Annotated in this window: 45 protein-coding genes and 1 tRNA gene (2 of these 46 only partly in view); 39 read left to right on the top strand and 7 right to left on the bottom strand. The window is 50.2% G+C overall.

Going from position 1 to position 57671, the window contains the following annotated elements:
- From scpB to typA, 8 genes are all read left to right on the top strand, one after another.
- Positions 1 to 814 carry the 3' portion of an SMC-Scp complex subunit ScpB gene (gene scpB, locus H8K26_RS15980; RefSeq protein ID WP_190480825.1) on the top strand. It extends 8 nt beyond the left edge of the window, so the window shows 814 of its 822 coding nt (coding positions 9-822); its start codon lies beyond the left edge, outside the window; it ends in the stop codon at positions 812 to 814.
- Positions 795 to 2375, top strand: coding sequence for a pseudouridine synthase (locus tag H8K26_RS15975; RefSeq protein WP_190480824.1), 1581 nt, complete (start codon positions 795 to 797; stop codon positions 2373 to 2375). Before scpB ends, H8K26_RS15975 begins: the two co-directional genes overlap by 20 nt.
- 215 nt (positions 2376 to 2590) lie before the next feature.
- Positions 2591 to 3076, top strand: a complete 486-nt coding sequence (gene rimP / locus H8K26_RS15970) for a ribosome maturation factor RimP (protein ID WP_186885702.1) — start codon at positions 2591 to 2593, stop codon at positions 3074 to 3076.
- Positions 3073 to 4632: a transcription termination factor NusA gene (gene nusA, locus H8K26_RS15965; protein ID WP_190480823.1), complete on the top strand. Its 1560-nt coding sequence runs from the start codon at positions 3073 to 3075 to the stop codon at positions 4630 to 4632. The genes rimP and nusA overlap by 4 nt, the downstream gene beginning before the upstream one ends.
- Before the next feature lie 47 nt (positions 4633 to 4679).
- Positions 4680 to 7529, top strand: coding sequence for a translation initiation factor IF-2 (gene infB, locus H8K26_RS15960; RefSeq protein ID WP_190480822.1), 2850 nt, complete (start codon positions 4680 to 4682; stop codon positions 7527 to 7529).
- A gap of 58 nt (positions 7530 to 7587) precedes the next feature.
- Positions 7588 to 7977 carry a 30S ribosome-binding factor RbfA gene (gene rbfA, locus H8K26_RS15955; protein ID WP_186885705.1) on the top strand — a complete coding sequence of 130 codons (390 nt, stop codon included), beginning with the start codon at positions 7588 to 7590 and terminating at the stop codon, positions 7975 to 7977.
- 35 nt (positions 7978 to 8012) lie between these two features.
- Positions 8013 to 8945, top strand: a complete 933-nt coding sequence (gene truB / locus H8K26_RS15950) for a tRNA pseudouridine(55) synthase TruB (RefSeq protein ID WP_190480821.1) — start codon at positions 8013 to 8015, stop codon at positions 8943 to 8945.
- Between the two features lie 188 nt (positions 8946 to 9133).
- Positions 9134 to 10969: a translational GTPase TypA gene (typA, locus tag H8K26_RS15945; RefSeq protein WP_186885707.1), complete on the top strand. Its 1836-nt coding sequence runs from the start codon at positions 9134 to 9136 to the stop codon at positions 10967 to 10969.
- Between the two features lie 336 nt (positions 10970 to 11305).
- Here typA and H8K26_RS15940 read toward each other — a convergent pair whose 3' ends face one another.
- Positions 11306 to 13399, bottom strand: coding sequence for an acyltransferase family protein (locus H8K26_RS15940; protein WP_190480820.1), 2094 nt, complete (start codon positions 13397 to 13399; stop codon positions 11306 to 11308).
- A 490-nt stretch (positions 13400 to 13889) separates the two neighbouring features.
- Here H8K26_RS15940 and H8K26_RS15935 point away from each other — a divergent pair, with 490 nt between their 5' ends.
- From H8K26_RS15935 to hemN, 29 genes are all read left to right on the top strand, one after another.
- A complete protein-coding gene (locus H8K26_RS15935) occupies positions 13890 to 14774 on the top strand; it encodes a DMT family transporter (protein WP_223827063.1) in 885 nt (294 codons plus the stop codon).
- Between the two features lie 81 nt (positions 14775 to 14855).
- Positions 14856 to 16217, top strand: a complete 1362-nt coding sequence (trhP, locus tag H8K26_RS15930; RefSeq protein WP_190480819.1) for a prephenate-dependent tRNA uridine(34) hydroxylase TrhP — start codon at positions 14856 to 14858, stop codon at positions 16215 to 16217.
- Between the two features lie 183 nt (positions 16218 to 16400).
- A complete protein-coding gene (locus H8K26_RS15925) occupies positions 16401 to 16706 on the top strand; it encodes a DUF1294 domain-containing protein (RefSeq protein WP_190480818.1) in 306 nt (101 codons plus the stop codon).
- 74 nt (positions 16707 to 16780) lie between these two features.
- The gene (locus H8K26_RS15920) at positions 16781 to 20911 is read left to right on the top strand and encodes a DEAD/DEAH box helicase (RefSeq protein WP_223827062.1); all 4131 of its coding nucleotides are present in this window, start codon (positions 16781 to 16783) and stop codon (positions 20909 to 20911) included.
- A 105-nt stretch (positions 20912 to 21016) separates the two neighbouring features.
- Positions 21017 to 22054, top strand: a complete 1038-nt coding sequence (gene dusA, locus H8K26_RS15915) for a tRNA dihydrouridine(20/20a) synthase DusA (protein ID WP_190480817.1) — start codon at positions 21017 to 21019, stop codon at positions 22052 to 22054.
- A 12-nt stretch (positions 22055 to 22066) separates the two neighbouring features.
- Positions 22067 to 22519: a copper chaperone PCu(A)C gene (locus H8K26_RS15910; protein WP_190480816.1), complete on the top strand. Its 453-nt coding sequence runs from the start codon at positions 22067 to 22069 to the stop codon at positions 22517 to 22519.
- Positions 22520 to 22759: 240 nt separating this feature from the next.
- A complete protein-coding gene (locus tag H8K26_RS15905) occupies positions 22760 to 23275 on the top strand; it encodes a hypothetical protein (protein ID WP_190480815.1) in 516 nt (171 codons plus the stop codon).
- 84 nt (positions 23276 to 23359) lie between these two features.
- Positions 23360 to 23435 (top strand) — tRNA-His (locus tag H8K26_RS15900).
- A gap of 340 nt (positions 23436 to 23775) precedes the next feature.
- The gene (locus H8K26_RS15895; protein ID WP_186898211.1) at positions 23776 to 25020 is read left to right on the top strand and encodes an MFS transporter; all 1245 of its coding nucleotides are present in this window, start codon (positions 23776 to 23778) and stop codon (positions 25018 to 25020) included.
- Positions 25021 to 25079: 59 nt separating this feature from the next.
- Entirely contained in the window at positions 25080 to 26462 is a 1383-nt protein-coding gene (locus H8K26_RS15890; protein ID WP_190480814.1) for a NarK family nitrate/nitrite MFS transporter, read from the top strand.
- Positions 26463 to 26743: 281 nt separating this feature from the next.
- Positions 26744 to 30472, top strand: a complete 3729-nt coding sequence (locus H8K26_RS15885) for a nitrate reductase subunit alpha (RefSeq protein ID WP_190480813.1) — start codon at positions 26744 to 26746, stop codon at positions 30470 to 30472.
- A complete protein-coding gene (gene narH / locus H8K26_RS15880; RefSeq protein WP_186898208.1) occupies positions 30469 to 32022 on the top strand; it encodes a nitrate reductase subunit beta in 1554 nt (517 codons plus the stop codon). Before H8K26_RS15885 ends, narH begins: the two co-directional genes overlap by 4 nt.
- 49 nt (positions 32023 to 32071) lie before the next feature.
- On the top strand, positions 32072 to 32734 hold the full coding sequence (gene narJ / locus H8K26_RS15875) for a nitrate reductase molybdenum cofactor assembly chaperone (RefSeq protein ID WP_190480812.1): 663 nt from the start codon (positions 32072 to 32074) through the stop codon (positions 32732 to 32734).
- Positions 32735 to 32746: 12 nt separating this feature from the next.
- On the top strand, positions 32747 to 33430 hold the full coding sequence (narI, locus tag H8K26_RS15870; protein ID WP_190480811.1) for a respiratory nitrate reductase subunit gamma: 684 nt from the start codon (positions 32747 to 32749) through the stop codon (positions 33428 to 33430).
- Positions 33431 to 33443: 13 nt separating this feature from the next.
- Positions 33444 to 34190 carry a peptidylprolyl isomerase gene (locus H8K26_RS15865; protein ID WP_190480810.1) on the top strand — a complete coding sequence of 249 codons (747 nt, stop codon included), beginning with the start codon at positions 33444 to 33446 and terminating at the stop codon, positions 34188 to 34190.
- Between the two features lie 86 nt (positions 34191 to 34276).
- Positions 34277 to 34729, top strand: coding sequence for a hemerythrin domain-containing protein (locus H8K26_RS15860; RefSeq protein WP_186898205.1), 453 nt, complete (start codon positions 34277 to 34279; stop codon positions 34727 to 34729).
- Positions 34730 to 34796: 67 nt separating this feature from the next.
- Positions 34797 to 36134 carry a hypothetical protein gene (locus H8K26_RS15855; RefSeq protein WP_190480809.1) on the top strand — a complete coding sequence of 446 codons (1338 nt, stop codon included), beginning with the start codon at positions 34797 to 34799 and terminating at the stop codon, positions 36132 to 36134.
- A 57-nt stretch (positions 36135 to 36191) separates the two neighbouring features.
- Positions 36192 to 37208, top strand: coding sequence for a GTP 3',8-cyclase MoaA (moaA, locus tag H8K26_RS15850; protein WP_190480808.1), 1017 nt, complete (start codon positions 36192 to 36194; stop codon positions 37206 to 37208).
- Between the two features lie 17 nt (positions 37209 to 37225).
- Positions 37226 to 37912 (top strand): carbonic anhydrase, encoded by a 687-nt coding sequence (locus tag H8K26_RS15845; protein ID WP_186885726.1) that lies wholly within the window; start codon positions 37226 to 37228, stop codon positions 37910 to 37912.
- A gap of 60 nt (positions 37913 to 37972) precedes the next feature.
- Positions 37973 to 39913, top strand: coding sequence for a type IV pili methyl-accepting chemotaxis transducer N-terminal domain-containing protein (locus H8K26_RS15840; protein ID WP_190480807.1), 1941 nt, complete (start codon positions 37973 to 37975; stop codon positions 39911 to 39913).
- 38 nt (positions 39914 to 39951) lie between these two features.
- Entirely contained in the window at positions 39952 to 40599 is a 648-nt protein-coding gene (locus H8K26_RS15835) for a response regulator (protein ID WP_186898203.1), read from the top strand.
- A gap of 297 nt (positions 40600 to 40896) precedes the next feature.
- Positions 40897 to 41589, top strand: coding sequence for a Crp/Fnr family transcriptional regulator (locus H8K26_RS15830; protein ID WP_186885729.1), 693 nt, complete (start codon positions 40897 to 40899; stop codon positions 41587 to 41589).
- A 114-nt stretch (positions 41590 to 41703) separates the two neighbouring features.
- On the top strand, positions 41704 to 42708 hold the full coding sequence (gene ubiU, locus H8K26_RS15825; protein WP_186885730.1) for a ubiquinone anaerobic biosynthesis protein UbiU: 1005 nt from the start codon (positions 41704 to 41706) through the stop codon (positions 42706 to 42708).
- Between the two features lie 13 nt (positions 42709 to 42721).
- A complete protein-coding gene (gene ubiV / locus H8K26_RS15820) occupies positions 42722 to 43624 on the top strand; it encodes a ubiquinone anaerobic biosynthesis protein UbiV (RefSeq protein WP_190480806.1) in 903 nt (300 codons plus the stop codon).
- A gap of 29 nt (positions 43625 to 43653) precedes the next feature.
- Entirely contained in the window at positions 43654 to 44118 is a 465-nt protein-coding gene (gene ubiT, locus H8K26_RS15815) for a ubiquinone anaerobic biosynthesis accessory factor UbiT (protein ID WP_223827061.1), read from the top strand.
- Positions 44118 to 44513, top strand: coding sequence for a putative zinc-binding protein (locus H8K26_RS15810; protein WP_186885732.1), 396 nt, complete (start codon positions 44118 to 44120; stop codon positions 44511 to 44513). Before ubiT ends, H8K26_RS15810 begins: the two co-directional genes overlap by 1 nt.
- Before the next feature lie 287 nt (positions 44514 to 44800).
- Positions 44801 to 45943 carry an NnrS family protein gene (locus H8K26_RS15805; protein ID WP_190480805.1) on the top strand — a complete coding sequence of 381 codons (1143 nt, stop codon included), beginning with the start codon at positions 44801 to 44803 and terminating at the stop codon, positions 45941 to 45943.
- A 231-nt stretch (positions 45944 to 46174) separates the two neighbouring features.
- Complete coding sequence (locus H8K26_RS15800; protein WP_190480804.1) at positions 46175 to 48502, top strand: TonB-dependent hemoglobin/transferrin/lactoferrin family receptor; 2328 nt, start codon at positions 46175 to 46177, stop codon at positions 48500 to 48502.
- 108 nt (positions 48503 to 48610) lie between these two features.
- Positions 48611 to 50002: an oxygen-independent coproporphyrinogen III oxidase gene (gene hemN, locus H8K26_RS15795; RefSeq protein ID WP_186885735.1), complete on the top strand. Its 1392-nt coding sequence runs from the start codon at positions 48611 to 48613 to the stop codon at positions 50000 to 50002.
- An 82-nt stretch (positions 50003 to 50084) separates the two neighbouring features.
- Here hemN and H8K26_RS15790 read toward each other — a convergent pair whose 3' ends face one another.
- From H8K26_RS15790 to H8K26_RS15775, 4 genes are all read right to left on the bottom strand, one after another.
- On the bottom strand, positions 50085 to 50432 hold the full coding sequence (locus tag H8K26_RS15790; protein WP_190480803.1) for a cupin domain-containing protein: 348 nt from the start codon (positions 50430 to 50432) through the stop codon (positions 50085 to 50087).
- 47 nt (positions 50433 to 50479) lie between these two features.
- Positions 50480 to 50860 carry a SirB2 family protein gene (locus H8K26_RS15785; RefSeq protein WP_190480802.1) on the bottom strand — a complete coding sequence of 127 codons (381 nt, stop codon included), beginning with the start codon at positions 50858 to 50860 and terminating at the stop codon, positions 50480 to 50482.
- 10 nt (positions 50861 to 50870) lie between these two features.
- Positions 50871 to 51134 carry a DUF2249 domain-containing protein gene (locus H8K26_RS15780; RefSeq protein ID WP_186885738.1) on the bottom strand — a complete coding sequence of 88 codons (264 nt, stop codon included), beginning with the start codon at positions 51132 to 51134 and terminating at the stop codon, positions 50871 to 50873.
- A gap of 98 nt (positions 51135 to 51232) precedes the next feature.
- Positions 51233 to 53521 carry a nitric-oxide reductase large subunit gene (locus H8K26_RS15775; RefSeq protein ID WP_190480801.1) on the bottom strand — a complete coding sequence of 763 codons (2289 nt, stop codon included), beginning with the start codon at positions 53519 to 53521 and terminating at the stop codon, positions 51233 to 51235.
- 280 nt (positions 53522 to 53801) lie between these two features.
- On the opposite strand from H8K26_RS15775, the gene H8K26_RS15770 reads away from it, so the two are divergent.
- Complete coding sequence (locus tag H8K26_RS15770) at positions 53802 to 54254, top strand: RrF2 family transcriptional regulator (protein WP_190480800.1); 453 nt, start codon at positions 53802 to 53804, stop codon at positions 54252 to 54254.
- Positions 54255 to 54321: 67 nt separating this feature from the next.
- Here the strand turns inward: H8K26_RS15770 and H8K26_RS15765 are convergent, their stop codons facing one another.
- Entirely contained in the window at positions 54322 to 54657 is a 336-nt protein-coding gene (locus tag H8K26_RS15765; protein WP_186885741.1) for a c-type cytochrome, read from the bottom strand.
- A 10-nt stretch (positions 54658 to 54667) separates the two neighbouring features.
- Positions 54668 to 56398 (bottom strand): cytochrome D1 domain-containing protein, encoded by a 1731-nt coding sequence (locus H8K26_RS15760; protein ID WP_186885742.1) that lies wholly within the window; start codon positions 56396 to 56398, stop codon positions 54668 to 54670.
- A gap of 284 nt (positions 56399 to 56682) precedes the next feature.
- Here H8K26_RS15760 and H8K26_RS15755 point away from each other — a divergent pair, with 284 nt between their 5' ends.
- Positions 56683 to 57671, top strand: the 5' portion of a protein-coding gene (locus H8K26_RS15755; RefSeq protein WP_190480799.1) for an MFS transporter. The gene runs 217 nt beyond the window's last position; 989 of the gene's 1206 nt are visible here — the first part of the coding sequence; it begins with the start codon at positions 56683 to 56685; its stop codon lies beyond the right edge, outside the window.

The following is a 57671-nucleotide window of genomic DNA, read 5'->3' as shown; positions in this document are numbered from 1 at the left end:
TGCTGAGGCAAAGCGAGTCCTCGAAACAGCCTTGTTATGCGCGCTTGAGCCGCTGACGGTGAATTCTATGAAGAAGCTGTTTCAGGAAACTGACGATCAAGGTGATGTGGTTGGTGCTGATACCATCAAGTCGATGCTGGAAGATTTGCGTCTCGATTGGTCGGATAAAGGTATAGAGCTGGTCGGTCTGTCGAATGGCTGGCGTTTTCAGAGTCGTCCTGAAATGCGCGCCTATATTGATCGGCTGAATCCTGAGAAGCCGCCCAAATACTCAAGAGCAACGATGGAAACCCTGGCCATTATCGCTTATCGCCAACCTGTGACGAGGGGTGATATCGAGGAAATTCGCGGCGTGACTGTTGCTTCGCAAATGATCAAGGCACTGGAAGATCGTTGTTGGATTGAGGTGATTGGTCATCGCGACGTTCCGGGTCGACCAGCATTGTTCGCAACGACCAAGCAGTTTCTAAGTGATCTTGGTCTGGCCTCGCTGGATCAGTTGCCACCTTTGCAGCAAATTACCAAGGATGCGTCAGAGGACTCTGTTGAGTTATCCGTGGCTGAGCCTGTATTGAGTGGTCTTGCGGATCAGTTGAGCGCGGGTGCGCAAGAGAGTTTAAGTTTGATGCAATCCTCTTCTGATGAGATTGCGTCTGAGCGGGAAGTTGATGGCGACGTCGTTGATGTTGAGCTTTCTGCTGTTGGAAAATTAAGTGATCAGGCTGCCGAAGAGTCGGTGCCAGATATGGAGCCGGGTGCTGATCAGCTTCAGCAGCCTCAAATAGAATTAAAGAATGAATCAAATGAATCCTGAAGATGTGAAAGCCGATCAGACGCAAAGCGATGCTGATAATGGGAAGCAAGTGAAGCGCGGCGTGCGCGGTCCTCGTAATATGCGCAGAACGCGTGCCAAGTCTGATCTTGCTGCGCCGGTCGATGCAACTGGGTCTGGAGGTGCTGAGTTTGGCGCTGCTACGCCTGATGCTGGTGAACGTCCGGCTCGTACGCCAAACCAGAATCGTCAGCGCAAGCCGCGCGCCGATCGTCCTGATAGTGGGCAGTCGTCTTCGCGCGCTGAACGTCCTCCGCGTGAAGCTGGTGCAGGTGTGCGCGGTAATGGGCGTCGTCCACAGCAGGCGAAAGCTGGTCGTCGTGATGCTGCGACTCCAGATGATGTATTTTCATTCGTCACTTCTGAAGCGTTTGACGCGGATGTCACTGAGGATGATAAAACGAAGGGCCGGGGGCGCAACGCTAAGCCTGTGCGTCGCGACTTGACTGCTGATGATGATGCGCCGAAGTTGCACAAGGTGTTGGCGGAGGCGGGTCTTGGTTCGCGTCGCGATATGGAGGATTTGATTGTTGCTGGGCGTGTTTCAGTTAATGGCGAGCCCGCGCATATCGGTCAGCGAATTTTGCCAACAGATCAGGTGCGTATCAATGGTAAGCCGATTATGCGCAAAGTGAGTAAAAAGCCGCCGCGCGTCCTGATTTACCATAAGCCTGCTGGTGAAATTGTCAGTACGAACGACCCAGAAGGGCGCAATTCGGTATTTGAAAGTCTGCCGACGATGAAGGTTGGTAAGTGGTTGGCGGTCGGTCGACTGGATTACAACACGGAAGGGTTGTTGTTATTTACAACCTCTGGTGATCTGGCGAACCGTCTGATGCATCCTCGTTATGGCATCGAGCGCGAATACGCCGTGCGTACCCTGGGTGAGTTGGAAGAGGGTATGCGTCAGCGTTTGCTGGCAGGTGTTGAGCTGGAAGATGGCTTGGCGCAGTTCTCCAAAATTACCGATGGCGGCGGTGAGGGTGTGAATAAATGGTATCGGGTGATTATTGGTGAGGGGCGTAATCGTGAGGTGCGCCGCATGTTTGAGGCGGTTGGTCTGACTGTTTCACGTCTGATTCGTACTCGTTATGGTGCGATGACATTGCCTGCTAATCTGAAGCGTGGTCGCTGGGAGGAGTTGGGGGAGGATGCGGTGCGTAGTCTGCTGAAATTAAGTGGGCTCGAAAAAACGGCTTCTGATAAGCCTGCGGCAAAAAGTGGCAAAACCTATGGCAGTAAAGTGCCGTTTGGTGTGACTCCTTTTACGCAAAAGCAACCGTCTTTCCCTATGTCTGGCGGGCGCGGTGAATATAGTGCAGGTCGTGGCGGCAACGCAAATGGCAATAAGTCTGGTGGTGCTGGCAACTACGGAAATGGTGCCGGAGGTACTGGTAATAAACGCAGCAGACAACCTGATCCACTGCAAACAGCGCTGGGATTCCCTGATGCTGGTCAGCAACGACGCGGGCCGACAGCCAGAGGAAGTGGGCAGGCGATAGGACAAGGGATTGCGGCGCGCAGACGTTCACGTGGTGCTTGATTTTGTGGTATGAATTGTCGTGGTTTTGCCCTGTTTTCCATTGCGATGGGGTAAATAATCGTTTATAATCTGGCAGTTAGTAGATTATGCCTGATATGTTGTTTGACTCGGGTGCTACGAAAAAAGATGGGCAGTTGCCCATTTTTTTTTGGTCTTATCGTTTGATATGCCTGAGTTTTCGTATGTGTACAGGTTTGTGACTTTCGGAGAATAGTTTGGTTTTGTTGGATTTAATAGAGAAGACTGTCAACGGCACTGGATATGATCTGGTGGATTTTGAACAGGCTGAACGTGGCTTGTTCAGAGTGTACATCGATTTTTTACCGGACGACATTGAGAAGGGCAATATCACAGTCGAAGATTGTGAGAAAGTCAGTCATCAATTGTCGCATGTGTTGACGGTTGAAAATGTTAATTACAATCGTCTGGAAGTGTCTTCGCCGGGCCTAGACAGGCCGCTGAAGAAACTTGCGGATTATGTGCGTTTTGCGGGTGAAAAAGCGACAGTAAAATTACGCATGCCTTTGCCCGGTACGCCAAACCGTAAAACTTTCGAAGGCATATTACATGAGCCTGAAGGTGATAATCTGAAGCTGGAATTTGAAGTAAAAGATGGGTCGGCTCTGCTGGAGTTTTCGCTCGCCGATGTGGATAAGGCACACCTGGTGCCACAAGTGGATTTTAGGAGTCGCAAAGCATGAGTCGTGATTTGTTGTTATTGGTTGATGTGCTGGCACGCGAAAAAAATGTCGATGAAGAAGTTGTTTTCGGCGCGCTCGAGCATGCTTTGGCGCAAGCGACAAAAAAGCGTTTTCCAGGTGAAGTAGATATTCGCGTTGAAATTGATCGCGACACTGGTGAGTTTCGCTCATTCCGCCGCTGGCATGTGGTTCCTGATGAGGCTGGCTTGCAGCTGCCAGATCAGGAAATTCTGCATTTCGAAGCGGTCGAAGATGACGCCGAAATTCAGATTGGTGACTATATCGAAGAAGAAATCGAGTCTGTTGATTTCGGGCGCCGTTTTGCACAAGATACCAAGCAAGTGGTATTGCAGCGCATTCGTGATGCTGAGCGTGAACAAATTCTGGCGGACTTCCTTGAGCGCGGCGATTCTCTTGTTACCGGTACGATTAAACGTATGGAGCGTGGTGACGCGGTGGTTGAGTCTGGTAAAATTGAGGCTCGCCTGCCACGCGATCAGATGATTCCTAAGGAAAATCTGCGTGTTGGTGATCGTGTCCGTGCATATATTTTGCGTATTGATCGCAATGCTCGCGGACCACAGGTGATCTTATCCCGTACAGCACCCGAATTCATCATGAAATTGTTTGAGCTGGAAGTGCCCGAAATTGAACAGGGTTCTCTGGTAATCAAGTCTGCAGCTCGCGACCCAGGTGTTCGCGCGAAAATCGCTGTTTATACTGCCGATAAACGTATTGATCCTATTGGTACCTGCGTTGGTATGCGTGGTTCCCGCGTTCAGGCTGTGACTGGTGAGCTCGGCGGCGAGCGCGTTGATATCGTGTTGTGGTCCGAAGATCCAGCTCAATTTGTCATTGGCGCATTGGCACCGGCGAATGTGTCGTCCATCATGGTGGACGAAGATAAGCATGGTATGGATGTGGTGGTTGACGAAGAAAATCTTGCGATTGCCATAGGCCGTAGCGGTCAGAATGTACGTCTCGCAGCTGAATTGACTGGCTGGCAAATTAATATCATGACAGCAGAAGAATCTGCCAACAAAGCAGAGCAGGAAACTGCCGGTATCCGTGCTTTGTTCATGGAAAAACTGGATGTTGATCAGGAAGTTGCTGAAATTCTGGTGGAAGAAGGATTCTCCAGTCTGGAAGAGATCGCTTATGTGCCTATCACTGAAATGCTGGAAATTGAGGCATTTGACGAAGATACGGTTACTGAATTGCGTAACCGTGCACGTGATGCGCTTTTGACGGAAGCGATCGCTTCTGAAGAAGGCCTGGAAGGCATGGATGATGAACTGATCAACCTCGAAGGTATGACACGTGTGACCGCTGGCAAGTTGGGACTGGCTGGCATCAAGACACTGGCAGCTTTTGCTGGTTTGGCATACGACGAATTTGGCGCGATTTTGGCATTGTCTGCCGACCGTTCACGCCATTTAATTAAAGAAGCATTTGAAGATGTGACCGATGATGAGATGAAACTCATCGACGCTAAATATGATGATCAGGCCAAGGTTTTGTTAGCCAATGCCTGGAAACTCGTAGAAGCAAAGTAATTCACGGGTTTCATATTCATAACGCGCACATAGAAAAAGAGGACTGAATGGCGAGTAACAACGTTGCCCAATTTGCCACCGAGCTGAAAATGTCAGCGGATTTGTTGCTCACGCAATTGCGTGGGGCAGGTGTCGAAAAAAATTCGACGTCAGATTCATTGACAAAGGAAGATAAAGACCGATTGCTGGAACATTTGCGTCGTTCGCATGGATCTTCGGTTGACATTGAAAAGAAAAAAATCACTGTGACTCGTAAAGAGACAACGGAGATTAAGCAGGCGGATGCTACAGGCAAATCTCGCACCATTCAGGTTGAAGTTCGTAAGAAGCGTACGTTCGTCAAACGCGATGAAGTGGTCGCGGATGACGCGGCGGCGCGGACTGTAGCAGCAGAGCCTGAAGAGCCAGCGGTCAGCGAGGAAGATGCGCGCCGCGAGGCTGAGTTGATTGCACGACAAGAAGCTGAGCTGCGTGAAAAGCAGGAGCGACTTGCTAAGCTGGAAGCCGAAAAAGAAGCGCAGGCAAAAGCAATGCGTGAAGCGGCTGAAGCTGAAGCGGCAAAAGCGGCAGCAGATCAATTGAAGGCAGAGCAAGCGGCGGCAGCAGCTGCAGCAGCAAAAACTGTGGAAGTGAAGCCTTCCCAGTCAGATGAAGAGAAAAAACGTTTGGACGCAGAAGAAGCAAAGAAAAAAACTGCCTTAGAAGCAAAAGAGGCGGCTGATCGTGCAGCAGCAACAGAAAAAGCAAGAAAAGCAGTGGCTGACGAAGTTGCGCAGATCAAAGAAATGATGAATGCAGCGCGTCGGCCTGTGAAGGCTGCACCACCTGCGCCTGCAGTTGCCCCTAAGGCTGAAGGTACTTTGCATAAGCCTGCCGATAAAAAAGCCGGCGATAAAAAGCCAGTTGCGGCAAGTGCAGACAAGAAAGACGAGAAAAAACCGGCTGTTGGTGATAAGAAAGCGATTAAATCCGCGAATGTATCTTCAACCTGGCAGGAAGATTCTAAAAAACGTAGCGGTGGCCTGAAAACTCGCGGTGATACTTCCGGTGGTCGCGACGGCTGGAAAGGCGGTCCTAAAGGACGCCGCAACAGTCATCATGAAGAGCGTGAATCGAACTTCCAGGTACCTGTCGAAGCGATTGTGAAAGATGTGTTTGTACCTGAAACACTGACAGTGGCGGAGTTAGCGCACAAGATGTCCGTGAAGGCATCTGAAGTCATCAAACATTTGATGAAATTAGGTCAGATGTGCACGATTAATCAGGTGCTCGATCAGGAAACAGCAATGATTCTGGTTGAGGAAATGGGGCATAAAGCATTCGCTGCAAAACTCGATGATCCGGAAGCACTGCTGACGGATGTTGCTGAACACGCTGAGTACGAGTCCTTCCCGCGCGCGCCGGTAGTGACGGTGATGGGGCACGTTGATCACGGTAAAACATCGTTGCTGGATTATATTCGTCGCGCCAAAGTGGCATCTGGCGAAGCTGGTGGTATTACACAGCACATTGGTGCCTACCACGTTGAAACACCGCGTGGCATGATCACTTTCCTCGACACGCCGGGACATGAAGCATTTACTGCGATGCGTGCACGTGGTGCACAAGCGACCGATATCGTGATTCTGGTGGTGGCGGCCGATGATGGTGTGATGCCGCAAACAAAAGAAGCGATTGCACATGCAAAAGCGGCTGGCGTGCCACTCGTGGTTGCCATCAATAAAATTGATAAACCGGGTGGCAATGCAGATCGCGTGACTCAAGAACTGATCGCTGAAAGCGTCGTTCCAGAGGAATACGGTGGAGATTCACCGTTCGTCCAGGTGTCTGCAAAAACCGGTCTGGGCATAGACTCACTGCTGGAAAACGTTTTGCTGCAAGCGGAAGTGCTGGAGTTGAAAGCGCCGAAAGATGCGCCAGCCAAAGGTTTGGTTGTTGAAGCACGTCTGGATAAAGGTCGTGGTACGGTTGCAACTATTCTGGTGCAGTCTGGTACTCTGAAACGTGGTGATGTCGTCCTGGCTGGTTCTTCTTACGGCCGCGTTCGTGCGATGCTGGATGAGAATGGCGTCAACATTACCGAGGCTGGTCCATCGATTCCTGTAGAGATTCAGGGTCTGACAGAAGTGCCAGCGGCTGGTGAAGAAGTGATGGTGATGGTTGATGAGCGCAAAGCACGTGAAATTGCTTTGTTCCGTCAAGGTAAATTCCGTGATGTTAAACTGGCTAAGCAGCAGGCCGCTAAACTCGAAAACATGTTTGAAAACATGGGCGAGGGTGAAGTTAAAAATCTGCCTATCATCGTCAAAACCGACGTACAAGGTTCGCAGGAAGCTCTGGTTCAGTCTTTGCAGAAATTGTCTACCAGCGAAGTGCGTGTACAGGTTGTACACGCGGCAGTTGGTGGTATCTCTGAAAATGACGTCAATCTGGCGGTTGCCTCTAAGGCCGTTATTATTGGCTTTAACACCCGCGCTGATGCGTCTGCACGTAAGCTGGCCGAGTCGAATGGTGTGGATATTCGCTACTACAACATCATTTACGATGCAGTCGATGAAGTCAAAGCGGCCTTGTCTGGCATGTTGGCTCCGGAAAAACGTGAGCAGATCATCGGTATGGTTGAAGTTAAACAGGTATTCCTGGTCAGCAAAGTCGGCGCTATCGCAGGCTGTCTGGTCACTGATGGCGTGGTCAAGCGTACATCGTCAGTTCGTCTGTTGCGTAATAATGTGGTGACCTGGACTGGTGAGCTGGATTCCCTGAAGCGTTACAAAGATGACGCTAAAGAAGTTCGCGCTGGTATGGAGTGTGGTTTGTCGCTGAAAGGCTATAACGACATTCAGGTTGGCGATAACCTAGAAATATTTGAAGTACAGGAAATTGCACGTACTCTGTAATTCAAGCCAACCCCGGCCCAGGCCGGGGTTGTAGTTTATAGAGGCAAAAAAATAATTTATGGCAAAACATAGTAAAAATATACCGGGACGTGGTTTGCGCGTTGCAGATCAGATTCAGAAAGATCTGGCTGAAATTATCTGGTCTGAGTTAAAAGACCCGCGCGTCGGCATGATCACGCTGACGGAAGTGCAGCTCACGCCCGATTATGCACACGCAAAAATTTTCTTCACGACCTTGGCGGATGATGCTGTCGCAATCAAAGCAACCAATGACGCGCTGACACGTGCCGCTGGTTTCCTGCGAGCCCAATTGGGTTTGCGTTTGCATATCCACACTCTGCCGCAATTGCACTTCATCCACGACACATCAACAATACGTGGCATGGCCATGTCTAAGCTGATTGATGAAGCGAATGCCACTCGCGCTAAAGACGACGGCGAAAACTGATCTCTGACCGGAGTTCGCTCCGGTTTTCCAGGCTTATGACAACTCAGATTAAAAAACGTCCCCGTGTTCCTGTGCACGGCGTCTTGCTATTGGATAAACCGGTTGGCTTTTCCAGTAATGACGCATTGATAAAAGCAAAGCGCTTTCTGAATGCGATGAAAGCCGGTCACACGGGCACGCTGGATCCATTTGCAACCGGCTTACTGCCTTTGTGTTTTGGTGAAGCGACCAAATTTTCGCAGGATTTGCTGGAAGCGGATAAAACGTATACGACAGTTGTGCATCTTGGCATTACTACCACGACCGGCGATACTGAAGGCGATGTGCTTGAGACGAAAAGCGTTGATGTCACTGAAGAGCAGATACGGCAGGTGTTGACACAATTCACAGGCCCGATTGCGCAGGTTCCTCCTATGTATTCGGCACTGAAGCGTGATGGCAAGCCTTTGTATGAGTATGCGCGGGCGGGCGTCACACTGGAACGCGAAGCGCGCAATGTGGTGATTCATGAGTTGGAATTTCTTGGCTATGATGCTCCGTTGCTCAGCCTCAAAGTGAAGTGCAGCAAAGGGACGTATGTCCGCGTACTGGGTGAGGATATCGGCGCTGCGCTCGGATGCGGTGCGCATCTGAAAGAATTGCGCCGTATTCAGGTCGGCCATCTGGTATTGGAGAAATCGATTACGCTGGACTATCTGGAGTCTCTGCCTGAAGAACAGCGTTTGGCTTTACTTGACCCTGTTGATGCCTTGCTGTCGAGTTTTCCTCCTGTGCATTTGAATGAGGAATTAGCCCGACGTTTTCTGCATGGACAAAGGCTGGCGTTGGGTAAAGAAACTGTCAGCCTGCCACCGGTGACCGGCAGAGTCCGTGTGTATCGCGATACTGACGGGCAATTACTGGGTTCTGCTCAGCTACAGGAATTCGGTATTCTTGCACCGGAGCGCCTGATTAATACGCAGGAATAATATTTATCCGCACAAAGGAATGATCTGATGATGTTGTGCGGCAGGCGTGATGGATGCCTGAAGTGCCTATCATCATTTCCGTTGTCATCGCTTTGTAGCAACTCCTTGAAATAATAGGCGTTTTATGCTTTTGCGTTGCAGCATGTTATAATCGTCGGTTATCCGATTTACCCCAAATGAACGTTACCATGTCCACTACAAAACGCGCTATTCGTAACATCGCCATTATCGCTCACGTCGATCACGGCAAAACCACACTGGTTGACCAATTATTGCGTCAATCCGGTACTTTCCGCGAAAACCAACAGGTCGATTCCCGCGTGATGGATTCGAATGATATCGAAAAAGAACGTGGTATCACGATTCTGTCCAAAAACTGCGCAGTGGAATACAAAGGCACGCACATCAACATCGTTGATACCCCGGGCCATGCTGACTTTGGTGGTGAAGTGGAACGTGTATTGTCTATGGTTGACAGCGTTTTGTTGCTGGTGGATGCGCAAGAAGGCCCAATGCCACAAACACGTTTTGTGACACGTAAAGCACTCGCGCTGGGTCTGAAGCCTATCGTCGTTGTGAACAAGATCGACCGTGAAAATGCTGATCCGCAAAAAGCAGTTAACGCGACTTTCGAATTGTTCGACAAGCTCGGCGCAACGGATGAACAACTGGATTTCCCGATTGTTTATGCATCCGGTTTCAAAGGTTATGCAGGTCTGGAAGACACCGTGCGTGACGGTAACATGGAGCCATTGTTTGATGCGATCCTGAAACACGTTCCTGCGCGTGAAGATGATCCGAATGGTCCGCTGCAATTGCAGATCACCTCGCTGGAATACTCTTCTTACGTTGGTAAGATCGGCGTTGGCCGTATCCTGCGCGGTAAAGTTAAAGCCTTGCAAGATGTTGTTTGGATGAACGGTCCTGACGATAAGCCAACGAAGGCACGTATCAATCAGGTACTGACTTTCAAAGGTCTGGATCGCGTACAAGTGGATGAAGCACTGGCTGGCGATATCGTGCTGATCAATGGTATCGAAGAAATTGGTATTGGCTCGACTATTTGCGCGCCAGATGCGCCAGAAGGCTTGCCTATGCTGAAGATCGATGAGCCTACTTTGACGATGAACTTCATGGTTAACAGCTCGCCGCTGGCTGGCCGCGAAGGTAAATTCGTGACTACCCGTCAGATCCGCGATCGTCTGGAAAAGGAATTGAAATCGAACATGGCGTTGCGCGTTGTGCAGGCTGAAGGTGATGATTCCACATACGAAGTTTCTGGTCGTGGTGAGTTGCATCTGACAATTCTGATCGAAAACATGCGTCGTGAAGGTTTCGAGCTGGCTGTATCCCGTCCACGTGTCGTATTCAAAATGGTCGATGGCGTACGTCATGAGCCATACGAAAATCTGACCGTTGACGTTGAAGAAACGAACCAGGGTGGCGTGATGGAAGAATTGGGTCGTCGTCGTGGCGATCTGCAAAACATGGAACCGGACGGTAAAGGTCGCGTGCGTTTGGAATACCGTATTCCAGCACGTGGTCTGATCGGCTTCCAGGGCGAATTCATGACGTTGACACGTGGTACAGGTTTGATGAGTCACGTGTTTGATGACTACGCACCAGTGGATAACACCAAAGGCGAATTGGCTGGCCGTCGCAATGGCGTGTTGATTTCTCAAGATGACGGCGCTGCTGTTGCTTATGCGATCTGGAAACTGCAAGATCGCGGCCGTATGTTCGTCAGCCATAACGATCCAGTGTACGAAGGCATGATCATCGGTATCCATTCCCGTGACAATGACCTCGTGGTTAACCCGATCAAAGGTAAACAGCTGACCAACGTTCGTTCCTCCGGTACGGATGAGGCGGTGCGCTTGGTGCCACCAATTCAAATGTCTCTGGAATATGCGGTTGAGTTTATTGAAGATGACGAACTGGTGGAAGTAACACCGAAGAGCATCCGTTTGCGCAAGCGTTTCCTGAAAGAACACGAGCGTAAAAAAGCTTCCCGCGAAGCGTAATCCCGACAGGATTTATCCGGGCAATAAAAAACCGCAGCTTAGTCTGCGGTTTTTTGTTTAATAAATCCAGGTTTATAGGCTATGCATTTTTCAGGCAGGTGGTTGGATTTGCCGTCGCACTATTCAGACTCTCCCCCTCCAAAAAAAAATAATTTGGGGTTGCTGCTTCGACGAGTCGAAGTGTTTTTTCTCAATTGCCAGTTTTGGGGTTGTGTGAGTGATGGACAGGCTGGACGGTTTGCCTTTATGTAAAGAGATACGTTCACCACTGTATCTATAGAAATTCATCTTGTGAGTCGTTTGTTTTAGCAAAATATTTTGATCTGGTAAGTTGATTCAGAATGAACGCTCAACTTTTACAATAACGATCATATCTGGCTTCCTGTCAGCCTTGGCGAGGTTGGCAGGCAAATCTTTAAGCTTTTCTGACCAGTGGCCAACATAATAAATTTCCTTGAAAGTCGCGTTAAAGTATTGCTTTAAAGAGCCTGCGAATGAATCACCAACAACCCAAATATATTTGTCTGACAGTGGTTTCTGGTTATAAATAATCTCGGCTGTGCCGAATGCTGATTCATGTTCATTTGGAATTTTATATTTATTCAACTGTGGCTTATTTTTCCAGATCACTTCCCAATTATCTTCTTTGTGCAGTGGAAAATTTTTTAAATTAGAAAGACCGATCAGGTCTCCAGCGTAAGTTGATTTATATTGAAAATTGACACCAGGCGTAGGTAAGTTAAACAATTTTGAGAAACCGGAATACGCCAAAAATGCGCCTTTGTTATTCCAGTGAGACTCCGTCATCCAATAAACAAGTCCTGCAGATTTTTTCGCGTTTAGTAAGTCATTTGTCGGATCATAAATCGTTAAATTGGGAATGGTTTTTAGTTCGTCCAAAAAGAAGCTTATATATCTCTTTTTGGATGGAACTAGTTCATCGGGCAAATATTCCGGATAAATACTGGATTTATCTGGCCCAACAAGTAAAACAGTTTTTATATTGTATTGGGCGCTCACCGTGGCAATACTTGAAAAACTCTCTTTTATGGCTGCAATATCGCTGCCGGTGGGAACAACGGCAAGTTGAAGCTTCTCAACCAACTTACCGTGAGCGTTACCTAAAAATAACCAGTCGCCTTTTCCTCTGAACCATGTTTCGGAGGCACCGAAAGCATGCTCAAAATCTCTTCTTTTGATGGTTGATTTGTCATATCCATGCGATTGCGCGAGAGCGGCTTTACTAACAAATAAGGCAGAAACTCCTGTTGCGATAATGAGGCCGCAAAGGATTGCGAGCGTGACCTTATTTTTATACATCCCAAACCTGAAGGGTTTTTCAATTACTTTTACTGTCAACCATGTGAGCAGGACGGAGAGTGGGATAGCGATAATTCTCGCGTCAAGACTTGGTGGGCCACTTCTTACGATTTTTATAAAAGACAGGATTGGCCAGTGCCACAGGTAAAGAGGGAGGCAGATCAAGCCAAACCAGATCGCCACTTTGTTTGACAAGAGAATACGGTTACTCCATGCCTGAGCTCTCGCAAAAATGATCAGCATTGCACCTGCTACAGGAATTAATTCCCAATTCCCCGGAAATGGCATGTCGCTGTTGATATGCGTAAAACCGTACGCCAAAAACATGAAGCCTGCGAAAGAAAATATATTGTATAAGGTTTTGCCGTCACTCTGACGCTTGCTGCTATAGAAAATAAAGTTAAAAAACTTGTCAAGTCTCTGTGTAAACTTGGAGAAATTTTCGTTTTTGTACACAGAAAGCCAAGCCAGTAAACTTCCGGATAACAGTTCCCAAAAGCGTGTATGCGGCGAGTAGAAGGTTGTCGTGGGATACTGCTCAATTCCCTTAATATTGAAGAAAAAAGAAATACTGGCAAAGAGAACGATGATGATAAAAATATTGAGTTTTCGCTTCCAGGAAAACCAAAGCAGTAGTGGCCAAAAGATATAAAACTGCTCCTCTATGTCCAGACTCCATAAGTGTAGCAATGGTTTGGTATCTGCTGAATTATCAAAATAACCAGCTTCACGCAATAACAGCAGATTTGACATAAAACCTGCGCCAGCAGCGATATGTTTGCTTAGCTGAATTAACTCATCGCCCAGAAGCGCAAGCCAGCCAAAAACAAAGCAAGCCACTAAAACGCATATCAGGGCAGGGAAGATGCGTTTAATACGTCTGGCATAAAACTCCTTAAAACTAAAAGTACCTTTTTCCAGGTTCTCAAGAATGATCGTCGTGATGAGATAGCCTGAGATCACAAAAAAGATATCTACACCTATAAAGCCACCTTTTACCCATTCTGGAAATGCGTGAAAAGCGACGACGGCTATAACAGCAATTGCGCGTAATCCATCAATGTCGGGGCGAAATTTGGGGTGGGAGAGAGGCTGGCTTGGAGATGTCATTAATACTCGATTACAGATGGTTCATTTGCTTCAAGATAACTACAGATAACAGACCGTAACGGCTGATAAAAAAATGTCAGATTATACATGCAACTTGATAATATTATCTACTTAATAATGTTCTTCTTATTTCAACTTGTTGCTATCGTTTATATCAAGTTCGCTAACTGGAACTACGTTGTTTTGCCTCGCCATTCGTAAATTGGTCGCAAAAATTTTGCTGAAATGACGGTGCTAAGTTGTGGTGCTAAGTGGGGTTGCTTGTACGAAAAACTATTTCCTCTTCTGGTCGTTCCATTTGATACATTCAATGGTTCTTTCCTGGTTCTGCGGGTTTTCCTCATTGTCATCTCGGCTTTATTCCGGTTAGAGTGGAAGGTTTATGTTGATACGAGTCCACAATATGCTGCTTACTGGCTTGGTATCGTTCGCTCGACAGAGGCTAAGGTGGGGGAGTTGCTACAAATGAGAATGAAGATATGGGGATGAAATGAGTCAGGGTTGGTCGAGGCGTAAGCAAGCCATATTGCTGATGATTGCCGCTGCCACTTTGTGGAGTACTGCCGGTGTCGCCAGCCGTCATTTGCAAAGCGCGGCAGGGTTTGAAATTGTGTTCTGGCGTAGCCTGTTCGCAGGTATTTTTGTGGCGGGGCTGATGCTGCATCAGTATGGTCGTGGCTTTGTCAGTCGTTTAAAACTGATGGGCAGTACGGGTGCGGTGTCTGGCCTGATGTGGGCGATCATGTACAGTTGTTTCATGACTGCGTTGACGCTGACCACGGTAGCGAATACCTCGGTGATGGAAAGTCTGGCACCGCTGTTCACCGCTTTGCTGTCATGGCTGGTACTGAAAGAACGCATACCGGCCGCGACCTGGATTGCGATCGCACTGGCCGGCTGCGGCATGGGCTGGATGTTTGCCGGGAATTTGTCGGTGACTGACAGTCGCGGCGTGCTGGGTATGCTGGTGGCGCTCGGTATTCCGCTGGCCTCATCGGTGAACATGATTTTACTGAAGCGCCGTGCTCATACGGTGGATCTGATTCCGGCGGTGTTTCTGGGTGGGACATTTTCTGCGCTGGCGATGTTGCCCTTGTCGCTGCCATTTCAGGCTTCAATGCAAGACGTGTTGATCCTCGGCGCACTGGGTTTCTTTCAACTTGGATTGCCGTGTTCGTTGATGGTAAAGGCATCCGCTCACCTGAAGGCACATGAAGTGGCGCTGCTGGCCTTGCTGGAAGTCTTGTTGGCGCCGTTGTGGGCATGGCTGGGGGCGGGGGAAGTGCCTGCAACCGCCACACTGACCGGTGGTGCGCTGGTGCTGGCCGCTTTAGTCGGGAATGAAATCCGTACTTTGCGACAGAAACACGCTTAATCGCAGTAAAATAGCGGGTTATTTACCCAATTTTCCGCTGGCGCCAGTTGCGCTGCGGTCTCGTTACGGAATGTTGTTATCATGAAATCTCCTGAACTCTTACTGCCAGCTGGTTCGCTGGAAAAAATGCATGCTGCGTTCGACTTCGGTGCCGATGCGGTGTATGCCGGTCAGCCACGTTACAGTCTGCGTGCGCGGAATAATGAATTTTCTACGCTGGAAGTCTTGCAGCAAGGCATCAGCGATGCCCATGCGCGTGGCAAATTATTTTTTGTTGCCAGCAATATTTTTCCGCATAACTCCAAGCTCAAAACCTATCTGCGCGACATGGAGCCGGTGATCGCGATGAAACCGGATGCGCTGATTATGGCCGATCCTGGTCTGATCATGATGGTGCGCGAAAAATGGCCGGAAGTGCCAGTGCATCTGTCGGTGCAGGCGAACGCGGTTAACTGGGCCGACGTGAAATTCTGGAAAAAAATGGGACTGACCCGCGTGATTCTGTCACGTGAATTATCGCTCGATGAAGTCGAGGAAATTCGTCAGGAATGCCCGGACATGGAGCTCGAAGTGTTCGTGCATGGCGCGCTGTGTATTGCTTACTCCGGTCGCTGCTTATTGTCTGGTTATTTCAATCACCGCGATCCGAATCAGGGCACTTGTACCAATTCCTGCCGCTGGGATTACAAGGTTGAAAACGCCGCTGAAAACGAAACTGGCGATCTTGCGCGGATTCCGGTGGAAACGATTAAATTTGACTTCAACAAGGCGCTGGAAGATGCGAATCAATCGTTCTCAGCGATGGGCGACATGCCGCGTCACCCGCTGGCAGACCGTCCTTACCTGATCGAAGAATCGACCAAACCAGGTCAGCTCATGCCAATTCTGGAAGATGAGCACGGCACTTACATTATGAATTCGAAAGACTTGCGCGCCGTTGAACACGTTGAGCGTCTGGCGAAAATCGGCGTTGATTCTTTAAAAGTTGAAGGTCGTACCAAGTCGCTGTATTACGTCGCACGTACTGCACAGGTGTATCGTCGTGCGATTGATGATGCGGTGGCTGGCCGTCCGTTTAACCCGCAATTGCTGGGCGAGTTGAATGGTCTGGCGAATCGCGGTTATACCGACGGTTTCTATCAGCGTCATCACACGCAGGATCATCAGAACTATATGGAAGGCGTGTCGCAGGCACATCGTAGCCAGTATGTTGGTCAGGTGTTGAACGTCGCCGATGGCTGGGCGGAAGTGGAAGTGAAAAACCGTTTCGCTGTTGGCGATCAGATCGAAATCATTTCACCGAATGGTAACGAAATCGTGACGCTGTCAGAAATGCGTAACAAAGAAAGTCAATCGCTGAACATCATTGGCGGTGCAGGTCATACTGTGCGCATTCCGCTCGATGCGAAATACGAAAAGGCCTTGCTGGCGAAAATGTTGTAAGCGAAAAATTGCGTCATTATTGACGCAGTATTAAAGCAGTATTGAGGAAAAATTCGGATACTCCCCCCTGTTTTTCGTAAAAATCCCCTTATGTCCTTATAAACAAAGGGGGTTTTTAGATACTCCGGGGGAGTATTTTTTTTAGCCGCTGGATGGCGTGGTTTCTCTTTTCGCACATAGCCTGTGTCCTATCTACTCATACTTGCGCTGACGCTGACTTACTATCTGCTGCTCAGTCTGCTGTGTTTTCTGGTTTATTTTTACGACAAACAAGCGGCGATTCAACGCAGATCACGCGTCCCGGAGAAAAATTTACTGTTGCTGAGCCTGATCGGTGGCTGGCCGGGGGCGCTGCTGGCGCACAAATTTTTACGCCACAAGTCGATGAAGCGACCGTTTCTGCGCTGGTTTTTTCTGATGCTGGTGTTGCATTGGCTGTTGTTGTTTGCATTGCTTGCCGCCAGCGTATTTTTCGCAAACGTACATTAAAAAAGTGGCGGTCGTCACATTGATCTATCTGTGTGATCTTCCATTGGAAACGTGATACAACACAGATGCCGCGCATGTCTGCAAATTTTTCTTACCCTTCATTTCAGCTCATTGACTTCTCTATGGATTTGTTTGACCGCCTCACCGACGACGAATTGCCCATCGTATATGCCACGGCTTTATATACTGCGCCGCTGAGTCAGACCAAAGCGCTGGAGTTAATGCAGCTACGCGGCGCGAAAACTCTGATGGGTAATCCCTACGATGCAAAACTGCTCAAAGATCTGATGCTGGATTTATGCAAGCGTCAGGTTTTGCGGCAGGAAATCGGCTTGGGTTATATCTTGCGTGATGACTGGCGCATGCCGGTATTGCTGCGTTTGCAGCAGACCGGTGGTATGAAATTGTGGATCAGCCAGATTCGTGATTTATTGAAAAAGCACGGCGAATATCAGCATTGGAAATCCTACGATGCTGAATTTTACAGTCGTGAAATGCTGTTTTCCGTGCTGCTCGGCAGAACCGATGAAGCCTTGTTGTGGCGTGAAAAATTTCTCAGTGTTAAAAACGATCATGCGCTTATTCCTGGCGCAGAATTTTTCCAGCATGAGGATGGTATCCGCTTATTTTCGCAACTCCGGCCGATTGATCAGGGCATGGTGCTGACGGATATTTTTGTTAAAGCCAACTGGGAATTACTCGATTGCAGGCTGGCGTATGACTACGCTTGTCAGCAGATGGATCAGGAATCGAATAGCTGGCCGCAATTGATGGGGCTCGTCGCGTGGCAAGCCTTATTGCGCGGCGATTTCGACCGCCTCACGCAGTTACAGCGGCAGTTGCCGCCGCAATTTCAGGGTGAAATTCTGATTGCGATGGCGGTCTTGCAAAACAAAATGACTATCGCAGTAGGACTGGCGCAAACCCATGCGCAGATGCAAAAAGCCAGCAGTGGTAAGCGGAAAATTTTTATTCCCGATTTACTTGGTTTGCTGAGTACGATCGCGATGCTGGCAAAGAATGAGACCAGCAGTTTGCAACTGGCGAAAGCGCAGGTGGATGAGGGCGTGAAACAACGGCATGCGTTCAGCTACTACGTTTTACAGCCGCTGACGAATCACATGGCGCAAGGCGTCGTATTGCCGGTGTCGCATTTTAATGTTCGTACTGCACATGATATCGACGCCTTGTTTGAGGCAATCTGCGCGTACTGGCAAGACGCACCACCGCATCCGCGCTTGCACGCAAAGCTGCTGGAGATGCGTGAGACCATGATCCGCTATGGCTATCAGTGGGTAGCGGCGGAGCTCGATGTATTGCTGGCGCATCAGTTTAAAGAAGTGCCGCAATTCCCCGAATGGCATCATAAAAAAAATATCCAGCCCTTGTTACTCGCTTTACAGCGGGAAGAAGGGTGGAAGAGGGCATTGAATGCGTTGTCGCAACTCAAGCCTGCCGGCACTGCTGCTGTCACAAAAAAAGAAGAAGAAATGCGCCTCGCATGGTTACTGGAATTTCATTTTCAGGAGCTGAAAATCGAGCCGCGTGAGCAAAAACGCAGCGCCAAAGGTGTCTGGAGTAAAGGGCGGCCGGTCGCATTGCGGCGGCTGGTGCAGGAGCTGGATAGTTTGTCGTATCTTTCTGAGCAGGATAAACAGATTGCTGCCTGCATACGCCGCGCATCGGACAGCTATTACGGCGGCAGTGAATTTGAAATCAATATCGATAAAGCGCTGCCGTTTCTGGTTGCGCATCCTGCCGTGTACTGGGCCGACGCGCCGGATGTACGCATTGATGTCGTCAAAGGCGATATCGCGTTGCAATTGAAAGAGAATGGCGACCAGATCAGCTTGCAACTGGAACCATTCATCAGCGCCGATGCGAGCGTGGTGTGGAAAAAAGAAACGCCAACTCGTCTCGCCGTGTACACCTCGAGCCCGGAAATTAAACAAATCACCGGCATCCTCGGTCGCGGACTGACTGTACCTGTGACCGCCAAGGCGCAGTTAGTCGATGTGATTGCCGCGATTGCGCCGCATCTGTCTATTCATTCTGATTTGCCGGAGCTGGCTGCGCATATCGCGACGCTGCCGGCAGACCAGACAATGTTTGCGCATTTGCTGCCCTTGCAAGAGGGTTTGCGCGTGCAGTTGCTGATGCGGCCTCTGGCTGACGGCGGTTGGTTTCAACCGGGCAAAGGCGCGGCCAACGTGCTTGGCGAGCAGGCCGGTGTGCCGGTGCAGGCGAGTCGTGATCTGCCAAAGGAAAAAGCTCTGATGCAATTCGTGCTCGATGCGTGTCCCGCACTGGCGAATGCAGAAGAAAGCGGGCAGGAATGGCAGTTGCAACATCCTGAACAATGCCTGGAATTGCTGGAGCAATTGCGCGCAGTTCCAGCCGATAGACTGCAACTGGTCTGGCCTGAGGGCGAACGTTTCCGTTTGCGAGGTAGCCGTTCTTTGCAGAATTTACGCCTGACGATCAAAAAGCAAGGCGAGTGGTTTGTCGCTGGCGGTGAGTTATCGCTGGATGATGGGCGGGTGCTGGCGCTGCGTGAATTGCTGCAAATGGCAGGATCAGCGCGCGGACGTTTCCTGCAATTAGGTGAGAATGATTATCTGGCATTGACCGACAGCTTTCGCAAACGACTCGATGAATTGCGTGCGCTGGGCGAACCCGGCGGTGCTGATGGCATACGCCTGAATGCGCTGGCGGCACCCGCATTAGCGGAATTGGCTGCTGAAGCTGGCGAAATAGAAGTCGATGCGGCGTGGCGTGAGCAAGTGAGTAAGCTCGATGCGCTGGCCGATTTTTACCCGCAGGTTCCTTCTACGCTGCAGGCAGAATTACGTGATTATCAGCTGGCCGGTTATCAGTGGCTCGCGCGACTCGCGCACTGGGGTGTCGGTGCTTGTCTGGCGGACGATATGGGGTTAGGGAAAACGGTACAGACGCTGGCGCTGTTGCTGGACAGAGCGCAGGGTGGGCCTGCGCTGGTGGTGGCGCCGATTTCGGTGGCGATGAACTGGCAATCAGAAGTCATGCGCTTTGCGCCGACGCTGAAGGTGCGTGCGTATCATAGTCATCGTTCACTGGCTGATCTCGGGCCTTTCGATCTGGTCATTGCCAGTTACGGCATGTTGCAGTCGGATGCCGAGGCATTCGCTGCGCAACACTGGCACAGCGTGGTGCTGGATGAAGCGCAAGTCATCAAAAATTCCGCAACCAAGCGCAGTCAGGCAGCGATGGCATTAACGGCAGATTTTAAAATGATCGCCAGCGGCACGCCGGTAGAAAATCATCTGGGTGAATTGTGGAATCTGTTCCGCTTTATTAATCCCGGCTTGCTCGGTTCTAAAGAGCGCTTTACCGATAAATTCAGCACGCCGATTGAGCGCGGTGATAAGCCCGCACGTCAGCATCTGAAAAAGCTGATACAGCCGTTCATTTTACGGCGTACCAAAACCCAGGTGCTGACAGAGTTACCGCCACGTACCGAGATCACCTTGCAAGTCGAGCTGAGTGATGAAGAGCGCCATTTGTACGAAGCTTTGCGTCAGGAAGCAATGGATAAAATTGCGTCGCTTAGTGCGGAAGAAGGGCAATCGCTGAAAGTGCTGGCAGAGATTACTAAATTGCGCCGTTTTTGCTGCCACCCGCAACTGGTATTAAAAAATTCCTCGATCAGCGGCAGCAAACTGGCAGTCTTTGAAGAGACCATCGATGAGTTGCTGGACAACCGCCACAAGGCGCTGGTGTTCAGCCAGTTTGTCGATCATCTGGCGATCGTGCGCGAGAGTCTCGATAAAAAAGGCATACGTTATCAGTATCTTGATGGCAGCACGCCTGCAACCGAACGCAAAAAGCGCGTTGACGCATTTCAGGCGGGGGATGGCGATGTGTTCCTGATCAGTCTGAAGGCGGGCGGCACAGGACTGAATCTGACCGCCGCCGATTATGTGATTCATCTCGACCCGTGGTGGAATCCGGCCGTCGAAGATCAGGCCTCTGATCGCGCGCATCGCATGGGACAACAAAGACCGGTCACGATTTATCGTCTGGTGACACAAAACACGATAGAAGAAAAAATCATCGCCCTGCATGCAGAAAAGCGCGATCTGGCAGACAGCCTGCTGGATGAAGGCGATGTTGCTGCTCGGCTTGATACGGCGGCGTTACTGCGCTTACTGAAGGAAAACGTCTGATGCCTTCGTGCGTGTTGACTGGTGAGTAGTCCGCTCATCAGTGCAACGTAGCAGCAGGGTAGCAAGGTACAATAGTGGTTTGCTTAACGCTGTATCGTATTTATTGTGACTACTAAAGTTTTACCACCCCGCCGCGTTTCCGTCGCCCCGATGCTCGATTGGAGTGACCGTCATTGCCGTCAGTTTCATCGTCATATCACCCGCCATACTTGGCTGTATACCGAGATGGTGACGACCGGATCGCTGTTTCATGGTGATCTGCAACGGCATCTGGAATTTAATCCCGACGAACATCCTGTCGCACTACAGCTCGGCGGCAGCGAGCCGGCCGATCTTGCGCATTGCGCCAAATTGGGTGAAGAGTGGGGATACGACGAAATCAATCTGAATTGCGGTTGCCCGTCTGAGCGCGTGCAGAAAGGCGCTTTCGGCGCTTGCCTGATGGCAGAGCCGCAACTGGTGGCTGATTGCGTGAAGGCGATGAAAGATGCGGTCTCCATTGATGTCACGGTCAAGCATCGCATCGGTATTAACGATGTCGATTCCTATGAATTCATGCGCGACTTTGTCGGGCAGGTCGCTGATGCCGGTTGCAAGACCTTTATCGTGCATGCGCGAACTGCGATCCTGAAAGGCTTGTCGCCGCGCGAAAACCGTGAGATTCCGCCGTTGAAATATGATTACGCCTATCGCTTGAAGCGAGAGTTTTCTGAGTTGGAAATTATTCTGAATGGCGGCATTAAAACGACGGCGGAAATGCAACAGCATTTACAGCATGTCGATGGTGTGATGATAGGGCGCGAGGCGTATCACAATCCTTATTTTATGGCGGACTTTGATGCGCTCTTTTACGAGGATATGACTCCGGTCAAAACCCGTGAAGAAATTCTGCATGCGATGATTCCTTATATTCATCGTCAGTTAGAATTGTATGGCAATGGTGGCAAGGGTTTGCGCCTCAACAGCGTGATACGCCACATGCTGGGATTGATGATGGGACTGGTTGGTGCTCGCGCTTTCCGGCAAACCTTATCCGATAGTAAAAAGCTGGCTTCCGGTAATCCTGACATCTTGCTTGAAGCTTTTGAACGCATGCAAACAGTGACTGCGTATGATCGCAGTCTGGAAGTATCTTCTCAATAATCAGAGGGCCTTATGAACATGTTTATCAAATCGATCATCGCTGCTGCCATCGCCACCGTTACTTTGGCCGCACAAGCGGAAATTGTGGTGAAGGATGCGTGGGTCAGAGCTACCGTGCCACAACAAAAAGCGACTGGTGCGTTTATGCAGATTCAAAGTACAAAAAATGTGCGTCTGATCGAAGTGCAGTCGGCAGCAGCAGGTCTGGCGGAAGTGCATGAAATGAAGATGGACAATAACGTCATGAAAATGCGTGCGATTCCTCAACTGGATGTACCTGCCGGAAAAAATGTCGAGCTCAAACCCGGTGGTTATCATGTCATGCTGATGGACTTGAAAGCGCAGGCAAAAGCTGGCGATGCCGTGACACTGAAATTAATTTTCGAAGATGAAAATAAAAAACAGGAAACTGTGGATGTGAAAGCGACCGTCAAAAGTCTGACAACGATGGAACACAAAATGTAAGTTTCATGACCCAAATTGTGACGCTTTTCTATGGCGAGTAAAAATTTGTAATAGCTTCCGGTGATGCGGGCTGGTGCAGTTATATTGTTGACTGTTTCAACGCACGCTCCTCTTCTCACTGGATTGTGAGTTTATGCCTACGTAGGACTTACGTAGGCATTTTTTATTCAAACTCATTTTGACTAGACAGATTTTATGCGACGAATCTCATCCTCCAAAAGAAATGCTCTTGCCATTGATATGGCAGTCGCTATATCAGAACCTGCCATTCTGAGTCGTATTCCTTTCGATCAAATCCGTATAGAGCATTTGCTATCGCGCGCGGACGATGTACATCACGTACTGGCGCTGACCCCGGAACAAAGTGCATTCTGGCGCGAAACCGCAAGCACCTTACGCGATATGCTGCGGCAACGTGCAGCGCGGCGTGAGCAATGGCAATCAGCACAACGGGAATCGTTACAGAAAAACGCATTTGCCTTACCTGAACTGTTTTCCCAGCTTGAACGGGAAGAGCAGTCCGGCGCGACCGAAAATATCCGCATGCGTGATTTGTGCCTGGTGTTTTATGAAACACTGAGCCAGCATCAACGTCAGTTGTTGCACGGTTTTTTATCGACGCAGGTAGTGAGTCGTCACCAGCCATCTGATCGACTGAGTAAAGAATCACAGGGGATGACATTGCTGAGCTGGCCTAAGGTCTCACGTCAATACGAACAACACCCGGTGACCGCGTTTCTCAGTTTAATGGCCTGATTGCTTGAGAAAGTATTGCTATGGGGGCGAAATCCTTATATAATGCGTAGCTCACTTGGGGCAGTATTCCAGTGAGATTCAGTGGTGGTCGTAGCTCAGTTGGTAGAGTCCAGGATTGTGATTCCTGTTGTCGTGGGTTCGAGCCCCATCGTCCACCCCACAGAATTTAATGAAATCAACGGCTTACAGAGTTTTCTTTGTAAGCCGTTTTTCTATTTTCCAACGGAAAAAATTTTCCAGTGTTTGTACCTCTATGCGGTTTTGTCTGCCGTTGACAAATGATTTGTCGTGGGAAATGACGTTCAAGCTTGAGTCAGTTTATTTACTTTTGTTGATGCCATCTCTTGCGCATAGAAACTGACGAAACGACCTAGGTCGGTCTAGTTCTTTCAGCCAGTGACCCCATCCTTTTGCAGTCAGATTGACTACCGTCAGGGGAATTTCTAAATAACCCCACACTCCTTAAGCTTATATCACCTAAAAAAGCAAAAGGAGCTGTCATGGCGAATGAAGGCAAAGCCTATTCAGTACTGGCTTCCAGTACTTTGGCGTTTACTGTGTGTTTTACGATCTGGATGATGTTTGGTGTGATCGGTATTCCGATCAAAACTGCCTTGCATTTAAATGAGACCGAATTTGGCTTATTGACTGCCATGCCAGTTCTGACTGGCTCATTGATACGGGTGCCATTGGGTATCTGGACTGATCGTTTCGGTGGTCGTATCGTGTTGTTCCTCCTGATGTTGTCAACGGTGATTCCGATTTACCTGATCAGTTACGCAACGGCTTACTGGCATTTTCTTGTGCTGGGTTTGTTTGTCGGTCTGGCTGGCGGTTCTTTTTCGGTCGGCACACCTTATGTTGCGCGCTGGTTCAAAAAAGAACGCCAGGGTTTGGCAATGGGGATATTCGGTGCCGGCAATTCGGGTGCTGCCGTCAATAAATTTATTGCTCCTGTTCTGATTGCCGCAGCTGGCTGGACTCTGGTTCCGAAAGTTTACGCAGGCATGATGCTGGCAGCAGCACTGATTTTCTGGGTTTTTTCCGCGACAAATCCCAGCCATAACGTGAAATCCAGTGTCAGCTTTATGGCGCAACTCAAGATGTTGAAAGATCCCAAAGTCTGGCGTTATTGCCAGTATTACTCGGTGGTGTTCGGCGGTTACGTTGGTCTGAGTTTGTGGATGGTCAAATATTACGTCACCGAATATGGTTTTGACATTAAGAGTGCAGCCTTGCTGGCAGCCTGTTTTTCTTTGCCTGGTGGTGTGTTGCGCGCTTTCGGTGGCTGGCTTTCGGATAAATACGGCGCTTATAAAGTGACCTGGTGGGTGATGTGGGTTTGCTGGGTAGCGTTCTTTTTGTTGTCCTACCCACAGACTGATTTCACGATCAAAACAATCAATGGCATGCAGACATTTCATATTGGTCTGACTCCAGTTCTGTTCACGATGATTTTATTTGTCGTCGGCATCGCGATGGCGGTAGGTAAAGCGTCGGTATTCAAGTTTATTTCGGATGATTACAGCAGCAACATCGGTGCGGTATCGGGTGTGGTTGGTCTGGCCGGTGGTCTGGGTGGATTTATTTTGCCAATCATGTTTGGCGCGATCGTTGATGTGACCGGTATCCGCAGCTCGTGTTTCATGCTGTTGTACGGCACCGTATGTGTTTCTCTGGTTTGGATGCACTTCCAGTTCCGCCGTGAAGGCATGCTGGCGGCACAGGCATCGTTACCTGCATAAATTCCGGTGTACCTACACCTCAATGTAATGAACGTTTTTTGAATAATCAGGAGCAGATAATGAGCCATGTTTTAAAACGCTGGGAACCGGAAAATCCGGACTTCTGGCAAAAAGAAGGTAGTGCAATTGCGAACCGGAATCTGTGGATTTCGATTCCTAGTCTGATGCTGGCATTCTCGGTCTGGATGTTGTGGAGCGTCGTGGCGGCGAATCTGGACAAGGCAGGATTTAAATTCACGAAAGATCAGTTATTCTTTTTGACGGCGCTACCAGCCTTATCCGGCGCGACTTTGCGGATATTCTATTCATTCCTGGTGCCGGTGTTTGGGGGCCGCAAATGGACTGCGATTTCGACCGCAAGTCTGCTGATTCCCGCGATCGGTATGGGTTTTGCGTTGCAAGATCCGACCACCAATTATTCAACGCTGCTGGTATTGGCTTTGTTGTGCGGATTGGGTGGTGGTAATTTCAGTTCCAGTATGGCGAATATCAGTTTCTTTTTCCCAAAATCACGCAAAGGTTATGCGACCGGCATGAATGCAGGTATCGGTAATCTGGGCGTGTCTGTGGTGCAGTTTCTGACACCGTTGGTGATTTCATCTGCGATGTTTGGAGTTGCGATTTCCGGTGATGGCTTTTTATTCCACAATGCCAAAACAGGCGTCGATAAAATGTATTGGCTGGGAAATGCAGGATTCGTCTGGGTTCCCCTGATTATCGCTGCGACTATCGCTGCCTGGTTTGGGATGAATGATATAGCCTCTGCGAAAGCCTCATTTGCAGATCAGGCGGTGATTTTCAAGCGAAAACATAACTGGCTGATGTGTTTTCTCTACATCGGTACGTTCGGTTCTTTTATCGGCTTCTCTGCAGGTTTTGCGATGCTGATCAAAGCGCAGTTCCCAGAAATTGATGTTGCCAAGTTCGCGTTCCTCGGGCCATTGGCTGGTGCGTTGGCACGTCCTGTCGGCGGCATGATTTCAGATAAAATCGGTGGTGCCCGTCTGACGTTCTGGGTGTTTGCTGCAATGGCACTGACGATTGCCACGGGTATTCTGCCAGCCTTGCATTCACATCAGTTCATGATGTTTCTTGGCTCGTTTATTCTGATGTTTATTCTCACAGGACTCGGTAATGGCTCGACGTTCTGCATGATTCCTATCATTTTCCAGACCGAGAGAGAGCGTGCGGTTGCTGGCAAAGGGGATGCCCTTCTGAAGCAGGCGCGTTTGGATGCGGCCAAAGAATCTGCCGCTGTGCTGGGTTTTTCCGGTGCGATCGGTGCGTATGGTGGCTTCTTTATTCCTCAGGGTTTTGGTACGTCCATCAAGATGACCGGTGCGCCTGATATGGCTCTGTATGTCTTCATCGGATTCTATGTCACATGTATGGCGGTAACCTGGTGGTACTACTCGCGCAAGGGCGCAGAGATGCCATGTTGATGCAGTAGTCGTCTTTTGTTCAGGCATTGTCCTGAAGATTAAGCCTCTGATCGCGATCAGAGGCTTTTTTATTGGCTGAATCTGATGTCTTTTTTGTGCTGTTGATACAAATCATTTTTCTTAAAAAGCGACTAGTTCTAAAGGAGTAGTCAGCCTAGTGCCAATGCTTGAGCTGACACACCGCACCGAAGAATGGGCGTGCTAACGCTGACTCTCTACACTCTCAGTATGCAAGTAAAGAAACTTGTGGGTACATCGCCCACCTGATATGGAGAGTTACGATGAGTCATTTTCTGGATAGATTGAAGTTCATGTCGCGGGTGAAGTCCACCTTCTCCGATGGTCATGGTGCTGTAGTTGAAGAGGATCGTAAGTGGGAAAACGCTTACCGCAGCCGCTGGCAGCACGACAAGATTGTGCGTTCCACCCATGGTGTGAACTGTACTGGTTCCTGTTCCTGGAAGGTATATGTTAAGAATGGCTTGATTACCTGGGAAACCCAGCAGACAGACTATCCGCGTACCCGTCCTGATTTACCGAATCACGAGCCACGCGGTTGCCCTCGCGGTGCCTCTTACAGCTGGTATGTCTATTCCGCCCAACGCGTTAAATATCCGATGATCCGCGGTCGCCTGATGGAAATGTGGCAAGAAGCACGCAAGACCATGGGACCAGTACAGGCATGGGAATCGATCAGTCAGGATCCGGTTAAGGCGCAACGTTATAAATCGGTTCGTGGTCTTGGCGGCTTTGTACGCGCTGACTGGGATACCGCACAGGAAATCATCGCGGCAGCGAATGCATTCACTGTCAAAAAATTCGGCCCTGATCGCGTCGTCGGTTTTTCTCCGATTCCGGCGATGTCCATGGTGTCTTACGCCGCTGGTGCGCGTTACCTGTCTTTGATTGGTGGCGCATGCTTGTCTTTCTACGATTGGTATTGCGATTTGCCGCCAGCCAGTCCGCAAATCTGGGGCGAACAAACCGACGTGCCGGAATCTGCCGATTGGTATAACTCTACTTACCTGATGGTGTGGGGTTCTAACGTACCGCAAACACGGACACCGGATGCCCACTTCTATACCGAGGTTCGCTACAAAGGTACTAAGACTGTTGCTGTGTCTTCCGATTTCGGTGAGATGGTGAAATTCGGTGACATCTGGATGGCACCTAAGCAAGGTACAGACGCTGCGTTGGCAATGGCGATGGGCCATGTGATTCTGAAAGAATTCCACCTTGGCGGTAAGTCTGATTATTTCCGCAGCTACGTCAAACAATATACTGACATGCCGATGTTGGTGCGTCTGGTTGAGCGCAATGGCAGCTTTGTACCAGATCAGATGCTGCGCGCATCACAATTGCCAGGTGGTTTGAACGAAGAAAACAATGGTGATTGGAAGACCCTGGCGATTGATGAAAAAACCGGTGATATCGTTGCACCAAATGGTTCCATCGGTTATCGCTGGGGCGAAGGCAAAGTCAATGATGGCGAAAAAGTCGGTCGCTGGAATCTGGAGCCAAAAGATGGCGGTTCCGGTCGTGAGATCGATCCACAACTGAGTCTGGTTGCCAAGCATGACGAAGTCGTCAGCGTAGGCTTTAACTACTTCGGTGGTGCCGATGCGAATGACATGGTGCTGCGCAATGTGCCAGCACGCAAAGTAAGCTTAGCTGACGGGACAGAAATCTTAGTCGCCACCGTGTATGACTTGTCGATGGCAAACTACGGTGTGGATCAGGGGCTGGGCGGCGCTGTCGCTCATTCTTACGATGACGACGTGCCTTACACACCGGCATGGCAGGAAAAACACACCAGCGTTAAACGTGAACTGGTCATTCAGGTCGCACGTGAATTTGCACAAAACGCCCACGAAACACATGGTAAGAGCATGGTCATCGTCGGCGCGGCTTTGAATCACTGGTACCACAACGATATGATTTATCGCGGCATCATCAATATGCTGATGATGTGTGGTTGCGTCGGTCAATCTGGCGGTGGTTGGGCGCATTATGTCGGGCAGGAAAAACTCCGTCCACAATTCGGTTGGGCACCGCTGGCCTTCGCATCCGATTGGACACGTCCTCCACGTCAGATGAACGGTACCAGCTTCTTCTATGCGCATACCAGTCAGTGGCGCCATGAGAAATTGCATATCGATGAAATTCTTGCGCCAACGGCAGATAAATCCAAAGTCAGCCACATGAGCATGATCGATTTGAATGCGAAATCTGAGCGTCTCGGTTGGTTGCCGTCTTGCCCGCAATTAGAAACCAATCCACTTGATGTGTGCGATGCAGCGGCAGCAGCGGGTGTGGAACCTGCAGAATATTTGAAGCAAAGTTTGAAATCTGGTCACGTGAACATGAGTTGCGATGATCCGGATAATCCTAAAAACTTCCCGCGCAATATGTTTGTCTGGCGCTCGAATATTCTCGGGAGTTCAGGCAAAGGCCATGAGTATTTCCTGAAGTATTTACTTGGTACACAGAATGCGCTGTTTGATGATCCTGATGAAGCGGTCAAGCCGTCTGAGGTTAAGTATCGTGAAAAAGCCGCCGAAGGCAAGCTGGATTTGTTGACTGTGCTGGATTTCCGCATGAGTACGACCTGTCTGTACGGCGATATCGTATTGCCGACAGCAACATGGTATGAAAAAGACGATCTGAATACCTCTGATATGCATCCTTTCATTCATCCATTGAGTGAAGCTGTGCAGCCATTGTGGGAAAGCAAAACCGACTGGGAAATTTACAAAGGTATCGCTAAGAAATTCACTGAAATCGGTGGTGACTATCTGGGGACACGCAAAGACATCGTCTTGCAACCTTTGATGCACGATACACCGGGTGAACTTGGTCAGGCGTTTGAGCCAAAAGACTGGAAAAAAGGCGAGTGCGACCTGATTCCTGGCAAGACTGCGCCTAGCTTTGTGGTCGTTGAACGTAACTACAAAGAAATCTACAAAAAGTTCACATCGATCGGACCTTTGTTAGACAAACTTGGTAACGGCGGTAAAGGGATTAACTGGAACACCGAACACGAAGTCCACGAAATCGGTGGCATCACCAAAGTGGTGACAGAAGAAGGTGTATCGAAAGGACGTCCACGTTTGGATACAGCGATTGACGCCTGCGAAATGATTTTGACATTCGCACCGGAAACCAATGGTCATGTCTCAGTCAAAGCTTGGGAAGCTTTATCGAAAATCACTGGTCGCGATCATACGCATCTGGCGGTTGGCCGTGAGCATGACAAGATCCGCTTCCGCGACGTACAGGCACAGCCACGTAAGATTATTTCGGCACCGACCTGGTCTGGTCTGGAATCGGAAGAAGTCAGCTACAACGCCGGTTATACCAACGTGCATGAACTGATCCCATGGCGCACACTGACCGGTCGTCAGCAGTTCTACCAGGATCACCGCTGGATGCTGGATTTCGGTGAAGGTCTCTGTGTGTACAAACCAGCGATCGATACCAAGACGGTTGCGCCGATGTTGAATAAACATCCGAACGGTGAGAAAGAGATTGTTCTGAACTGGATTACACCGCATCAGAAATGGGGCATCCACTCTACGTATTCTGACAACTTGCGCATGCTGACCTTGAGTCGCGGCGGCCCGCACGTGTGGGTCTCTGAGATCGAGGCAAAAGAAGCAGGCCTGGTGGATAACGACTGGGTTGAGGTATTCAACAGTAACGGTACGCTGACGGCGCGTGTGGTGGTCAGTCAGCGTGTGCCAAAAGGCATGTGTCTGATGTATCACGCTCAGGAAAAAATCGTGAACACACCGGGTGCTGAATTGTCCGGTATGCGCGGCGGTATTCATAACTCAGTGACACGTGCGGTCTTGAAACCTACCCACATGATTGGTGGCTATGCTCAACTGGCATACGGCTTCAACTATTACGGCACGGTCGGCAGTAACCGCGATGAATTTGTGGTTCTGCGTAAGATGAGAAAAGTAGATTGGTTAGAGGGTAAATTGGAAGAGGAGTCTGCATCATGAAAATTCGCGCACAAGTTGGCATGGTGCTGAACCTGGATAAATGTATCGGCTGCCACACCTGTTCCGTGACCTGTAAAAATGTCTGGACCAGTCGCGACGGCGTTGAGTATGCCTGGTTTAATAACGTCGAAACCAAGCCTGGTATTGGCTATCCTAAAGAGTGGGAAAACCAGTCCAAATGGAAAGGCGGCTGGCATCGGAATGACGCGGGCAAATTAGAGCCTAAACAAGGCGGCAAGCTGCGCATTCTGGCGAACATTTTTGCGAATCCCAATCTGCCGCAGATTGACGATTACTACGAGCCATTCACCTTTGACTATGAGCGCCTGCAAAACGCGCCATTGTCACAGACGCCACCGACTGCACGTCCTGTCTCTGTCATTACTGGCAAAAAGATGGACAAGATTGTCTGGGGTCCAAACTGGGAAGACGACTTAGGCGGCGAATTCAGCTCACGTAGTCGTGATCAGTTATTCGAAGGAGTACAAAAAGAAATGTACAGCACCTTCGAATCAACTTTCATGATGTACCTGCCACGTCTGTGCGAACACTGCCTGAATCCTGCTTGCGTAGCATCTTGCCCATCTGGCTCTATCTACAAACGTGAAGATGACGGTATCGTCCTGGTCGATCAGGACAAGTGCCGCGGCTGGCGTATGTGTATCTCCGGTTGCCCTTACAAAAAGATTTATTACAACTGGAGTTCCGGTAAAGCAGAGAAGTGCACATTCTGCTACCCACGGATTGAAGCCGGTCAGCCAACTGTCTGTTCTGAAACTTGTGTCGGCCGTATCCGTTATCTCGGTGTCTTGCTGTATGACGCTGACAAGATAGAAGCAGCCGCTTCAGTACCGGATGAGAAAGATCTGTACGAGGCGCAACTCGGTTGCTTCCTGAATCCGCATGATCCGGAAGTGATTGCCGAAGCGCGTAAGCATGGCATTCCGGAAAGCTGGATTCAATCCGCACAGAAATCGCCGGTTTACAAAATGGCGATGGAATGGAAAATTGCTTTCCCGCTGCATCCAGAATACCGCACGCTGCCTATGGTCTGGTATGTACCACCTCTGTCACCGATTCAAAAGGCAGCAGAAGCAGGTCACATGGGTATGAACGGCATTATTCCTGATGTGAAATCGCTGCGTATTCCTGTGCGTTATCTGGCGAATTTGCTGACAGCCGGTAAAGAAGAACCGGTCTTGAGAGCCTTGGATCGTATGCTGGCGATGCGCGCTTTTAAACGTTCTGAAGTGGTGCACGGTCAGAAAGATACAGCAGTGTTGGCGCAGGTCGGTTTAACAGAAGCGCAGGTTGAGGATATGTATCAGACCATGGCGATTGCGAACTACGAAGATCGTTTCGTGATTCCTTCATCGCACAAGGAAATGGTGGAAGACAGCTTCAATGAAAAAGGCAGTTGCGGATTTACGTTCGGTAATGGCTGCTCGGGTGGTGTTTCCGATGGTGCTTTGTTTGGCAAGAAGCCGCAGGGTAGTGTGATTTTTGTCGAAATGCCGAAATCACGCAAAAAAATGTCCAGCGTTGAATAAAAGCCATCAGGTGCGCATGACGCACCTGATCTGCCCTAAAGGAAATTGTATGCAAATTTATCGTATTTTATCTGCACTCCTGAGCTATCCCCAGGCTGAATTGCAGGCGGCGGTTCCTGAGATACGGCAGGCGCTGGCCGATGAACCGGACAGCCTGGAATCGCTGGAACCATTGCTGGATTATCTGAGCACGACGGCATTGATTCCCTTGCAGGAAAACTATGTCGGCACGTTTGATCGGACACCTTCAGTGGCCTTGCACCTGTTTGAACATATTCACGGCGAGAGCCGTGATCGTGGTCAGGCCATGGTGGATCTGATTGAAGAATATCGTCGCCATGGATTTGAACCGGAAGCGAGCGAGTTACCGGATTATGTTCCTTTGTTCCTGGAATTTTTGAGTCTGGTCAGTGATGAAGAGGCTGAAAAACTTCTGGGTGAAGCAATTCACGTGATTGCGGCCATTGGTGTTCGTCTGCAGCGTCGTGAAAGCCCTTATGCGAACGCATTTTTGATGCTGACGTCGTTTACGGATGTCGTGCCGCAAGAGCAGGGTGAACCGCCAGTACGTGATATGGATGACGCAATGGAAACTTTCGGCCCTGGCGCTGATGGTGTTGAACCTTTGCTGAAACCGAATCTGTCAGGCACGCATCCGGTCAATTTTTATCCTAAGCAGCCCAAAGCGAACGGCGCTACTTCTTGTCAATGAGGAGATACCATCATGACTTATCTACATCAATTTATTTACGGGATTTATCCCTACATCGCGTTGGCTATTTTTCTGTTCGGCAGTCTGGCACGTTTTGAACGGGAACAATACACCTGGAAAAGCGACTCGTCGCAAATGCTGCATACCGGCAACCTGAGAACCGGCAATATTCTGTTTCACCTCGGAATTCTCGGATTGTTTTTCGGCCATCTGGTCGGCTTGCTGACACCGGTCATTGTCTGGGACACGCTGGGAATCACGCACAGCTTTAAACAGATGATTGCGATGGTGGCTGGTGGTATTTTCGGTACCTTATGCATGGTCGGTCTGCTGATTCTGTTGCATCGCCGTTTCTCTGATGCGCGGATTTCTGCTGTGACGAAAACTGGTGACAAGGTATTGTTGCTGTGGATTTTCATTACGTTGGGCTTGGGCTTATCGACGATTTTTGAATCAGCGAATCACAGTGACGGCCACATGATGGTGTTGCTGATGACATGGGCACAGCACATCGTGACTTTCAAGGGTGACGCTGCTGAATTTATCGTTGCCGCGCCATTACTGTTCAAGCTGCATTTGTTCATGGGACTGAGCTTGTTTGTGATTTTCCCTTTCACCCGTCTGGTACACGTCTGGAGCGGCTTTGCTTCTGTGACCTATATCAGCCGCGCATGGCAGCTGGTTCGCCCACGCTGATTCGGAGATTAATATGCCTGTCGTAGTCAATGGTTATGAGTTCACCGATGCGGATATGGAGCGGGAGTTACCTGAACATCAGGATGCTGCCGACCCGGTAAAAAGTGCGATGACGGCACTGGTTCTGCGCCGCATTCTGCTGCAAGAGGCGCAGCAGTCAGGTTTGCAGAATGAAGATGAAGAAGCGCTGATTGACGCCTTGTTGCAACAGGAAGTCAGCGTACCCACACCCGGACGAGATGAGTGTATGCGCCAGTATCAGGCACACCCGGATCACTTCCGGGTTGGTGAGCTGGCAGAAGCCAGTCATATCCTGTTTCAGGTGACACCAGGTGTGGATCTGGATGCTCTGCGCAAGCACGCCACGGTGGTACTGGAGGATGTGTTGGAAAATCCGGCTCAGTTTGGCGAATGTGCAAAGGCCAATTCCAATTGTCCATCAGGCGAAGTCGGCGGTAGTCTGGGGCAGATCGGCCGTGGTGCAACCGTGCCAGAGTTTGAGCAGGCATTGTTTGCGGCCGAAGCAGGTCGCATTATTCCTAAGCTGGTCGAGACCCGCTTTGGCCTGCATATCATACAGGTGGGGCGTAAGGTCGAAGGGCAGATGTTGCCGTTTGATAAGGTCGAAAAAGATATTGCGAACGCGATGCATCAGGCCAGTCATGATCATGCGTTGCGCCAGTATCTGCAATTACTGGTAGGGCGCGCACAGATTTCCGGTATCGATATGCAAGGTGCCGACAGCCCTCTGGTGCAGTAAAGCAGGTCGGCATGCGGCCGGCCGCGATTGCAAAAAAATACTAAGGAATGTGTTTGCACATTCCGGGTCACAACTAAGGTGAGAACATGTCTAAAGCAATGAAAGAACTGGTGCGTCAGCATCAGGAGTGTGATGATCAACTGAACCGCTGCGAGGCCGCTTTGCATAAAGGTGATATGGCTTCAGCCGGACGCAATTTCCGTTTGTTCAACGAACAGCTGGACGGGCATTTTACGCTGGAAGAAAACAAACTTTTCCCTGCGCTGGAGCAGGCAACCGGCATGGTGAATGGCCCGACCAGCGTCATGCGTAGTGAGCATGCCGAGATACGCAATCTGCGCGACGAGGCGTATGCGGCGATCGAGGCAAATCAACCCGAAGCCGCGTTGGCAGCAATCGATACGCTGAACGTACTGATTCAGCAGCACAATGTAAAAGAAGAGAATATTTTGTACCCTATGTGTGGCGGCAGTATTCCGGATCTGGAAGATAAACTGGGTATGGGTAGCCCTTGTTGCGGCGCATGTTCTTGCGGCTGATGTGTCGCTGATATATGGCTGACCTTTCTTTGCTGACTGCTGTTTCTCTTTAAAGACAGGATCAGTTTTGTCAGGTGTCAATATTCTCAATTACGAGCTGGCGCCATCGCCAGCGACGATCTTCGGTTGCCTGTTACCGGCACCCTGGCTGGGCTTGGTCGCTGGCTTATTGCTGGCATTCGGCTCCGCTTCAGGTTTGCCGGATCGGTTTGCGCCACTAACGCTGGCCGTTACTCATAGTCTGGTGCTGGGAATGCTGATGCCAGTCATGATCGGCGCCTTGTTTCAACTGATGCCTGTGGTGGCCGGGCAAACCGTGGCTGCCGCGCGTTATATTTCTCCTTTCGTTGCCATAGGTTCGGCCTTGATCGCTGCTGGTCTGGCCAGCGGATTTTTATCTGGCTATGTCTACGGATTCATGTTTGCAGCGGGTTGTGCCTTTGTCTTATATGGCGCGGTGGTTTGCGCATTGCTGCATACCGCGTGGCGTATCAGCGTGGTGGATGCAACTACCCGTACTTTGCGCTGGACCGGAGTCGCTATCGCCATGGTGGTTGGTATCGGAATTGCGCTGGCAGGTAATTTCGCGGGCTGGTGGAGTATTGATGTTCTCCATTGGCTGAATTTGCATGTCGCTTGGGGTCTGGTTGGTCTTATCGCGACACTGGTGCTTGGCGTTGGTTCGACGACAGTACCCATGTTTTGGCAAAGTGCGCGACCTTCTGCTCGCTGGCAACGGGTTGTCCCCGCTGCTTTGTGGATACCTTTAGTGTTGGCGACGCCGGTATTTTTCTGGCAGTGGGCATTGCTTGCTGGCTGCGCGTTCATGCTGATTTTTGCCAGTATTGCATTGCGTGCCATCTGGCGGGCGCGGCGAAGATTTGATCCGGCCTGGCAGTTATGGCTGGTGTCAGCCGCCAGTTGGGCGACGGCAGCTTTACTGACCGGGTTGTACAACGCTGGCGACTCTGTTCACGGTCTTCTTGCAGCGTTGCCAGTGTGGGTTATACAGGCATTTCCCTGGTGGATAGGTGTGTTGGTGCTGGTTGGTGGTGCCGTGTTGCCGGTGAATGCGATGATGGGAAAAATTATTCCGTTTCTGGTCTTTCTGCACCTGCGACGACAAACGCCTGCCGGACGGCGTGTGCCCGCCATGCAGGTGATATTGCCGCCACAGCGCTTGTTATGGCAAGCACGTCTGGTCTTGCTGGCTCTGCTGCTGTTATTGCTGTTGCCGTTGGCACCGATGGCGTTGACAACTTTTGCTGGCCTTGTGTTTGCTGCTTCGCAAGGTTTGCTGGGCGCGCTGATGCTGATGACCTTGTTTCGCTATCGTCGCGAATTGCATACTGTCCTTATGCGCCCGGAAGCCAATAATATTCCGCATATCCCCCAAAAGAACTAGCGTATTCTGGTCTGGCGGCGAATTGTGCCTGCGGGCGCCTGCATCCACAATGCAGACATGGAAACTCCTGCCCCCGCCACTCCTGCTAATGCCGCCAATACGCTGACCGATCGTTTCGGACGCCAAGTCAATTATTTGCGCCTGTCGGTCACTGATCGTTGCGATTTACGCTGCAGCTATTGCATGCCCAAGGGCTTTTCCGGATTTGAAGAGCCGGAAAACTGGCTGCGTTTTGATGAAATAAGTCGTGTGGTTGCGGCCTTTGCCCGTATGGGTGTTGGCCGGGTCAGGCTGACTGGCGGCGAACCTTTGTTACGCCGTGGATTGCCGCGACTGGTGTCGCAATTATCCGAAATTCCCGGTCTTGACGATATTTCTCTTTCGACGAATGCGACACAACTGCATAAACATGCGCAGACGTTGCGTGACGCCGGTGTGCATCGTATTAATGTCAGTCTGGACAGTCTCGACAAAGCCTGTATGGAGAAAATTACCGGTCGTGACAGCTTTGCCAGCATCATGGCGGGTTTGCAGGCCGGAAAACAGGCGGGATTTGATCCGATTAAACTCAATATGGTCGTCATGCAGGGTGTGAATGACCATGAAATATTGCGAATGGCACAGTTTTGCTTTGACGAAGGTTTTATTCTTCGGCTGATAGAAGCAATGCCCATGGGCGCGACCGGGCGCAATAGTCAGTATCTCGACATTGGCCCGATACGGGATCAGTTGGTTCAGCACTTTAATTTATTGCCGGCGGCAACCGAGTTGGGTGGTGGCCCTGCACGTTACTGGAGCAGTGCCGATAGCAAGGGAACCATCGGCTTCATTTCTCCTATCAGCCAGCATTTTTGCGCTACGTGCAACCGGGTGCGTTTATCTGTTGATGGCACGCTTTACATGTGCCTTGGACAGGAAGAGCGATTTGAGCTGCGCCCCTTGCTGCGCGCAGGGATCAGCGACAGCGACCTGGATGCGGCGATCCGTACTGCGATAGAATTGAAGCCTGAACGACATGAATTTATCGAGCAACCGCATAAAATCATTCGTTTCATGTCGCAAACCGGCGGCTAAGATAGATGGAGTAAGGAATGGAAGTACGTAATATTCACCAGTTTATTGAAGGCTTTCAGCGATTCCAAAGTAAATACTTTAACGGCGACGATCCTTTATATGCAAAACTGAATCATGGTCAGAATCCGACAACATTACTGATCGGTTGCTGTGATTCCAGAGTTGATCCCGCTCTATTGCTGGATTGTGATCCCGGTGATATTTTTGTCGTGAGAAATGTGGCGAATCTGGTGCCGCCTTGCAACGAATCCGAGCATCAGCATGGCGTCAGTGCTGCTATACAATTTGCGGTCGAATCACTGAATGTCAAACGTATCATCGTCATGGGGCATGAAAAATGTGGCGGTATCCGTGCGCTGATGCAGGGCTATCAGCCTAGCCGTAAAATTGATTTCATCGGGCAGTGGATGAGAATTGTTGAACCAGTGAAACAACAGGTGTTGCAACAATTAAATTTGTCGTCCGAGTCTGAACAAAACCGCGCCTGTGAATTAGGTGCGATTATCATGTCGTTGAATAATTTACGTAGTTTTCCGTGGATATCCGAGCGGGAAGCGAGTGGTGAAATTGCTTTGCATGGCTGGTATTTCGATATGAGTAATGGTGCTTTGCTCGCCTATTCGCCACGCTCTGATACTTTTTTACCTATGGTGTGCCCGTTGGGTATCCCTCATCCCGACACACAGCAGAATATCAGCGGATAATACCGGCTGGTTTTGTGTGAAAGGCCTTGCTTTGTACGATATTTCTACCCACAGGTACCAATGATGAATGCATCGCAAAGTCTGCCGATAGGCAAACGCCTGACATTCCGGATATTACTGACGACACTGATCGGGCTGGCGCTGACGCTGGCCGCGATTGCTTATACCTTGCTGTTGTCCTGGCAGCTGGAAGGCGGTGGGGCCGCAATTAATGAGGCTGGCAGCCTGCGCATGCGTTCTTACCGTCTGGCGATCGAGCTGGAGCAGAGCATAGGGAAGCCACAAGCTGTAAGTAGAGTCGCACAGTCGCTGGCCGAATATGACCGTACGCTTGCTGATTTGCAGGCGGGCGACGCAAAACGTCCCTTATTCCTGCCGGTCACGGCCAGTATCCGTAAGCAGATGCGGGAGGTGCAGAAAGATTGGCAGCAGCATATCCGTGTCGGCGCACAGAACGTCATGCAGGAAACAGATCCAGTACGACAACAGGCGGTGCTGGCAGAGTATGTACAGAAACTGCCGGATTTTGTGGAAAGCATTAACCAGTTGGTGTCGCTGGTAGAGGTTGAGCTGGCAGAGAAAACAACCTGGTTGCGCTTATGTCAGACAGCCCTGATTTTCATGTCACTGGCGGCCAGCGTTGCCTTGCTTTATCTCTTATATCTGTGGATAGTCGGGCCTGTGACCCGCATGCAGGCGGGTATTGCGCGTATGTCCAAAGATGATCTGAGTGTGCGCCTGCCGATAGAAACTGAAGATGAATTTGGCGTTCTGGCGCAGGCGTTTAACCAGATGGCTGATCGCGTGCAAACAGTGCATCGCACGTTGGAAGACAGAGTTTCTGAAAAGACGGCGAAATTGCAGGCGCAAAATCACGAGATCAGCACGCTGTACGAAACCGCTGGATTTCTGGCGCGGCCAAATGCCATTGAAGAATTGTGTCGTGGATTCCTGCAAAGGATCATGCAAAGAATTCACGCCGATGGCGGTACCGTGCGTATTCTTGATAATAAAAGCGATCATTTGCATATCACTGTGCACGAAGGTATTTCGGAACAGATGATAGAAGAAGAACACTGCATCAAAACCAATGATTGTTTATGTGGTGCGGCTACTCACAGCGGCATTGTGCTGGTCAGGGATTTCCGTCAGTTGAATCAGCAGCGTCGTTATCGTTGCCAGGAAGAAGGCTTTTTCTCCCTGGCGGTCTTTCAGATTCTGGCGCGGGAACAAGTGATCGGTAGTTTCTCTTTGCACTTTGCGAACGAACGCGTCATTTCAGGTGAAGAGCGTCGCTTGTTGGAAACATTGGGTAAAAATTTGGGATCAGCGATAGAAAACCAGCGCCTGATTGCCAAAGAAAAAGAATTTGCAGTATCGCAGGAACGTAATCTGCTGGCGCAAGGTTTGCATGACAGTATTGCGCAAGGGCTGAACTTTTTAAATCTGCAGGTGCAGATGCTGGAAGACTCGTTGCGGCGCAATGACGTGGAAGAAATCAAAGATATTGCGCCGCTGTTACGCGCCGGTGTTGAGGAAAGTTACGAAGATGTGCGTGAGTTGTTGCTGAATTTCCGTACTCGCTTGCAAGACAGTAATCTTGAGTCGGAAATGCGCAATGTCGTCAATAAATTTCAGCGCCAGACTGGCGTACACGGCGAGATACAATTAGCTGGTAGCGGGGCACCGCTGGCACCCGAGCAGCAATTACAGGTATTGTTTATCTTGCAGGAGGCACTGTCGAATGTGCGTAAGCATGCGCACGCCAGCAACGTGAAAGTGGTGGTGGCGAATGAGCGGGACTTTTCCCTGACGGTCACCGATGATGGCGCCGGGTTTAATCTCGATCGCGTACATGAAAAAGGTGATGCCCATGTCGGCTTGCGTATCATGCAGGAACGTGCGGAGCGTTTATCTGCCAGCTTCGGTATTCATAGCCAGCCCGGTGGAGGAACGACGATTACCTTGCAATTACCGCGTCAGGAACGGCTCGTTGCCTGAGCCCTGCATTGATCACTTTAAATGAAAGTCTGAAAAATATGCCTATTAAGATTTTGCTGGTGGATGATCACACTCTTTTTCGCAGTGGCATTCGTTTGCTGTTGCAACGCAATCCTGAGTTTGAGATCGTCGGCGAAGCATCAGATGGTCTGGAAGGGGTAAAGCGCGCAAAGCAGTTGCGGCCAGACGTGGTGTTGATGGATCTGAATATGGCCGGTCTTTCCGGGCTGGAAGCGATGCAATTGATCGTTGAAGATTTGCCCGATACCGCTGTGCTGATGTTGACGGTGTCTGAGGAAGCGGAAGATCTGACGAAAGCGTTGAAAAATGGCGCGCGTGGTTATCTGCTGAAAAATATTGAAGCAGATTACCTGATGCAGGCAATCCGGCGTGCGGCCGCTGGTGAACCGGTGATCGCCGAATCCATGACGGCTAAACTGGTGATGCAATTCCGCACCGGAAATAATCTCAGCACGACACCGGAACGTGAGAAGCTCACGCCGCGCGAACGTGAAACCATGATCTGCCTCGCACGTGGCGAGAGTAACAAAGAAATCGCCCGTAACCTGAACGTGGCGGAAAGCACCGTCAAAATCCATGTGCAGAATATTCTGAAAAAACTCAGCCTTAGCAGCCGTGTGCAAATTGCCGTATATGCCGTTGAGCACGGTCTGGATAAGTCGTAATGCCGCCTGAAAATCCCCGGCGTTGTTGCTCTGCCACATTATTATGCAGCCTTTGGTCGTGTTCCTGGCGGCAATAACGACGACTATTGCCACCTGAATTTCCTGTCACTCTCCCTCTATGTTTCATCAGCGGCATTGTCGGATTCAGTAACCCCGACGGCGTTTCTCCGTCATTCGTCCATGTGCTCTCTCCATTTGCTTTTCGTCTCTAGTTCTCTCGGCGGATAGTCAGTATTTTTCTCTGCTTCTACACTTGATTTCTGTCAAAGAAGTTGGAGAAATAACATGAGAGATAACATGACGAAAATTAATTTGCTTGGTTTGCTCGAAAATCATGCCCTGTTTCGGAATATTTCCGCAGTGGATTTGCATACATTGCAAAGAGAAGTGGTGAAGACTGAATTAGAAAAAAACACGATGCTGTTCCGCAAGGGGGATCAGGCGGATGCTTGTTTCATCGTCGTGTACGGGCTGGTGAAACTCAGCATCCCATCTTCGCAAGGCAACGATAAAGTGTTGGAATTGATCCGCCCCGGTCAGAGTCTGGGTGAGGCGATGATGTTTCTGGATGAGCCGTATCCGTTTTATGCGGAAGCACTGGAAAATACCTTGCTGCTGAAAATCCCACGTCAGGCATTGATGCGTCTGTTAGATCGCTCACCCCTGATTTCACGTCAGATGATGGCAGGCCTGTCTTACCGTCTGCTGGGTTTTATCCGCAATGTTGAGCGCTACTCATTGCAAAATGCGACTCAACGCGTGATTGACTATCTGTTGCAAACGTCTGCGATGCAAAGTACCAACGAAGTCCGGCTGGAATTAAAGAAGCATTTGCTGGCGTCATTGCTGAACCTGTCGCCCGAAACTTTATCGCGGGTATTGCATCAGCTAATGGACGAACAATTGATACGTGTGTGCGGCTCGACCATCCATATCGGTTCGCCGGACGCACTGAAAACCTATCAGCACAGCGTTGTTACCCTGCATTGAACATCCGGCTGTAAGGTGATTGGCGGCGTGGGTTTGACGTCGATGGTTGTCTATTGAAATTTTATTGACCCAGGACAATGACCTTGGAAATAATTTTCATTACCATCTTGGGTCATGAATCCTATCGATCTGGTGGCTCCTGCCGGTAGTCTGGTTGCTTTGAAAGCAGCGATAGACAAAGGGGCAAATGCAGTTTATCTCGGCTTACGCAATGCCACGAACGCCCGCAATTTCGGCGGACTCAATTTCGGCGATAGCGATATCCGACAGGGTGTCGCTTATGCCCATAGCCGTGGCCGACAAATTCTGTTTGCTATCAACACGTATCCGCAGGCACGCGCAGTCGGCGAATGGCGCGCCGCGATTGATACGGCGGTGCAGATGGGGGCCGATGCCGTGATTCTGGCGGACCCCGGTCTGATGGCGTATGCGCGCGATCGTCACCCCGATCTGCGATTACATTTATCGGTGCAAGGTTCGGCAACGACGCTCGATGCGATTGAACTGATGCGCGAACAGTTTGCGATCAAGCGTGCGGTGTTGCCGCGTGTGCTGACGTTGACCGAGATTGAGAAAATCATTCGCCAGACTACGGTCGAAATTGAAGTCTTTGGCTTTGGCAGCCTGTGCGTCATGGCCGAAGGACGTTGCCTCTTATCCAGTTATGTGACTGGCGACTCGCCGAATAACAAAGGTGTATGTTCGCCTGCCCATGCGGTCAGTTGGGAAGAGAAAGATCGCACGATGTATGCTCGCCTGAGCGGCACGCTGATCGATCGCTATGCGCCTGATGAGGCGGCTGGTTATCCGACTTTGTGTAAAGGCAGATTCGAAGTCGAAGGTGAAATTGATTATGCGCTGGAAGAACCGACCAGTCTGAATGCGATCGGCTTATTGCCGCAACTGATCAATATGGGCGTGGCCGCGATCAAGATTGAAGGCCGTCAGCGTAGCCCCAGCTATGTGACGCAAGTGGTCGGTACTTTGCGCGCAGCACTCGATGCAGCGCAACGCGATCCTGAACGTTATTCCGCCCGGCCTGAATGGCAGGCGATGCTGGCGCGTCACGCCGAAGGCGCACAGGTGACGCAAGGTGCGTTTGAGCGTCCCTGGAAATAAGGCACAACATACCATGACAGCATTAAAAATCTCACTGGCACCGCTTGCCTATTACTGGTCAAAAGAAGAGACCCTGCGTTTTTATGTCGATGCGATGCAATGGCCGGTCGATATTGTGTATCTCGGTGAAGTCACTTGCTCACGCCGGCATTTGATGAAGTTCGATGATTGGCTGGCGGTCGCTGCAGAATTACGCAACGCAGGCAAAGAAGTTGTGCTCTCCAGTCTGACCTTGATTGATAGCGAAGCAGATCGCCGCAATATGCACCGGCTGGTGGATAAAGCGTCGGAGCAGGGCTTGCTGATTGAGACGAATGATTTCAGTGCCGTGCGCGCAATGCAGGGCAGACCATTTGTCGCCGGGCCGCATCTGAATGTGTATCACGCTGATACCCTGCGCTGGCTGGCCGGGCTCGGTGCGCGGCGCTTCACGCCGCCGATAGAGCTGGGACACGAGGATCTGGCCGCGATACAAGCGCAACGTCCGGTTGGCATGGAAACGGAAGTGCAGGTCTGGGGACGGTTGGCGCTGGCGTTTTCATCGCGCTGTTTCACCGCCCGTCATCATCGCTTACGTAAAGACAGTTGCGAATTCCGTTGCGAACAATATCCCGATGGATTGCCGCTGGCGACGCGGGACGGTAAGGATTTTCTGACGATTAACGGTATCCAGACGCAGAGCTCGACTTGTCTTGATCTGGGCGCACAGGTACCTGAATTAGCGTCCATGCAGGTCGATATTTTGCGTTTGCAACCGCAGTCACAAGGCATGGCGGAAGTGGTCGCTGCGTTTGATCGCGCGCGCCAGTCTCTCAGTGCGGCACAAGTCGGCAGTCAGTATCTGCCACCACATGCCCAACGCAGCAATGGCTACTGGCAGGCAAAGCCAGGTATGCAATGGCTGACGGTGGAATAAGTTGCGCTTCGTTATTTCTGAAAGTATGCATGATGGACTTATCACAATTTCGTTTTCCCGCACCGTTTCAGCAATTAGGTAAGTGGATGCCGACGCCGCTGGCAACGGCACCGCTGATGCTGGCGCTGGAAATTGCGCGCCGCAAGGAATTGCTGGTGGCGCCAGATACCCTTTACGGCAAAACCTTTCGGATTCAGGTTGAAGATCTGGGTTTATCGCTGTGTTTTTACTGTGATCAGGGGAAGTTCCGTCCGGTCTATAAAAACGCCAGAGAAACCGAAGCGGATGTCAGTCTGTCGGCCAGCTCGGCAGATTTTTTTCAGATGGCGTCCGGCATGGAAGATGCCGACACCCTGTTTTTTCGCCGCCGCCTGCGCATCGAAGGCAATACGGAATTAGGCGTCGCAGTGAAATACTGGATTGATGCCAGCGAGCGCCCAGCGTGGCTGAGCCGGTTTGCGGAGCGATTTTTACGACAGCCTGAAAGCGTCTGATGTCTGCTGAGCCTGTGCCACTGCCTTTGGTCTATGCCTGTTCCGGCTGTTCCAGCGTGGCGCAGCTCGCAAACACCTGCGCCGTCCGGCTTGACAGAGAAGGGCGGGCGCAGATGTCGTGCATCGCCGGTGTTGGTGGCGGTGTCGCTTCGTTGGTGCGGCTCGCACAATCGGGGCGTCCGGTGCTGGCGTTGGATGGCTGTGCGCTGGCGTGCGTGAAGGCCTGTTTGCAGCAAGCAGGTGTGTGCGCCGACCGCCATCTGATCCTGAATCAGGAAGGCGTACGCAAGCGTTTTCATGCGGATGCCTCAGAGGATGAAACGCAGCTGGCGTGGCAAATTGTGGAACAGGAATTAGCTCAGCTCACACCCGCGATAGCGCAGCCCTCTTGCTAACCGTCGTTGATGAATGGCTGGTAAGTCGCTTATTAATTCGCTTATTAAGTCGTTTAGTTAGTGGTGTATATGCATACTCCCCCACATTTTAGAGAAAAACACCTTAATCTCTTTATGAAATAAGGGCTTTAAAACATACTGGGGGGAGTATATTTTCCCGCTTATTTGCCTCAGATCAGCTTATTGTTGCAGTGTTGGCTGCATTGTTGATTTTTCGTTTTACATCCGCAGGATCGCCACTTGCCTGTGATTATTGTTGATGTCTTTTTCACTCATGGTGAACCCTCATGAAACGTCTTGCGATTGCTCCTCACCGTTTGTATTTTTTCCTTGGCGCACTGGCAGCGCTGATTCTGTTTGTCTGGTGGTGGCGGCAAGTGGTGTCGCAGACGATGGCGGTTCCTTTGCACGCACTGGTGATGCCGCTCGGTATATTTCCCTTGTTTATTCTTGGCTTCACTTTTACCGCCGGGCCGCGCTGGTTGTCGGTTGAATCGGCGGATCATTATTTTCTTTTACACGGCGGTACCTATTTTTGCGGCTTGCTGCTCGTTTTAGTTGCGGCGGGCTTAGGCTGGTATCCCTTGCGTACTGCGGGGTTTGTGCTGATGCTGGCGGCATGGCTGGCGGTGACCTGGCGCTGGGGTGATTTGATCCGGCGCAGCAAGGCGCTGGATAAAAAGCATCCCGTGTCTATCCTGATCGCGATGCTGGGCGGCATGTCGGCATTGCTGGCGGCTGTTTTCTGGAGCGCAGGCAACACCGATGCGTGGCAGGTTGCCCGCGAATTTTCTTTTTTTGGTTTTTTGCTGCCGGTTTTTCTGACGGTGAGTCACAGAATGCTGCCCTTTTTCAGCAGCAATGTGCTGAAGCCTTATGTGGCATGGCGGCCATACTGGTTGCTGGGTGTCTGGCTGGGCGGATGCTGGTTGCTGGTACTGGCAGGAATTACCGGCTGGCGTTATCTGGAGGCCTTCAGCGCAGGCGTGCTCAGTCTGAGTTTTGTCGTGACGTCGTGGCGTTGGGGAATTTTCCGTAGCCTGCAAAACCGCATGCTGGCAATGCTGCATTTGTCATTTGCCTGGCTGGCGGTGGTGTTTGGATTACAGGCGGCGGGCGCGCTCGGTGTGGCAGTTGGCTCCGCTTCCATACACGCACTCGGGCTGGGGTTCATGGGAACCATGCTGGTCGCTTTTGTCAGCCGTGTTTCTTATGGACATAGCGGCAGACCATTGCAGGTGTCGAACAGCTTGTGGATGGTGTATCTCGGGCTGCATCTGGCTGCCATGCTGCGCATCGTTGCCAGCTTGCTGGTGATACCTTCTTTACTGACTGTCTCGGCCACGGTCTGGTTGTTACTGATTACGATCTGGATCGCCATGATGCTGCCGGTCTATCTGAAAGCGCGCGCAGATGGACAGCCGGGCTGATACTCATATTGAGACTGGCGCTGGTTTCGCCAGTGATGATTTGTTGGTGATTCGTTGTTGATTCGTTGGTGATTCGTTGGTGATTCGTTGTTGATTATTTAGTGACCTTGTTCTGTCGCAGTATGTCGCGGCGGTCTAGTTCGGAATGCCTAGTCGCCTGACCGGAATGCGTATTGACCCGTGTTGATGGAAGTTTAGACTGCTAGCTATTCTCCTTTGCTGGTATTCACCATGAAAAAATCAGACGCAACGCGCTTGTCCGGAAATGGCTTCCGGATCAAAAAACACCCCCTCAGATTGCTGCTGGCCGGTCTTTTTTCTACGGGTCTGACAGCGTACGTGCAGGCACAGACAGCGCCGCAGGCACCCACCACTTTATTGGCGAACGCGACGGTGCCGGTGCAGATCGTTGTCATCAGTGGCGCCCGTTACGAGCAATTCGTCGAAGATTTGCCCTTGTCGATGGATATTATCGGTTGGCAGGAAATGGAAAGCGGGCACGTTGCCGATATTCATGATTTAGTTAAAAATTTACCCAATATTTCCGTCAAACGCGCCCCCGCCAGATTTACTGTAACTGGCGTCGGCAATGCAACCGGGCGGGATACGAATGCCGGTTTCAATATCCGTGGGCAGGATGGTAATCGTGTGCTGATGCTGGTTGACGGCGTGCGTCTGCCACGCAGCTACATCAATGGCAGCAACGCATTTGGCAGGGATTCCTTATCGCTGGATCTGATCCGTCAGGTGGAAATTGTGCGCGGCCCGGCATCGGTATTGTATGGCTCTGATGGCCTTGCCGGACTGGTGAATTTCATTACGCTGGAACCGGCTGATTTCCTGCAGCGGCGTGGCGATCAGCAGAAAGATGTTGGCGGCAAAGTATCGCTGTCGTATAACGGTGACGATCATTCGCGGACGTTGTCCGCCAGTCTGGCCGGGCGCATCAATCCTGAGCTGACGTGGTTAGTGAGTGCTGCGGTGAATCATGCCGGTGGTATGCAGAATATGGGTAGCAAAGATGTTGCCAATGTGGATCGCACTACCCCGAATCCGCAAAAGAATGAAGGGCAGTCGGTATTGGTGAAGCTGGTGTATCAGCCTACGGCTGATCAGAAACACACCGTGAGCATCGAGCATGTGAATAAAGATGCTGACTACGAATTGCTATCGAGTCGTGCAAAGCTGCCGTTGACGACAGCCTCTGCGGTCGCTGGTGAAAATGCCACGAGTAATATGACACGCGACCGTCTGAGCTTGCAAAGCCGTTATACGCTCAATAACGCGTATGTCGATCATGTGCAGACGGCTTTCAGTTTTCAGGATGCCAGTTCACGCGAATTCGGTGTCACGCACAGAAATACCCTGGCCGACCGCGTGCGCGATGTCAGCTACAGTGAGCGCAGCGCGCAATTCCATATTCAGGCCGATAAATTATTCAGAATGGCCGCGGGCTGGTCGCAGCGCCTTAGTTACGGCTTCGACTACAGTCGTGCCGATATCAAAAACATGTTTGACGGCGTTGATCCGGGAAATGCGGATTTTGTACCGCGCAAATATTTCCCTGATACCCGTGATTCCAGCCGCGCTGTCTTTGTGCAGGATGAAATATTTGCTGGCAAGTGGATCATCACGCCCGGTGTGCGCTTTGATCATTTTGATCTGGATGTGACCAGCCAGGCCGGTTTTGCGCCACCGGCGAAAACGCCTGCCAAATCACTTTCTGGTTCAGCAGTCTCGCCTAAGCTGGGTTTTCTGTACCGTTTGACGCCGGAATGGAGTGCCTTTGGTAACTATGCGAGTGGTTTCCGTGCGCCGAATGCCCAACAAATCAATGGCGTGTTCGATAGTGCGACAATCCCTGCAGTGTTATTGTCGAATCCCGATCTGAAACCGGAAAAAAGCCATAACATCGAAATCGGCTTACGTGCAATGCTCGACAGACTGAGCCTTGATATCGCAGTGTTCAGAGGAAAATACGATAACCTCATCGTCGATAAAAAACCGCTGGGCGGTAAAGGTGTGATCGGTGATCCGGCGATTTTCCAGACAGTCAATGTCGATAAAGCGACGATCAGCGGTTTTGAAATTAAAGGGCAGGTGCAGTGGGGTGAAATTGCCGGTGGTAAGCTGACAATGCCATTTGCTTATGGTGTCACGCATGGCAGCGATGATACGACCGGCTTACCGTTGAATGCGATCGATCCGGCGAAAATCAGTATTGGCGTCAGCTATAGCAAACCTGCCTGGGAAGTCCGGCTACAAGCCTTGCATCAGGATGCAAAAATGGCGGCCGATCTGGATAGTCCGTATTTACCCAAACCAGCGACTCCGCCACGGGTGGCGCAGCTGACCATTCCTTCAGCAATGACCTTAGATTTATCGGGACAATGGCGTTTGCAGAAAAATCTGCGGCTCAATGCGGCAGTACGTAATCTGACAAATAAGAAATACTGGAACTGGTCTGATGTGCAGGGTGTTGCGGCAAACTCAGTCGTGATCGATGCCTACACCCAGCCGGGACGCCATTATGATATGTCTGTTTCCTACGATTTTTAACTGTTGAACCCGGCAGATTCTGCTAAATAAATTGATGTAAATCGACATAGACTGGCTTTGCTTGCATACAATAGCGATCTTGTATGCAAGACGCACCGAAAGAACATAATGACCACACCAATCGACGATATTGAGCTGTCTGAAGAGCTGATACGGAAATTCGACAAGTCCGGGCCACGTTATACCTCGTATCCGACGGCCGATCGCTTCAATACCGGGTTCACCGAACAAAGTTACATTACTTATCTCGAACAAAGAGCGGGACGAACGAATAATCCGCCTTTGTCCTTGTATCTGCATTTGCCGTTTTGTGAGTCGCTGTGTTATTTCTGTGCGTGCAATAAGATCATTACCAAAGACCACAGCCGCACGACAGAATATTTACGTTATCTCGAAAAAGAAATGGCGATGGTCGCAGCTCGGATCGGCCCTGATCGCCTGACCGCACAGCTGCATCTGGGCGGCGGAACACCGACGTTTTTCAGTTCTGATGAGCTGCGTCAGTTAATGGCGATGATACGTCAGCATTTCACCTTTACGGATGACGCTGAACTGGGCGTGGAAATTGACCCGCGCACAGTGAAACCGGAAACGCTGGCGGTGTTGGCCGAGCTGGGGTTCAACCGCAATAGTTTTGGTGTGCAGGATTTCGACCCGGCTGTACAACAGGCAGTGAACCGGATACAGCCGTTCAGTATGGTCGAAGCCGCAGTCAAGGAAAGCCGTAAAGCACATTTTCAATCGGTGAATGCCGATCTGATTTATGGCTTACCTAAACAGAATATTGAAAGCTTTGGCCGCACGCTCGATAGCCTGATCGCATTAGCACCAGACCGCATTGCATTGTACAACTATGCGCATTTACCTAGCCGTTTCAAAGCGCAGCGTCAGATTATCGAGGCAGATCTGCCATCGGCTGAAGAACGCTTGCAAATTTTCCTGATGTCCACCCGTCGCTTGCTGGATGCCGGTTATATCTACATCGGTCTGGATCACTTTTCCCGTCCTGACGATGAATTGAATAAGGCGCGTCAGGATCAGTCTTTGCACAGGAATTTTCAGGGTTACACAACCCGTGCGGAATGCGATCTGATTGGCTTTGGTGTTTCTGCGATTGGTAAAGTCGGTGATTCGTACAGCCAGTCGGTACGTACGATCAAAGAGTATTATCAGTTGCTCGATGAAGGAAAATTGCCGGTAGAGAAGGGAATCGCCTTAGATAAGGATGATTTATTACGACGTGATGTCATCATGACTTTAATGTGCAGTATGCCTTTGTCGGTTGCAGACATCAACGCCGCTTACGGTATTGATTTCATGACTTACTTCGCTGAAGAAATTACGCAATTACGTCAATACGAGGACGTTGGCTTTATCACGATCGATGCGGATGCGCTTCGTGTTACACCCAAAGGCCGTTTGTTTGTCCGCGCGGTGGCGATGACGTTCGATAAGTATCTGAAGAAAGTAACGACGGCGACGTATTCTAAGCTGATCTGAATTTTTTTCTGACAAAAAAAGCCCGGATGATTCCGGGCTTTTTTATTTCCTTTTTTTCTTGCTTCCGGCGATCGCCGTTATGTCAGGCGTTTGCCTGATGCGCTGAACCTTGCAGTGCGATAGTGACCAATAATGAGGAATCATCAATTGCTGTCAGCGCATGCGATGCAGATGCTGCCAGATACATTAAGTCGCCGGTATGTAAGATTTTGCTGGCATGGTCGGTCTGTATTTCAACCTGGCCGTCTATACAAAAAATAGTGATAGTGCCATTGACCTGATGTGCGGCGATGTGTTTTGTTGCCGGTAAATATAAGCGCATGACTTCCAGTTGCGCATCTTTAAATAAGGCTTGTGCAGGGATGTTGCTGGGGTTGTTAGCCGACAGAATGTTAATGCTGTCACCGGAGGATAAGTGTTTTTGTGCCATTGTCGGTCTCCCAAAAACTGAGTGGTGGATGCGCACACGGCGATCAATTACCAGTGTGGCAAAGCTTGTTTCGTCAGTGCGACTGCAACGATATAAGAGAATACCGCTAAGGCGGCCATCCAGGTGCGGATTCTGACAGCTTTTGTTTTGCCGCGCTTCAGTGCAACGGTTCCTAAGCCTATGTACAGTAACAGCGCCAGAACTTTGGCAGTCAGCCAGGCTTCAACGAACGGATATTGTCTGCTCCAGAACACCATCGTCAGTGCACTCGCCAGCAGTAAGGTATCTATCAGATGTGGGGCGATTCTGATCCATTTTTTTTGCAGCATGGCCGAGTCCTGCCACATCCAGATACCGCGCAAAAAAAACAGACTACCGCTCAGGGTCGCACAGGTGATATGAATGTGCTTGACTGTCAGGTAGTCCATTATTTATTCCTTAATCACAGATAAGAAAATCAATCACAATTGCGCCCGGTTCCTGCGACACATAGCTGATTTTGACGCTGGAGCCGAAATGATGCTCTATCTGCGATAGTAAAGGCAAGGGATTATGGTCGTTGCAGAAGCGCATGGTTTCTCCACGCTCTAAAGCAGACAGCGCACCGAAGATCGCTGCATGACGAAAACGCTTGGCAATGCCACGCGCATCAAATGAGTAAATACCTTCAGCGATAACTGGCATAGAGCAATCGTGGGACATTGTAAAACTCCTTAATAGATGATGTTGATACTAGTGATGCTATTGAATAGTGAAGCAGAGACCGTCAGAAAATATTTCTCAGACGGCCTCTGATGTGATTAAGCTTGTTTAGTTTTTTTCGCAGGGATTGAGCTGTTCAGGCTGATGTTCGCTGCCTTTTTTGCTATCAGCAAACGGAAGGCAAACAAGGCCAGACAGACGGTACCGATCGCGAACACGACGTCGCCAGGTACGCGCAGCCAGACCAGTGTTTCCATCAGGTGCGAGTGTATGACTTCAGGTGAACGGGCAAACCACATCCCTTTGGTGATGCTGGCGACTGCTTGATAAATGCCGGCAGGAACTAATGAGATGAACACCATCATCGCGAGACCGATATTGAGCATCCAGAACATTGCTTGCAGCAATTTGTCAGACCATGCAGCGCGTGAAGACAAGCCACGCAGGCAGAACAGCAGTAAGCCTATACCCAACATGCCGTACACACCGAACAAAGCAGCATGTCCATGTGCAGCAGTCATGTTCAGACCTTGCATGTAATACAGAGCAATCGGGGTATTGATGGAGAAACCTAACAAACCCGCACCGACAGTATTCCAGAAACCGACAGCGATGAAGCACAGGATGGACCATTTGTAAGACTGCACCCACGCTGCTGCTTTCGAGCGTTGATAATTGCGATACGCTTCCACGCCTATCATCGCCAGAGGAACCACTTCCAGTGCTGAGAACATGGCACCGATGGCGATCACAAAAGTCGGTGTGCCAGTGAAATACAGATGATGCAAGGTACCCAGAATGCCGCCGAACAGGAAGACGATCGTTTCGAGGATAATCGCGCTGTTTGCTGTCGCTGCATGGATCAGACCCAGGCGAGTGAAGAGCAGGGCGATGACAGCTGTTGCGAACACTTCAAAGAAGCCTTCTACCCACAAATGGACCAACCACCAGCGCCAGTATTCGATCATGGAGTAATGGGTATGCGGACCCCAGGTCAGCGATGTCGCGTAGAAACCGCCGATACACATTGCAGCCAGAAATACCATGGCAATCAGACCGCGGCTTTCAGATGGTTTTTTGAGTGCAGGTAATAATCCGCGACCCAATAAAGTCACCCAGAACAGTAAGCCGATAAATAACAGAATTTGCCAGACGCGTCCCATGCTGGTGAATTCCAGACCCTGATTACCGATCCAGAATGCGAATTCATTACCTTTATGTTGCAGGCTGCCCAGCCATCCCATTGCGGTCGAACCGACAACAATGAACAGCAACGCATAAAACAGGACATTCACGCCGAGTTTCTGGAATTTAGGTTCATAGCCAGAGATTGCAGGGGCGATGTACAGACCGGTGGCCAGCCACGCAGTGGCGATCCACAACACCGCAAATTGCGTATGTATCGTGCGGCTGACCGTGAACGGCAGAATCTCAGCTAATGGGAAACCAAAGAAGCTATGTCCCTCAACGGCGTAGTGAGCGGTGATCACACCCATACCTACTTGCGCCAGAATCAAACCGATGACAACAAAAAAGTATTTTTTTGTCGCCAGCATCGAAGGTGTTGGCTTCATGTCGAATAAGGGATCTGTTTTCGGTGGAACAGGATCACTTTCTTCTTTACTTGCAGAATGGTAGAAAATCATTCCGGCAATCGCAGCGATCATCAGAATCACGCTGGCAATAGACCAGATACCTGCACCGGCAGTCGGTGTATTTTCAACCAGTGGTTCATGCGGCCAGTTGCTGGTGTAGCTCAGACCTTCTTCACCAGGACGATCTGCTGCTGCAGCCCATGAAGACCAGAAAAAGAACGCTGGCAAGGCTTGTAAATCAGCAGGATCAGGCAGTGAGCCTTTATTCATCGCATACTGTTCGCGCAGTTTTTCCAGAGATGGATCGTTACCAAACAAAGCGACGTAATGTTGCGTGACCAGTTGCACTGCAGCTGCACGTTCAGGGGACAAGGTGATAACACCATTTTTCTGATCGTAGGTATTGCCGCGCATTTCCTCTTTCAGGCGAGCTTTGAGTTCGCCCTGACGCGGTGTGCTTAACTGTTCAAAGGACAGTTTGTTTTCTTTCTGTGCCCAGATTTCCAGTAAGGCGAGAGACTCGCGGTGCAGCCAGTCGGCTGACCAGTCTGGCGCGACATAACTGCCGTGGCCCCACACCGTACCTAATTGCTGACCACCGGCGGCGAGCCATGCTTCCTGCCCTCGCTGGACTTGTCCTTCAGAAAATAAAACCTTGCCTTGAGTGCTGACAACCTGATTGGGGATAGGTGGAGCTGTGAGATAGATTTCTGTACCTACCCAACCGAGAACGGTAAAAGATAAGACGCAGATCACAGCTAGCCAGGTCCAGAGTTTACGCGTGGAGTGCATGGCGTGATTCCTTATTGGTAGAGTTAAAAGAGTGCATTGCTTAAAGAAGTGGGAAAAATAAAACTGATTTACCGCTTCAATAAGATGCATTCTATATGCATGTATAATAAGATGCAAATTAAATGCATGTTTTGTGTTTTTATTTTTATCCCCGTGCCTGAACTGCGATCTGAATCTGTTTCTGAATCTGCTTTGTGGGCGAAGGGGATATACTGTGCAGGGAAGATGTCAGTTGCAATGCGGTGACAGCTTCACGCATATTTTCCGGAATACATAAGTCATGAGATTAACTGCTTACACTGATTACACTTTACGCACCCTGATTTATCTGGCGATACACAGAGATAGGCTTGTTACGATTCAGGAGGTTGCCGAGTTGCACTCAATTTCAAAGAATCATCTGACCAAGGTGGTGCACCAACTGGGAATGTCCAATATGGTGGAAACTGTACGTGGGCGCAATGGTGGACTGAAACTGAATATGGAACCGGCAGAGATCAATATCGGAGAGGTCGTGCGGGCGACGGAAACCGATTTTTTCATGGCTGAATGTTTTGATGGTGCCAGTAATACCTGTGTGTATTCGCTGGGCTGTCATCTCAAAGGAGTTCTGAATCGCGCCACCAGCGCTTATCTTGCGGTACTTGATGATGTCAGTCTGGAAGATCTGATTTCAAAAAAAGAGGCTGTGGGGAAAATCCATTTTATGAAGCCGGTGCCCGGGAAAAAATAAAATAAGTCATTTTCAAAAATAAAAAAAGCCGGTTAAAACCGGCTTTTTGGTGTTGACAGTATCCCGTTTAATGTGTGCTCAGCACATACTCAGCCAGGGTTTTGATGTCGGCATCGTTAACTTTAGGGCCGTTCGGCGGCATCGGAATTGCTCCCCATACACCGCTGCCACCGTCTTTGATTTTCTTAGACAAGCTGGCGACGGCATCGGCATTTCCTTTGTACTTTTGCGCGATATCTTTAAAAGCCGGACCGAGGATCTTCTTGTCGACACCATGACATGCCATGCAACCATTTTTCTGTGCAAGCTCAGCGCCGGTGGCGGCGTAAGAGCTGGTCGCAGAGAAGGCGAGAGCAGCAATTCCCAGTGCGCTGAGAAGTGATAAGGTGACTTGATGTTTCATCTTGTTTTCCTTAATAAATGTCGTGCTGAGTATTGTTGATGTTGAATTTACCGGTTGGTGTGATCAGTTTCGGATCTTTAATCACGGCTTTCAGTTTGCGTGTTTTATCGTCAACGACCACGATTGCTGATTCTTTGTCTTTTGCACTCCAGACCGAGAACCAGACTTCATCCCCAGCTTTGTTATATTCAGGCTGTACGATACGTTTTGCGCCTTCACCCAGACCAGCCCATTCTGCGATCGGTAAAGTGACATAGCCTTTTTCAAAGTGATCAATATCAAACACGGCGATAGACTGACTTAATTTAGTGTCAGGGTTCAGTGGCGTGTCTACCCACAGGTTTCTGGATTTCGGATGGGTTTTGATAAACAGCGAACCGCCGCCCTGACCTTTGATGCTATCGACCACTTTCCATGCCTGTGCTTTATGTTTGACAGGGTCGGTACCGATCATGGAAATCGTTTCATCACCAAGATGGCTGGTTGCCCATACAGGGCCGAATTTAGGATGTATGAAGTTTGCGCCACGACCTGGATGCGGTGTTTTTCCTACGTTGACGATCGCGGCCATTTTGTCTTCTTTGGTATCGACTACCGCGATCTTATTCGATGCGTTGGCAGCCACGAGGAAATAACGACCAGTGGAATCCAGTCCGCCGTCATGCAGGAATTTGGCTGCGTCCAGCGTGGTGGTTTTCAGGTTGTTGATGTCTTTGTAGTCCACCAGCATGATTTTGCCGGTTTCTTTTGCACTGACTACGAATTCAGGACGATAGTGGGAAGCGACAATCGACGCAACGCGCGGTTCTGGATGGTACTCATTGTCAACCGTCATGCCGCGGGTAGAAACAATTTTCAGCGGTTTCAGTGTGTCGCCTTCCATAATCACGAACTGAGGTGGCCAGTAGTCACCAGCGATTGCGTATTTATCTTCGTAACCTTTAAATTTGGAAGTTTCCACCGAGCGGGCTTCCAGACCTACCTTCATTTCAGCGACGGTATCTGGTTTTTCCATCCACAAGTCGATCAGATTGATGCGTGCGTCACGGCCGATTACGAACAGGTAGCGACCCGATGCAGACGTGCGTGAGATGTGTACTGCATAACCAGTCTTCACGATATTAATGATTTTTTTTGTGTCGCCATCAATCAGTGCTACTTCACCGGAATCGCGCAATGTAGTGGAGAAAATATTGGCGATATTGTAGTTGTTCATTTTCTTCGTCGGACGTTTGGCGACAGGAATCACTTCTTTCCAGGTAGCCTCCATGTCCTTTATACTGAACTCAGGAGGAACTGGTGGCTCCTGCTGAATATAGCGCGCCATCAGATCGACTTCTTTATCCGACAGATCACCGGAAGTGCCCCAGTTAGGCATCCCAGCTGGCGAGCCATAATTGATGAAGACTTTCAGATAATCCGTCCCCTTATCCAGAGTGATATCCGGCGTCAGTGCTTTACCCGTCGCGCCCTTGCGCAGCACACCGTGGCAACCTGCGCAACGTTGGAAATAAATTTGCTTACCCGATTCGAACTCCGCCTTTGTCATTGGCGGCGCTTTTGGGTTGATATTCTGATGCATAGGCTCGCTTGCCAGAGGAGACCCGCCAGCCTGATATTTCAATTCTGCAGCACTGTGAGTTTTATCATCTTGCGCGAATGCGAGGGAGATGCTCAATGGAAGGATCGCCAGTAACGCAAGAACTGGCCGTATCGTGGTGTTGCGACGGGATGATTTCATTTTTATTTCCTTTTATTAAGTGAGGAATACTGATGAAGAATCTGAGCTGAATTGTTGTATCAGAGGCTACGCCACCACCCATCTGAAATCCTTGACCGCTGTCAAGAAGCTGCGTAAGCCCATCGAGGTTTGTGTTACATCAAAAGGCAGCAGCTTTATTGCTGATTTTGTGGTGTCTGTACCAGTTGTTTTGCACGTGAGAACAGAATTTGTGTTATCGATTTTTTTAGACGAGAAACTTATTTCAAATGTTGCTGATAATTTTTACAGGAAGATAAATTTTCATGACTCAACCAGACGCAAATAAAAAGCGGCGACTTCACCCCGATATACTCAAGCTTGGTTTAGTGAGTTTTCTTACGGACCTCAGTTCGGAAATGATTTTTTCCGTATTTGCGATTTTCTTCACCACCGTGGCTGGTGCTTCGAGTGCCCTGCTAGGTTTAATCGAGGGCTTGGCCGATTTCTCCGCGTCCTCGCTGAATTATCTGGCGGGCTGGCTATCAGATCGCAGCGGGCGGCGAAAGTGGTTTGCTACCGCTGGCTATGCTTTTTCGACCATCGCGAAACTGATATTGCTGATCTCGACCTCTGTTGCGGGTTTGAGTATTTTCCGTGTGATTGAACGCCTGGGTAAGGGATTTCGCGGGCCACCCAGAGATGCGTGGCTGTCGTCAATTGCAGTCAGCGAGTCTCGCGGTTATGCGTTTGGCGTACATAAGGCGCTGGATAAGGCTGGTGCAGTACTGGGGCCTTTGGCTGCTTATGGCTTACTCTCGTGGCTGGGTGAGTCCCGCAGCACGTACACAACGCTGTTTCTGCTTGCATTTATACCGGCAGTCGTCAGTGTGCTGGTGCTGACCCGTATTCCAGAGCACAAGGGCGTTGCGCATGAACGTGAAAATTTACAGCAAAACTGGCAACAACTGAGCCAGGGATTTAAGCGGTTTCTGATTCCGGCAGGCGTATTTGCACTGGCGTATTTCAGTCTCGGTTTTATATTGTTGAAGGCGCATTTGCTAGGCTTCAGCGTGACCAATGCGGTCTTGCTGTATGCCTTATTCAACGCGACTTGCGTATTCGCGGCACCCCTGATTGGCAGACTTGGCGATAAGGTAGGGCGTGCGCGCATCATCGTGCTTGGCTACGCTGTCTATGCCTTGATTAATTTCTGGTTGATTTTCGCTGCCAGCCAATGGGAAGTCGTGGCGATATTTGCTATCTATGGTCTTTTTTACGCAATAGACGAATCGCAGAGCAAGGCCTTCATCGC

It is taken from the genome of Cognatundibacterium aquatile, assembly GCF_014699135.1.
GTDB lineage: Bacteria > Pseudomonadota > Gammaproteobacteria > Burkholderiales > Burkholderiaceae_D > Undibacterium > Undibacterium aquatile.
The sequence above is the reverse complement of the archived record's forward strand: the minus strand, read 5'-3'. Positions and strand labels throughout refer to the sequence as shown.

Bases quoted from the DNA above. Each gene is read 5' to 3' on its own strand.
- H8K26_RS15975 (WP_190480824.1), top strand. From the start codon at position 795: ATGAATCAAATGAATCCTGAAGATGTGAAAGCCGATCAGACGCAAAGC.
- nusA (WP_190480823.1), top strand. From the start codon at position 3,073: ATGAGTCGTGATTTGTTGTTATTGGTTGATGTGCTGGCACGCGAAAAA.
- infB (WP_190480822.1), top strand. From the start codon at position 4,680: ATGGCGAGTAACAACGTTGCCCAATTTGCCACCGAGCTGAAAATGTCA.
- rbfA (WP_186885705.1), top strand. From the start codon at position 7,588: ATGGCAAAACATAGTAAAAATATACCGGGACGTGGTTTGCGCGTTGCA.
- truB (WP_190480821.1), top strand. From the start codon at position 8,013: ATGACAACTCAGATTAAAAAACGTCCCCGTGTTCCTGTGCACGGCGTC.
- typA (WP_186885707.1), top strand. From the start codon at position 9,134: ATGTCCACTACAAAACGCGCTATTCGTAACATCGCCATTATCGCTCAC.
- H8K26_RS15940 (WP_190480820.1), bottom strand. From the start codon at position 13,399: ATGACATCTCCAAGCCAGCCTCTCTCCCACCCCAAATTTCGCCCCGAC.
- H8K26_RS15935 (WP_223827063.1), top strand. From the start codon at position 13,890: ATGAGTCAGGGTTGGTCGAGGCGTAAGCAAGCCATATTGCTGATGATT.
- trhP (WP_190480819.1), top strand. From the start codon at position 14,856: ATGAAATCTCCTGAACTCTTACTGCCAGCTGGTTCGCTGGAAAAAATG.
- H8K26_RS15920 (WP_223827062.1), top strand. From the start codon at position 16,781: ATGTCTGCAAATTTTTCTTACCCTTCATTTCAGCTCATTGACTTCTCT.
- H8K26_RS15910 (WP_190480816.1), top strand. From the start codon at position 22,067: ATGAACATGTTTATCAAATCGATCATCGCTGCTGCCATCGCCACCGTT.
- H8K26_RS15905 (WP_190480815.1), top strand. From the start codon at position 22,760: ATGGCAGTCGCTATATCAGAACCTGCCATTCTGAGTCGTATTCCTTTC.
- H8K26_RS15895 (WP_186898211.1), top strand. From the start codon at position 23,776: ATGGCGAATGAAGGCAAAGCCTATTCAGTACTGGCTTCCAGTACTTTG.
- H8K26_RS15890 (WP_190480814.1), top strand. From the start codon at position 25,080: ATGAGCCATGTTTTAAAACGCTGGGAACCGGAAAATCCGGACTTCTGG.
- H8K26_RS15885 (WP_190480813.1), top strand. From the start codon at position 26,744: ATGAGTCATTTTCTGGATAGATTGAAGTTCATGTCGCGGGTGAAGTCC.
- narH (WP_186898208.1), top strand. From the start codon at position 30,469: ATGAAAATTCGCGCACAAGTTGGCATGGTGCTGAACCTGGATAAATGT.
- narJ (WP_190480812.1), top strand. From the start codon at position 32,072: ATGCAAATTTATCGTATTTTATCTGCACTCCTGAGCTATCCCCAGGCT.
- narI (WP_190480811.1), top strand. From the start codon at position 32,747: ATGACTTATCTACATCAATTTATTTACGGGATTTATCCCTACATCGCG.
- H8K26_RS15865 (WP_190480810.1), top strand. From the start codon at position 33,444: ATGCCTGTCGTAGTCAATGGTTATGAGTTCACCGATGCGGATATGGAG.
- H8K26_RS15860 (WP_186898205.1), top strand. From the start codon at position 34,277: ATGTCTAAAGCAATGAAAGAACTGGTGCGTCAGCATCAGGAGTGTGAT.
- moaA (WP_190480808.1), top strand. From the start codon at position 36,192: ATGGAAACTCCTGCCCCCGCCACTCCTGCTAATGCCGCCAATACGCTG.
- H8K26_RS15845 (WP_186885726.1), top strand. From the start codon at position 37,226: ATGGAAGTACGTAATATTCACCAGTTTATTGAAGGCTTTCAGCGATTC.
- H8K26_RS15840 (WP_190480807.1), top strand. From the start codon at position 37,973: ATGATGAATGCATCGCAAAGTCTGCCGATAGGCAAACGCCTGACATTC.
- H8K26_RS15835 (WP_186898203.1), top strand. From the start codon at position 39,952: ATGCCTATTAAGATTTTGCTGGTGGATGATCACACTCTTTTTCGCAGT.
- H8K26_RS15830 (WP_186885729.1), top strand. From the start codon at position 40,897: ATGACGAAAATTAATTTGCTTGGTTTGCTCGAAAATCATGCCCTGTTT.
- ubiU (WP_186885730.1), top strand. From the start codon at position 41,704: ATGAATCCTATCGATCTGGTGGCTCCTGCCGGTAGTCTGGTTGCTTTG.
- ubiV (WP_190480806.1), top strand. From the start codon at position 42,722: ATGACAGCATTAAAAATCTCACTGGCACCGCTTGCCTATTACTGGTCA.
- ubiT (WP_223827061.1), top strand. From the start codon at position 43,654: ATGATGGACTTATCACAATTTCGTTTTCCCGCACCGTTTCAGCAATTA.
- H8K26_RS15810 (WP_186885732.1), top strand. From the start codon at position 44,118: ATGTCTGCTGAGCCTGTGCCACTGCCTTTGGTCTATGCCTGTTCCGGC.
- H8K26_RS15805 (WP_190480805.1), top strand. From the start codon at position 44,801: ATGAAACGTCTTGCGATTGCTCCTCACCGTTTGTATTTTTTCCTTGGC.
- H8K26_RS15800 (WP_190480804.1), top strand. From the start codon at position 46,175: ATGAAAAAATCAGACGCAACGCGCTTGTCCGGAAATGGCTTCCGGATC.
- hemN (WP_186885735.1), top strand. From the start codon at position 48,611: ATGACCACACCAATCGACGATATTGAGCTGTCTGAAGAGCTGATACGG.
- H8K26_RS15790 (WP_190480803.1), bottom strand. From the start codon at position 50,432: ATGGCACAAAAACACTTATCCTCCGGTGACAGCATTAACATTCTGTCG.
- H8K26_RS15785 (WP_190480802.1), bottom strand. From the start codon at position 50,860: ATGGACTACCTGACAGTCAAGCACATTCATATCACCTGTGCGACCCTG.
- H8K26_RS15780 (WP_186885738.1), bottom strand. From the start codon at position 51,134: ATGTCCCACGATTGCTCTATGCCAGTTATCGCTGAAGGTATTTACTCA.
- H8K26_RS15775 (WP_190480801.1), bottom strand. From the start codon at position 53,521: ATGCACTCCACGCGTAAACTCTGGACCTGGCTAGCTGTGATCTGCGTC.
- H8K26_RS15770 (WP_190480800.1), top strand. From the start codon at position 53,802: ATGAGATTAACTGCTTACACTGATTACACTTTACGCACCCTGATTTAT.
- H8K26_RS15765 (WP_186885741.1), bottom strand. From the start codon at position 54,657: ATGAAACATCAAGTCACCTTATCACTTCTCAGCGCACTGGGAATTGCT.
- H8K26_RS15760 (WP_186885742.1), bottom strand. From the start codon at position 56,398: ATGAAATCATCCCGTCGCAACACCACGATACGGCCAGTTCTTGCGTTA.